The following is a 57,428-nucleotide window of genomic DNA, read 5'->3' as shown; positions in this document are numbered from 1 at the left end:
TGCCACCGGACCCACTACGCCCGCGGCCTCTGCCAACGGCACTACACCCAGCAACGCCGCCGCACCCCGCGCACCAGCAAGGCGAACAGCATCGACCGCGCACGGCTGGTCTACCTCCGCCGCCTCGTCGGACTACCCGACGACGGCCCCACACCCGAACACACCCACCGATGGAACCGGCAGGAGAACACGACGCCGTGACCGGCCATCGAGGTCGCCGAGCGGGCCGCGCTGCTCTCCGACGCCCGCGAAAAGTTCACAACCCTGGCCCCAGATGACCCGCCGCTCCCGTCATTTTTTTGTGTGCGACGCCCGGGGCGGATTGGCCGGTATCGGCCCGGCGCGTCGGTTTCATGCAGACATGCGCATATGGCTATACTTGGTGTCATGGATGACGGTCAGCGGCACAAGCTCGCGCAGACGTTGCGGCAGGAGAAGCGGGCCGCCGAGCATCACAAGCTCGCGCTGTTGGTGCGGGCGCGTGTGATGGTCGATGCGGCCACGCTCACCGTGGCCGAGGTGTGCTCGGCGTTGGGTATCTCGGAGTCGACGTGGCACCGGTTGAGTCGGCAGCACGGGTTGAAGGCGTTGGCGCGTGAGTGCGTGGTCGATGTCGACGGTGCGCTACGGGAGGCGGGCGCGACGGATGCGACCACGGTCGACGACGTGGCGGCGGATACGGATATGGAGCTGGCGGCCGGCGCGCAGGGGGTGTGGCAGCGATGAGCAGGAATCCGTTGTCGGCCGAGCGGCAGGCGCAGTGGCTGGCGTTGGCCCGCAAAGCGGACAAGATGCACGCGCGGCAGGTCGAGAATCTGGCCCATTCGCACCGTTCGGAGATCGCAAGCCATCTCGCCGCTTCCGCCGCGGGTCCGGAGCTGCGCGCCCAGATCTCCGCGATTCAGGCCCGCGTGGACGGTCAGGAGCGGGTGAGCGAGGAGGACAAGCTGTTGGCGGCCGGGATGGTCGATGCCGCCGCGGGGCCGGATCACAAGCGGGAGCAACTTATCCGGGCGCGGCATGCGGTCCGGTTCGCGGGAACGGAGCAGAACACGTGAACATCGAGCAGATCATGGCGGATATGACCGCCATCGTGGACAGTGCCGAGGGTCGCAGCCTGACCAGCGACGAGGTCGAGCGTTACGAGACGCTGGAGAACCAGCTCTCGCAGGCGCAGCGTGACCAGCAGGTGCGCCAGCGGCAGGCCGCCTACACCGCGCCGGCGCCGAACGACGTACAGGCCTTCACGGCGTCGGCCGGCGGCGGGCAGTCGGATCACCCGCTGACCTACAGCGGCGAAGCCGTGCAGGCGGTGCAGGACGCGATCAACACGCGCACCGCGCGGCGGGTTGAGGCCAACTTGTCGCCGGAGCAGTTGCGGCAGGTCACGAACGCGACGGTCGGGACCGGCCAGCTGGGGTCACCGCGCAAATGGGGAAGCAACCCGTTGACGGGGCCGCGGATCCTGCATGTGATCGGCGGGGTGCGCCGCGTCGACGCGGACGCGGTCGCCGCAGAGTTCCCCGAGCTGACGTTGCCGACCGCGCAGGCCGGCGCGTCCGAGGGCGCCTCGTTGGCGGAATACGACTCGAGCACGGCAGGGTCGGCGACGCTGCGCCGGTTCGGACGGTTCACCGATCTCAACGTCGAGGCCCGGTTCGGCACCGATGCGCGCGCCATCGTGGCAATGCATCAACTGGGTATCGCCAAGGACCTCGACGGCGCGCTGATCAGTGATGTGGAGTCGGCGGCCGGGACGGCGGCGGCGTTCGACGACCCGCCGCAGGACGTTCGTAAGGCGATCGCGCAGGTGTTGGACGCCACGGCCTCGATGGACCCTGCCGATCTGGTGATTCTGTCGCATCCCGACGACGCGAACCTGCTGCAGGACGTGCAGCCGACCGGCGGCGAGACCACGGCGGAGGCGTTCCAGCGGTTCGCCGGCGCGCTGGTGTACCCCTCGAGTGCGGTCACGAGCGGCACCATGGTCGTGTCGAACCTGCGCGCGGGCACGTTGTTCTTCGAGGCGCAGGGCGCCATGACCGCGTTCGATGAGGACGTGAAGACGGGTGTTCGGACCGTGGCCACGGCCCTGGTCGGCGGGTACGGCGTCAGCCTCACGGACGGGTTCGCTCAGGCGGTCGACGTGACCGCGTAAGAACTTCTCCTCTGTCGAGGTGAGAAGACGAACGGCCCCGCCGGGTTTCCTTCCCTTTCCCCGGCGGGGCCGTTTCGCTGCGCTGCGTCAAGCCGTGTGCGACTGCGCGGCGGTCCGGTGGTCCGAACCCCGGCCGCCGGGCGTTCAGACCGTAGGGACACGCTCAGCGCCGAAACGGCGGCCTACGTAGCGGAACGGCCGGGAAAGGGCATACGGGGTTCCCTCCCTCACTTCGTTCGGTCGGGACACTCCCACGCCATTTCTGCCCAGCCCAGCACTACCGGCCGCGCCCCATCGTGGGGACGCGGCGTGCCGGATGTGTCGCCCCGCCCCTGGCCATGGGGGCAGAGAGCCGCGCTCACGCCGCGGTGGCTTACGTGAGAGCCCGCCTTACCCGCACGTCCCCGCCGTCACGGGGCCGCGCGGGCATTCGCCCGGGAAGCGGTGCTGAGGAAACCGGGAATCGCCGGCACACTGCCGACAAGGCCGCCGACGTCAGCAGGTCTGACGTCGGCGACGTTGCGGGCAGGTGCTCAGGACGTGATGCGAGCGACCAGCGCGGCCAGAGCGCGCGCACGGGTCGGATATTCGAGCTCTGAAGACCAGCGGGCGGCGGTGTCACCGTCCTGCCGCCAGGTAGCCCACCAGCGGCGGCCGCCGTAACGGTGGCCGCGCCACGGGGCGCCGTCGCCGACCCAGCCGACGAACACGCCGTCGACGGTGACGCGGTAGGCCACGGTGCCACCCTCGTGCATCGCCTCGACACGCTCCAGCGTCTCGCCGGTGCCGGGGTGGGTGGACCGGATGCCGCCGGCGCCGGCGGGAGGGGCGCCGCGGTGCTCGTCGAGGCGCGCGCGAATGTCGCCGAGCCGGCGTTCGACGGCCTCGAGCTCGCCGCGCAGCGCGTGCAGATCGTCGCCGGTCACTCGACCTCACCCCACCGCGCGGCGTGGTCGAACTTGTCGGCGAACAGGGCAGCGTCGGCCGCGGTGAGCCCGTCCGGTACGGCATGGTCGCGCAGCCGCGCGGCGAGATGTTCCACCGCGGCCCGGTGCCGAGCGGCGACGCCGCTGGTAGCGCAGAAGGCTTCCTTGTACTTGTTGGCCTGCCGCCGCCAGTGGCGGGCGCGCAACGCGAACGTGAGAGCAGTCGCGGCGAGTAGTGCGCACGCGACCGCGAGACCTATGGTGAGCACGGGCCGGAACCTTCCTTCCGGTCAAGGCCCCGGGTTCCGGCGTTACTGCGCCGGCCGGGGCCGCCTATATGGTCGACGTTCTGCCACGAGAACTTCGGGCACAACGTCGATAGGCGACCTGCGGAAAGCAGTTACCGCACAACGTGCGAGTGGTCTAGAACCAGTAATTCTCCTCCGGCACTCCCGGCACCGTGCGCTCGCCGGTGAGGTGGAGGGCTTCGGCGCGAGTCGTGTCCACGCCGAGAGACTAGCTGTCGCACCCGGACCGCCTACCTGCCGGTAACGAGAGTTGGGGCCGGCAGGCGGGCGTGAACGGGACCGGTGGCGAGGGCGCCGGCGTCAGCGGGATGCGGGCGGCCGGCCATCGCCGCGGGAGCCACCGGAACCCTTGCGGATCTTGTCGAAGGCCTCTTTGGCCTGCTGGCGCTTGTGGGGGTCGTTGGCCATCCGCTTCGCCTCGGAGATCGCGCGCTTGCCCGCCGGGCTCTTCGCGAACCGGGCCACCTTGTGGAACAGCGATGCCATGTGTGGTCCTTTCCGTCGGCCGTCCGGCCGGTCGTCGTGTCCGACGGCCGGGGCGCCTTACCCCGGCCGGCGTCGGCGGTTCCCAGCGTAGGCGATGGGTGCGGGGGCACCGGGGCGATCGGCGGGAACACGCGACCTTCGAGGCGGGTGCCGGGTCGCGGAAGGCGCAGGTCATGGAACGGGGGCGACGGTGATGCCGAGTGCGCCGGGACCGACGTGCGCACCGACGACGGTGCTGCCCTGCACGAGGGTGAGGTCGCCGAGTGAGGGCAGCAGCCTGCGCAGCTCGCCGGCGACGCGGTGTTCGCGGTCGCCGACCTCCATGGAAGCGATGGCGACGTCGACGGTGGTCGCGCCTGCGCGTTCGACGGCCACGTCGACGAGTTTGGCGAGGGCGCGTTTGGTGCCGGGGGTCCGCGTCAGCGGCGTCACTTCGCCGCCGCTGATCGTCAGGATCGGCCGGATCGACAGCGCGGAACCGATCGCCGCGGCCGCACCGCCGATGCGCCGGCTCCTGCGCAGGTAGTCGAGCGTGTCGACGTAGATGAGCTCGGTGCTGGCGCGGATGCGCGCGTCCGCGGCGCTCATGACGCGTTCCACGGATGCGCCGGCCGCCGCGGCACGTGCGGCAGACACGGCGGCGAAGCCGAGACTCATGTTCGTGGTGCCGCTGTCGAGGATGTACACGGGAACGCTGACCTGCTGGGCCGCCTCGCGGGCCGCGTCCGCCGTGGCCGAGAGCTTGGTGGAGATGTGCAGGCAGACGATCGCGGTGGCGCCCGCGCTGACGGCGTCCTGGAACGTCCAGAAGAACGCGCCCGGGTCCGGGGGTTGCGTGGTGACGGGTTCGTGGTCGAGCAGCCGGCGCAGGAGCTCCTCGCGGTCGTAGCGGTTCTCGTCGTCGACGCGGTCGCCGACGACGACCTGCACGGGCACGACGGAGATGTCCCATTGCTTGGCGGTCCGCTCCGGCAGGCTGGCCGTGGAGTCGGTGATCACTGCGACAGGCACGTCCTCGACGTTACCCCAGGGTAGCCCGAAGTTTGCGCCCATTAAGGCGAATGTGATGCACCGTGCGCGCAAGCGTTGTGTACGTGGTGTAATGACCAGCGGATCGGCCATTTACATGAACGATCGTCCCACTAAAACGCGATTCCGGGTGAACGTGGTCACCTCGGGGCGCGTACCAGTGGTTTTGCGCCTAATCTACCGCCAAGTAACGCCCTGCATTGCGCCTAAAGGAGTTCCATGACCAACATCGCTGTACTGGTCAAGCAGGTGCCGGACACGTACTCGGAGCGCAAGCTCAACGAGAGTGACCACACCCTCGACCGCGAGTCCGCCGATGCGGTGATCGACGAGATCAACGAGCGTGCCGTCGAGGAGGCGCTCAAGATCAAGGAGGCCGGTGAGGGCGAGGTGACCGTGCTGTGCGTCGGTCCCGACCGTGCCACCGACGCGATCCGCAAGGCCCTGTCCATGGGCGCCGACAAGGCCGTCCACGTCTCCGACGAGGCTCTGCAGGGGTCGGACATGGTCGCCACCGCGAAGGTCATCGCCGGGGCGCTCGGCAAGGTCGACGGCTACGACCTCGTCATCGCCGGCAACGAGGCCTCCGACGGTCGCGGCGGCGCGATCCCCGCGATGCTCGCCGAGATCCTCGGCGTGCCGCAGCTGACCCACGCCCGTGAGCTGTCCCTCGAGGGTACGACCCTCAAGGTCGACCGCGAGACCGAGGACGGCGTGACCCACCTCGAGGCGAACCTGCCCGCCGTCGTGAGCGTCACCGAGAAGATCAACGAGCCGCGGTACCCGTCCTTCAAGGGCATCATGGCCGCCAAGAAGAAGCCGGTGGAGACCGTCACGGTCGCCGACCTCGGTGTCGACGCGGGTGACCTGGGCCTGCCGGGTGCGTCCTCGACGGTGCTCGAGGCAGCGCCGAAGCCGCCGCGGGCCGCCGGTGAGCGGGTCGACGACGACGGTGACGGCGGCGTGAAGACCGCCGAGTACCTCTCCGGCCAGAAGCTCATCTGAGACAGACCTCATCCCACTCAAGGAGACGAACCATGGCTGAAGTACTCGTGCTCGTCGACCAGGTCGACGGTGAGGTCAAGAAGTCCACGTTCGAGCTGCTGACGGCTGCTCGCACGCTGGGCGAGGCGTCCGCGGTCGTCGTCGGCACCCCCGGCACGACCGGCAAGGTGAAGGATGCGCTGGCGTCCTACGGCGCCGCGAAGGTGTACGCCGCCGAGTCCGACGACGCCGCCGCCTACCTGGTGACGCCGAAGGTCGACGCGCTGGCCGCCGTGGCGGGGCAGGCGTCGCCCGCCGCCGTGCTGGTGTCCGCCACGGCCGAGGGCAAGGAGGTCGCGGGCCGTCTCGCGATCCGCCTCGGCGGGGGTGTGCTCGTCGACGCGGTCGGCGTGAACGCCGACGGCTCGGTCGACCAGTCCATCTTCGGTGGCGCCTTCTCCGTGAAGGCCAAGGCCGCCAAGGGCACGCCGGTCGTGTCGCTGCGCCCGGGTGCCGTGGAGGCCGAGCAGGCCGACGGCGCGGCCGCGGAGGAGACCGTGGCGCTGCCCGCGGCCGATGCCGCCACGTCCGCCAAGGTGACCGGTGTCGAGCCGGTCGTCGGCGGTGACCGGCCCGAGCTGACGGAGGCGTCGATCGTCGTCTCCGGCGGCCGCGGTGTCGGCTCGGCGGAGAAGTTCGAGGTCGTCGAGAAGCTGGCCGACTCGCTCGGTGCGGCCGTCGGTGCCTCGCGTGCCGCCGTCGACTCGGGCTACTACCCGGCGCAGTTCCAGGTCGGCCAGACCGGCAAGACGGTCTCGCCGCAGCTCTACGTCGCGCTCGGCATCTCCGGTGCCATCCAGCACCGCGCCGGCATGCAGACGTCGAAGACGATCGTCGCCGTGAACAAGGACGCGGAGGCGCCGATCTTCGAGATCGCCGACTTCGGCGTCGTGGGCGACCTGTTCGACGTCGCCCCGCAGTTGACCGACGAGGTCGCCAAGCGCAAGGGCTGAGACCCCGCGCTCGCAGCACACGGCCGCCTCCCCGCATGTCGCGGGGAGGCGGCCGTTCGCGTGTGAGGCCGGTGTGAACGGAGCGTTCACCGGGTGTGCAGCCATCGGCCACGGCCGGTGCCCGCCGGGGTTTTCCTGCCGGCGCGAGCATCCCAGTCATGACGCGGTCACAGCCCCTGCTCAGTACGGACCGGACGGCAGGCGGCGCGCGGTACTCGCTGCGCGTCGCCTCGGGAGAGGACGAGGTGCTTGCCGCCCAGCGGCTGCGGCACCGGGCCTTCGCCGAGGAGATGGGCGCACGGCTCGCACCCGGGCCGGACGGCCTGGACGTGGACCCGTTCGACGCCTTCTGCGACCACCTCGTGGTCACCGACGACGAGTCCGGCGCGATCGTCGGTACCTACCGCATGCTGCCGCCGGACCGTGCCCGCGAAGCCGGGAACCTCTACGCCGACACGGAATTCGACCTGACGGCGCTCGGCCCGCTGCGCGGGTCGCTCGTCGAAACCGGACGGTCCTGTGTGGACGCCGCCCATCGCACGGGAGCGGTCGTCAGCCTGGTGTGGGCCGGCATCGCGCGGTACATGCTGTTGTCCGGGCACCGCTACCTCGCCGGCTGCGCCTCGGTGCCGCTCGCCGACGGCGGGGTTCAGGCCGCCGGTGTCTGGGACCTCGTACGCACCAAGTATGCCGCCGACGAGGCGCATCGCGTGACTCCGCGGCGGCCGTGGGAGTGCGACGAGATCGCACGTCCCGCGCGCCCGGTGCTGCCGCCGCTGCTGCGCGGGTACGTGCGCCTCGGCGCCCGGGTGTGCGGGCCGCCCGCGCACGATCCGGACTTCGACGTCGCCGATTTCTTCGTGCTGCTCGATCTGCAGCGGGTCGACGAGCGCTACCTGAAGCACTTCCTGGGGACCGGGGTATGAGTCACCCGTGGATGCCCGTCTCGCCGTGCGGTGACGGCTGTCTCACCCGGGAGGGTGCCCGGGTCGGGCCGGTGCGGCGTGGGCTGCGGCTGGCCGGTGCCGCTCTCGTCGTCGCCGTCGCGCTGGTGCTCGGGCCGGTGCTGGCGGTGCTGCCCGGCCGTGACCGGGTCGTACGCCGGGTGCTCGGCGGTGTGCTGGCGGCGCTGGGGATACGGCTCGTGGTCCGCGGCGAGCTCGCCGGCCGCGGGCGCGGTGCGCTCGTCGTCAGCAATCACATCTCGTTCGCCGACATCCTGGGCCTGAACGCGATGCGCCCCATGCGGGCGCTCGCGAAGCGGGAGATCGCCTCGTGGCCGGTACTGGGAACGCTGGTCGCGCGGATGGGCACGGTCTTCCTCGACCGCGATCGACTGTCCGCGCTGCCCGCCGCTGTCGATGCGCTGACCACGACACTGCGGTCGGGCGCGCTGGTCACCGTGAATCCCGAGGGGACGACGTGGTGCGGGTCGGCCTCCGGGCGGTTCCGTCCCGCGATGTTCCAGGCGGCGATCGATGCGGGGGTGCCCGTGCAGCCGGTGGCCGTGCGGTACCTGGCAGGCGGGCGCGAGACGACCCGGCCCGCGTTCATCGGCCCCGAATCCCTCATCGCCTCGCTCCGGCGGGCCGTGGCGATCCCGGACCTGACCCTCGAGCTGACGGTGTGCCCGGAGATCGCACCCGGCCGCGCGGCCGGGCGGCGGGAACTCGCGGCGCTGGCCGAAGCCGCCGTCGCGTCCGAGCTGGGCACGGTCACCGTCGCGGGCCGGGCCGGGCCGGTGGCTGCTGCCGCTCCGGCGACATCGCCGGCCCGGGACGCAGCGCCCGTTCCGGCGGCGCCGCCAGTCCAACGTCCGTCGCTTTCCCCTGCGACACGGCCGGGTCTATCGTGAGCTGACGCGGTGTGCGCTGCGGTAACCCCGCACGCCTGCGCCGTGGAACACAACCGATCCCGGCCGGTGCCGACCGGCGCCGACCGGAACCGACAAAGGAGTCACCACCCGTGACCGACGGTGTATTCGGCCGCGAGAGCGGCCACGAACAGGTCGTCCACTGTCATGACCGTGCCACCGGACTGAAGGCCATCATCGCGGTGTACTCGACCGCGCTCGGCCCGGCCCTCGGCGGCACCCGCTTCTACCCGTACCCGGACGAGGACGCCGCGCTCGACGACGCGCTGGCACTGTCGAAGGGGATGGCCTACAAGAACGCGCTCGCAGGCCTCGACCTCGGCGGCGGCAAGGCGGTCATCATGGGGGACCCCGACGCGCTCAAATCGGAGGCCCTGCTGCGCGCCTACGGCCGGTTCATCCAGTCGCTCGGTGGCCGGTACATCACCGCGTGCGACGTCGGCACCTACGTGCGCGACATGGACGTCATCGCGCGTGAGACGGGTTTCGTCACCGGACGCTCACGCGAGGAAGGCGGCGCGGGTGACTCCTCGGAGCTCACCGCGTTCGGCGTCTACCAGGGAATGCGCGCCTCGGCGGAGCACTGCTGGGGAAGTCCGGAGCTCAAGGGCACGCGTGTCGGCGTGGAAGGTGTCGGCAAGGTCGGCAAACTCCTCGTCGGTCACCTCGCGCAGTCGGGCGCCGAGATCGTCGTCACCGACGTCGACGAGCGGGCCGTGGACCAGGTCCGCGCGGTGCATCCGTCGGTGGAGGTCGTCGACGACACCGCCGCGCTGATCGCGTCCGATGTGGACATCTTCGCCCCGTGCGCGCTCGGCGGGGTCCTCGACGACGACACGGTGCCTGCGCTGCGTGCCGCGATCGTGTGCGGCGCCGCCAACAACCAGCTCGCGCATCCGGGTGTCGAGAAGCTGCTGCAGGATCGGGGCATCCTGTTCGCTCCCGACTATCTCGTCAACGCGGGCGGCACGATCCAGGTCAGTGACGAGCTGCGCGGCTACGACCCCGACCGGGCCCGGCTCAAGGCGACGTCGCTGTACGAGACCGCCAAGGCCGTGTTCGCCCTCGCCGACGACGAAGGCGTGCCGGCCGTGACCGCAGCCGACCGGTTGGCCGAGCGCCGGATGTCGGAGGTGTCGCACCTGCGCTCGATCCTCACCGTGCGCTGACACCGGGGCGTGACCGAGGAGTGCGGCGGGGCCCGGGCCGGAACCCCGCCGCACTCGTCACTCCGGCCGGTTGTTCTTGCAGACGATCTTGGGCTGCGGGTTGTACTTCACTGTCCGATCCTCCCGCTCGACCGAACCGGAGTCGAGATCACGCAGCACGCGCGTGTTCGTCACGGTGAATCCGGGTGCGCCGCTGCTCGGCGAGCATTCGTCGCCGTCGGGCCCGTCCTTGGTCTCCGGATCGACGACGTTGCTGCGATCGCCCGTGCGGGACTTGACGTCGTACTTCTTCGTGCCCCACAGCTTGATCGTGATGTCGTTCTTCGTCCACTGGGTCTGGATCGCGACACCGTTCGGCAGGTTGTTGGTGAACGCCAGGTCGATGAGGCTCGCCCCGTTCGGCTTCTGGAACACTGTCGCCTCCCGGCCTTCGGGATAGCGGCTGATGTAGTAGCTGTGCTCCTGGTGTCCCGCGTCGGTCATGCCCGCGAAGTAGGACGCGTTGTACAGCGTGGTCGCGAACTGCGAGATGCCACCGCCGACGGCCGTGCCCGGCGCGCCGTTCTTGATGATGCCCGCCTCGACGTAGCCCTGCGCCTGGGTGCGCGGGCCGGTGTGCTGGTTGAGGCTGAAGGTCTCGCCCGGCTTGACGATGGCGCCGTCGACCTCTTCGGCCACGCGGCGGATGTTCACGCCGGAGTCGGCGGCGAAGCCGCCGGTCGTGAACTCACCGATGACCTCCTTGATACCCAGCTGCTTGGCTTGCTTCGTCGTGATCTCGGCCTGTTGTTTCTCGTACTCGGCCGTGATCTCCCGCTCGTCCTGGCTGCGCAGCACGTCCATCAGCGGCTCGAACGTGTCCTTCCACTTGATGCGCTTGCCCTCCTTGGACGGTTTGACGGTCGGCGAACCGTCCTTGAACACGATCTCGGCGTCGCGTCCTTCCTGCACCGTGCTCGAGAGCTCCTCCTTGACGCCTGCGGCCATCTTCTTCCGGTCGATCTTCGGGGTGAGCTCGCCGTTGTCGGGTTCGAAACTCAGTGCCGCCGCGATCTCCTCCGGTTCGAGCGTGCCGTCGGCGTCGTCCCCGCGCACCAGGACCGGGGCCGATACCGCGGGTTCGGCGACGTCGCGCAACATGGCCTGCACGTCCTCGGAACTGACCGACACGGGGGTGCTGCTGACCGGGAGTTCGATCCGCTCGCCGTCGGCCCAGTCCTGCACGATGACGTTCTCGGCCGCCGTGACGTCGAGTTTCTGGCCGTCCTTCGGTTCGACCGCCTTCGGGGTCGCGCCCTCGAAGGCGATCGAACCCTCGACCGGGTCGCGGTCGACGGTTTCCTGCACCGTCACGAGCGCGTTCTCGAGCTGATTGCGCTCGGTCTCGGTGGCGACGTCGACCTCGCGCTCGGTGAACAGCGACGCGATCCGGGAGAACGGGTTGAGCGGCTGATCGCCCGCGCGGTCGAGGGTTTCCTTCCAGTTCAGCCGGAGACCGGCCTGCTGCGGGTCGAACTCGTTGTCGACGTCGCCCGCGCGGTACTGCACCGGCTGCGTCATGCGCGGCTCCAGCTCGGAGCGGAGTTTGTCCTCGGCGTCCGAGCGGTTCATCCCGCCCACGTCGACGCTCGCGACGACGGTGCCGCGGGGCACGTCACCCGAGGTGGCGAACACGTCGGCCACGTAGACGAGTGCGAGCACTCCGAGAACGGCCGCGGCGACCAGCAGTGGCGTGCGGGCTCGGCCCAGTGCGGCCCCGCGAGTACCACCGGGGGCCGCGCCACCGGTGTCGTCGGGGCTGGGGCCGGTGGGGTCGTCGGCCGGGACGGCGGGGATGTACTGCGTGGTTTCCCCCGCGGTGTCCGGCGCGGGCGTTGCGGGTGCGGTGGGTGCGTTCGCCGCCGCGGCGACGACCGTGTCGTCGCCCGAGCCGGCGGCGGGGCCGGGCACCTGCTGCGTGGTCTCCGCGTCGGCCTCGGGCCACGCGATGTGCTGCGTGGTCTCTGCGGCGCCGTACTCCGAGATGAACTGCGTACTTTCCGTGGCAGACTCGGTGCTCTCCGTGTTCGCCGGCGGGACGGCAGGGAGAATGTCGGTCTGCTCGGTGTGGGACTCGGGCCACTCGTTCGGCTGCGATTCCGAAGGCTCTGGCCACCGAGGTTCCTGCGGCAAAACAACCCCTCCACGCGCTGTGCGTGCAATAACGGACCCCGACTACCGGGTCAAGATACGGCCTGTGCGCGGACGGGTCGTACGCGACCCCCATCGGGTTCCGTCCTGCCGTTCTCGCAGGCCGGAACGGGTGACGACGATCGTAGGGTGCACTGGGCCGGATGGCGGACGGCGTCGTCACGCCGCGTGTGTACTCCGGCCGGATCCGGTGGCCGCGACGTCGCGTGCGAACCGCCGTCGTCCCCCGGCGATGACGTCGCACGACGTCACCGGATCGTAGTAGTGCGGCCGCGACCGGCCCGGCCGTCGAGGACCCTGGTCGGGTGGGCCGTCCGACCGGTGCCGCCCGACCGGTGAGGTGAGCAATGGATCCCGTGAACGTGTTGCGCCAGATCGCCCTGCACCTGGAACGCACCGGTGAGCCGACCTATCGCGTGCGGGCCTTCCGCAACGCCGCCGCCGTGGTCGCGGACCTGCCCGACGGCGAGCTCGCCCGCCGTGTCACCAGGGGCACGCTGACGGAGCTCACCGGGATCGGGAAGACGACCGCCGGGGTCATCACCGAGGCGGTGCAGGGCAGGGAGCCCGCGTATCTGACGGATCTGGAGTCGCGCGGCGCGCCCGGCATCCCCGATGGCGGGCCGCTGCGCGCCGCCCTGCGCGGGGACTGCCACACCCATTCGGACTGGTCCGACGGCGGCAGTTCGATCGAGGAGATGGCCGGGGCGGCACGCGCGCTCGGCCACGAGTACCTCGTGCTCACCGATCACTCGCCGCGGCTGACGGTCGCGCGCGGCCTGTCGGCCGAGCGGCTCCGCCACCAGCTCGACGTCGTGGCCGAGTGCAACGAGCGCCTCGCCCCGCCGCGCATCCTCAGCGGCATCGAGGTCGACATCCTCGACGACGGCTCGCTCGACCAGGAACCGGATCTGTTGGAACGGCTCGACGTGGTCGTCGCGAGTGTGCACTCGACACTGCGCATGCCCGCGGTGGAGATGACGCGGCGCATGCTGACGGCCGTGTCGCATCCGCGGGTGAACGTCCTCGGTCACTGCACCGGCCGGCTCGTCACCGGTCGCGGCAGGCCCGAATCGCAGTTCGACGCAGGGGCCGTGTTCGCGGCGTGCCGGGAGTTCGACGTCGCCGTGGAGATCAACTCCCGGCCGGAACGGCTCGACCCGCCGAGACGGCTGGTGCGGCTCGCGCAGGAGTCGGGCTGCCGGTTCGCCGTCGACACCGACGCCCACGCGCCCGGGCAGCTGTCCTGGCTGCCGTTCGGCTGCGTGCGCGCGACCGAATGCGGCGTGACCGGGGATCGGGTCGTCAACACCTGGACGGCCGACGAGCTGACGGCGTGGGCGGCCCGGCGCTGAGGCGGCGTTCACGTTCCCGCCACCCGACCCGGTGAGAGCTGTACGAACGTACTAGAACTGTCGGTATGGCTGACCACACATCCGGTGCCCCGCCCCGTGACGAGTCGCCGTGGCGGTACGGGCCGTTCCGGTTGTCGCTCGCCGCGACCGCCCTCGCGTTGTGCGGTTTCTCGCTGCTGCTGCCGGTGGTGCCGCTGTGGGCGGTCCGGCAGGGGGCGGGCACGTTCGCCGCCGGGGCCGCCACCGGTGTGTTCATGGCCAGCACGGTTCTCACGCAGCTCGGGACCGGTGCGTTCGTGCGGCGCTACGGCTACCGCACGGGGATCCTCGCGGGTATCGCGTTCCTCGGCGTGCCCACGCCGCTGCTGATCGAGTGGAGTTCCCCCGAGGGCATCCTGACGATCTCGCTGCTGCGCGGTATCGGTTTCGGCCTGCTCACCGTGTGCGGCAGCGCGCTCATCGCCGAACTGCTGCCGCAGGCCGCCGTCCCGCGCGGTTCGGGCATCTACGGCCTCGCCACGGGCGTGCCGCAGCTCGTCGGATTGCCTGCGGGTCCGTGGCTGGCCGAGCACTGGGGCTTCGCCGCGGTGTTCGTGCTCGCGGCCGCTCTGCCCGCGCTCGCGTTGCTGCCCGCCGCGTTCCTGCCGCCTGCCCGGTCCACCGCCGAACCGGAACGTGGCGGGGGATTCCTCCCGACCGTGCGGCAGACGTGGCGGCCGTGGCTGCCGATGCTCGCCGCCTCGACGGGCCTCGGCGCGCTGGCGACGTTCACCCCGATCCTGCTGCTCGCCCCGGAGTCGTCGATCGCGCTCCTGCTGCTGCCGCTGGCCACGACGTTGTCCCGCTGGGCGGCCGGCAGGCTCGGCACGCGCTGGACCGGGCGGCTGCTGGCACCGGGGCGAGCCCTGTCGGGCCTCGGGCTCGCCGGGTACGCGGTGTTCAGCGAAGGCGGCCCGGCGTGGCTCACCGTGACGGCGATGATCGTGTTCGGCATCGGGTTCGGTGCCGTGCAGAACGACTCGCTCGTGTCGATGTTCCAGCGCACCTCGGCCGGCCGGGCGAGCATCTCCTGGAACGTGGCGTTCGACGCGGGACAGGGCCTGGGTGCGGTGGCCGTCGGCGCGGTCGTGTCCGGCACGTCGTACGCAGTGGCCTTCGGCCTGCTCGCGGTGTGGTCGCTGGCGCTGCTGCCGGTGCGGGTGGCATCCCGGCGGACGGGCTAACCTGGAACCGTGCCCTCAGTTGTGATTCTCGACTACGGATCAGGCAATCTCCGCAGTGCCGAACGCGCCGTCGAGCGTGCAGGTGCCGACGTCGCGGTGACGGCGGATCCCCATGCCGCCGTGGAGGCGGACGGTCTGGTCGTGCCCGGGGTCGGCGCGTTCTCCGCGTGTGCGGAGGGGTTGCGGTCGGTCCAGGGTGATCGCATCGTCGGCAAGCGGCTCGCCGGAGGCAGGCCCGTGCTGGGCATCTGCGTCGGGATGCAGATCCTCTTCGACCGTGGTGTCGAGCACGGCGTGGAAACCGAGGGCACGGGGGAGTGGCCGGGGACGGTCGAGCGGCTCCACGCCGACATCCTCCCGCACATGGGCTGGAACACGGTCCGTGCGCCCGGGGGATCGCGGCTGTTCGACGGCATCGACCCCGACGAGCGGTTCTACTTCGTGCATTCCTACGCGGTGCGGGAATGGACCCTGCGGTCGGAGCTCGGCAGCGCGCAGCCACTGGTGACCTGGGCCCGCCACGGTGAGGACTTCGTCGCCGCCGTCGAGAACGGCGCGCTGAGCGCCACCCAGTTCCACCCGGAGAAGTCCGGGGACGCGGGTGCGCAGCTGCTGCGCAACTGGCTCGGCACGCTGTGACCGCCCCACGCCGGTGACCTCCGGTCCCGGGGCGTGGCGGTGGCCTGCGGGCGCATGCCCCTGTAGGCCGATCGGCGCATCGGGGTCTTAGAGTTGGCGGCGTGACGCTGACACTCCTTCCCGCCGTTGATGTGGCCGACGGCCAGGCCGTGCGCCTGGTCCAGGGCGAGGCCGGCACCGAGACGTCCTACGGATCCCCGCTCGAGGCCGCGCTGACCTGGCAGCGCGACGGTGCGGAGTGGGTGCATCTGGTCGACCTCGACGCCGCGTTCGGCAAGGGGTCGAACCGGGAACTGCTGGCCGACGTCGTGGCGAAGCTCGACGTGCAGGTGGAGTTGTCCGGCGGCATCCGTGACGACGAGTCGCTGAAGGCCGCACTCGACACCGGAGCCCGGCGGGTCAACCTCGGCACGGCGGCACTCGAATCGCCCGACTGGTGCGCCAAGGTCGTGTCCGAATACGGCGACCGCGTGGCGATCGGCCTGGACGTGCGGATCGGCGAGGACGGCTACCGGCTCGCCGCGCGCGGCTGGACCCAGGACGGCGGTGACCTCTGGAAGGTCATGGAACGCCTCGACAACGACGGTGCCCAGCGCTACGTCGTCACCGACGTCAGCAAGGACGGCACGCTGAAGGGGCCGAACGTCGGCCTGCTGCGTGAGGTCGCCGCCCGCACCGACGCCGCGATCATCGCCTCCGGTGGCGTGTCCAGTGTGGACGACCTGCGGTCACTGGCGGCGCTCGAACGCGACGGGGTCGAAGGCGCGATCGTCGGCAAGGCGCTCTACGCCCAGGCGTTCACGCTGCCCGAGGCGCTCGAGGCCGTCGCCGCCGTCTGAACAGCCGCGACGTGCCCGTTCCCTGGAGGGTCAGCCGGTCAGGGTGACGGCGATGCCGACCGTGCGGGACGTGCCGCCGCGGAGTCTGCTGCCCAGCATGGCGAGCTTGCCGAACACCCCGTATTTGCGGGCGATGAGATCGCGGGCGCGGGCACTGCCCGCCTCGTCGAGCACCCGCGCCGTGCCGCGCACCGTGTCCCCGTGGGTCGTCGTGCCGCGGACGTCGCACGCGGTCACCTCGACGCCGGCGCCCGCGCGGATGCGCTTGACCTTGCCCGCATCGCGGCCGCTGTAGAGCACGAGCTCGTCGCCGTCGCGTGCGATCCACACCGGGGTGGGCACTGCCGTGCCCGACCGCCGGAACGTCGTCAGCAGGACGTACTTCTCGGCGCCGAGGCGCTCCAACTCGCTCACGCCGGGGAGTCTATCGGCCGGAAGTGGCTGCGGGCTCCGGTTGCGGGGTGGAGCCGACGCTCAGCGTGTCGCCGCAGGCACGGGTGGGGGCGTGCGCATAGTCACCGGCCGGTCCCGCCGTCGCCTGCGCGTAGGCCCGCAGCCGCTGCAGCGTCTCCTCGTCCGGAACCGCAGTCCTGCGGACCCAGTCGCCGTCGGGCCACGGGTGCCCGGGTTCGGCGAAGATGCGCACGTAGTCGCGGGTGAACCGCGGGTCGTCCGTGAGGTTCTCGTCGCGCGTCCACGGCAGCCGCGTGTGGACGAACGTGGGCCGGAGGTCGTCGAAGACGTAGCGTCTCGTGCCCGCGTGGTCCTCGTTGCGGATCAGGTGCGCCATCCGGATGTCGGTCAGCCCGGCCATGTCGATCAGCCGGAGTCTGCTGGTCATCGACGTGCCGCCGAGGTCGGGCAGTAGCAGCGAGCCGTGGTCCAGTCCCAGCACGTCGGCGTAGCCGTTGAACACGCGGCCGTAGCGGTCGGCGATGTGACAGGCCGACAACGTCGGCGCGCGGCGGAAGTCGTAGGCGGCCACCGCGAACGACGAGCCGCTCGCGAACAGTCCCACGACCAGCCCGGTCACCGCGATCGCGCGTGCCCGTCCCCGCGTGCGCCGCAATGCTTCCGCCGCGGCCAGGACCGCCGTGAGCGCGCCGAGAATCCAGATCGGGGTGGCGAACCGCAGGTGACCCATCCAGTCGTCCTCGAGCACTGTGAACGCGACGAGTGCCAGTCCCAGCGGTACCAGGAGTGCGAGCAGCCCGCGCCGCCACCACGGCGGCTGGGCGAGCAGCATCCCGACCAGCACACAGGCGAGCAGGACGGCCGGTGCGCCCGCGTACGCGACGAGCTGCCCGGCCTTCGACAGATCCGTCGGATACGGCAGGCCCTGGGACTTCGCGATCGACGGCGCCGACAACCACTCGCCGAACGTGAACCGGCGCCACAGGAAGTACGCACCGGCGGCGGCGACGAACGCCGCCGACGACGCCGCGACATGCCGCAGGCCCGCCGACACGTGCCTCCTCGGCGACCGCAGCACCATCCCCAGCACGACGATCGGATAGACGCCGCCGTAGATCAGCCCTTCCGGCCGGGTGAGGGCCGCCAGTGCCGCGAGCAGGCCCGCACCGACCGCGAGCCGCCACCGCAGGACGGCATCGCCGAGCACCGCCCGGAACACCAGCACCGCCAGCGTCGTGACCAGCAGGCCGTACAGGGCGTTCTCGAGTCCCGACACCACCCAGATGACGAACGACGGTGTCACCGCGAGCAGACCGCCCACGGCCAGCGTCCCGAGCCACGGCCGCACCAGCACCCGTGCCAGCGCGGCGTGGCAGGCCGTCAGCGTGCCCGCGCACAGCACCAGCGCGAGGACCTTGGGCAGCAGCACGTAGTCCGGAACCCCGAGGATCGTGCCGTGGTCGAACAGGCCGGCGAGCCGGGCCAGCGCCAGCAGCAGCGTCCACGTGACGTTGGAGAACCCTTCCACCGGTGCGGTACCGGGCTGGACGACGGGTCCGAGCCCCTCGGCGAAACTGCGCGCGTACGAGAACGTGATCGCGGCGTCGTCGACGATCCAGTTGCCGTAGTAGGCACCGTGCGCGCCGAGCATCACGGTGCCGGCCGTCACGGAGGCGGCGGCCGGCAGCCGGGAGCGCCATCGGCCCGGACGCCTCTCCTCGGCCGGGGACGCCGGCGTGTCCTGCGGGCCCGCGGTCCGCTCCGCGGGACGGGTCGCGACCATCGGTCCGTCTGTCACAGTCACCGGATCGTACGCAGGAGCGCCGGTCATGATCACGCGACACCCGCCGCGTGCCCGATTCCTGCCGAGCACGGGAATCCCGCCTGCTCGCACCCCGGTTTCCCCGCCTAGTCTGGGGACATGTCCGTTGCGGTGAGGGTGATCCCGTGTCTCGACGTCGATGCGGGACGTGTCGTCAAAGGCGTCAACTTCGTCGATCTGCGCGACGCGGGTGACCCGGTGGAACTGGCGCGCGCCTACGACGCCGCGGGTGCCGACGAGCTGACCTTCCTCGACGTGACCGCCTCCTCGGGCGACCGCGAGACCACCTACGACGTGGTGCGGCGCACCGCCGAGCAGGTGTTCATCCCGCTGACCGTCGGAGGTGGGGTCCGCAGCACCGACGACGTCGACCGGCTGCTGCGGGCCGGTGCCGACAAGGTCGGCATCAACACCGCGGCGATCGCCCGCCCGGAGCTGCTGCGGGAAGCCTCGGAGCGGTTCGGCGCGCAGTGTGTCGTGCTGTCGGTCGACGCGCGCCGGGTACCCGAGGGTGCGGAGCCGACGCCGTCGGGCTTCGAGGTGACCACGCACGGCGGCAGGCGGGGCACCGGAATCGACGCGGTCGAGTGGGCGGCGCGGGGCGAACAGCTCGGTGTCGGCGAGATCCTGCTGAACTCGATGGACGCCGACGGCACGAAGACCGGGTTCGACCTCGCACTGCTGCAGCTCGTGCGCGAGGCGGTGCGCGTGCCGGTGATCGCCAGCGGCGGGGCCGGTGCGGTCGAGCACTTCCTGCCCGCCGTCGACGCGGGCGCGGACGCGGTGCTGGCGGCGAGCGTGTTCCACTTCGGCGAGTTCACGATCGCCGACGTCAAGACCGCCCTCAAGGCAGGAAACGTGGAGATCCGATGAGCAGCGGCGAGCGAGCAGGGGAGACGAACCTCGATCCGGCCGTCGCCGGCAGACTCAAGCGGGGTGACGACGGGCTCGTCTGCGCCGTCGTCGTCGACCACGCGACCTCCGACGTGCTCATGGTGGCGTGGATGGACGACGAGGCCCTCGCCCACACACTCGCGACCCGTCGCGCGACCTACTACTCACGGAGCAGGCAGCAGCTGTGGGTGAAAGGGGAGACCTCGGGCAACGTCCAGCACGTGCGCGAGGTCCGGCTGGACTGCGACGCGGACACGCTGCTCGTGCGGGTGGACCAGACCGGCCCGGCGTGCCACACCGGCACGCGGACGTGCTTCGACGCCGACCTCCTGCTGGCGGACGACCCGGGCGGCGACGCGCCCGGCGCCTGATCGCCGCGGCACGGGGCTCTCCCTCGGCGGCAGCGCCGGCACCGGCAGCTCGGCGGCAGCGCCGGCACCGGCAGCTCGGCGGCAGCGGCGGCGGCAGCTCGGCGGCGGCTCGGCGGCGGCGCCTGCGTCCCGTCCCGCCCCGCGTCACGAGTGGCCGAGGTCGCCGGTGAGGTAGCGCTGGAGGGTCGGGGCGACGGCCGCGACGATCGTGTCGGGATCGGCCGAGCAGAGCGGTTCGAACTCGGCCACGTAGCGCGCCATACCGAGCCCGATCACCTGGCTCGCGCACAGCGAGGCGCGCAGTTCCGGCTGATCGGTGTCCGCGGCCGCCGCGACCGGTCCGAGCACCCTGGCGACCAGGACCGCACGCAGTGTGTGCATGGCCTCGGGGTTGCTGGCGACGCTGCGGACCAGGGCGGTGAAGCGATCGCCGCCCGCGCCGTCCCAGAGCCCGACGAACGTGCGGACGATGCCTTCGCCGAGGCGGTCCCGGCCGTAGGCGGTGACGGTGGCGACCACGTCGGCGAAGTCGAACGGCAACTGCAGCACCGCTTCGGCGAACAACTGATCCTTGCCGCCGAACCAGTGGTTGACCATCGCGGCGTCGACGCCGGCGCGCGTGGCGATCGCACGGACGGTCGCCCCGCCGAACCCACTGTCGGCGAACTCGGCGCGCGCCGCAGCCACCAGGGCGGCGCGCGTGTCCTGTCCGGCGGGCCTGCGGCCCCGGCGCCGGGAGCCGTCGGCTGCCGGGCGGTGCGGTGTGCTGGTCACCCCGCCATCATCGCCGATGCGCGAGCACCGATCCCACCGCCGGGCCCACGGGCGCCGACGGCACAATGAACCCATGGTCACTGCCCATTCCGTCGAGGCCGCCCGTGCCGGCCTGGGCACCGTCACGCCGTCGGCCGCGCAGTTCCGCGAACTCGCCGAGGACCGGCGCGTGATCCCGGTCGTCCGCCGCGTGCTCGCGGACGCCGACACGCCCGTCGCCCTGTACCGCAAGCTCGCCGAGGACCGCCCCGGCACGTTCCTGCTCGAATCGGCGGAGAACGGCGAGTCGTGGTCGCGATGGTCGTTCATCGGGGTGCACAGCCCGTCGGCGCTGACCGTGCGCGACGGCGAGGCGGTGTGGACGGGGACACCCGTCGCGGGTCTGCCCTCCGGCGGCGATCCGCTGGCCGTGTTGCGCGAGACGCTCGAGACGCTGCACACCGAGCCGCTGCCCGGCATGCCGCCGCTGACGGGCGGCATGGTCGGCTACATCGGCTACGACGCGGTGCGCTGGATCGAACGGCTGCCGGAGATCGCCGAGAAGGATCTCGACATCCCCGAGCTGACGATGCTGCTGGCGACCGACCTCGCGGCGTTCGACCACCACGAGGGCACGGTCACGCTCATCGCCAACGCGGTGAACTGGGACGACAGCCCCGAGCGGGTGGATGCCGCCTACGAGGACGCGGTGCGCAGGCTCGACGCCATGACGGCGCAGCTCGCCACGCCCGCCCCCGCCACGAACGCGGTGTTCGACCGGCCCGCCCCCGAGTTCGACCGTGCGCGCACGAAGGACGATTTCCACGCGGCCGTCGAGGCGGCGAAGGAGGCCATCCACGCGGGCGAGGCGTTCCAGATCGTGCCCTCGCAGCGGTTCGAACTGCGCACCGGTGCCGACGCGCTCGACATCTACCGCGTGCTGCGGACATCCAACCCGAGCCCGTACATGTACCTGCTGCGCCTCGACGGGTTCGACATCGTCGGCTCGAGCCCCGAGTCGCTGGTGACGGTGCGGGACGGCAAGGCGACGACGCACCCGATCGCGGGAACCCGCTGGCGCGGCACCGACGCCGAGGAGGATGCCCAGCTGGCCAAGGGGCTGCTCGCCGACGAGAAGGAACGCGCCGAGCACCTGATGCTGGTCGACCTCGGCCGCAACGACCTCGGCAAAGTGTGCAGGCCGGGCTCGGTGCAGGTGGTGGACTTCTTCACGATCGAGCGCTACAGCCACGTCATGCACATCGTGTCCACCGTGACCGGCGAGCTCGCCGACGACGCGGCGGCGATCGACGCGGTGACCGCGTGTTTCCCCGCGGGCACGCTGTCCGGGGCACCCAAGGTGCGGGCGATGGAGCTCATCGAACAGCTCGAACCGACCCGGCGCGGACTGTACGGCGGCGTCGTGGGTTACCTCGACTTCGCGGGCGACGCCGACACCGCGATCGCGATCCGCACGGCCCTGGTGCGCGACGGGGTCGCCTACGTTCAGGCGGGCGGTGGGATCGTCGCCGATTCCGAGCCCGACTACGAGGACAACGAGGCGCTGAACAAGGCCCGCACAGTGCTGTCGGCCGTTGCGGCGGCCGGCACGCTCCGGCCCGCGGGCACGACGGGCGATGACGGTGCCTGACGACCACGCCGGCCGCCACGACGACGGCACCGACGGCACCGGCACCGGCACCGGCGAGGGCACCGGCGGCGAGGGTGCCGGTGCCGCGGCGTCCGCAGGCGCCGGTGCCGTGCCCGCCACGCCGGCAGGGCCGGACAAACGCGCCCTGTGGGCCGTCGTGGTCACCCTGCTGCTCGGTGCGGGAGCGCTCTGGGGCGCGTCGGGTCTGGTGTGGATCGACGTACCGGACGGGCGCACGGTCGACGGCCGGCTGGTCGACGACTTCACCGGAGGTGAGCTCGCCCCGTGGCCGGTGCCGATCGCGCTGCTGGCGCTGGCCGCCGTCGCGGCGGTCCTGGCGTTCCGCGGCGCGGCGCGCCGGGTGCTCGGCCTGCTGCTGATCGTCGCGGGCGGGGGGACGGTGTACCTGGTCGTTGCGGGCGATACCCGGGAGATCGCCTGGTCCGGGTGGGCGCCCGGCTACGAGGGCAGCACGGCCGAGCCGGTGTGGACGTTCTGGGGTCCCGCGGCCGCCGTCACGGGGGGCGTCTGCATCGCGCTGGCCGGTGCCGTGCTGGTCCTGCGCGGGCACCGCATGGCACGGATGGGAGCCAAGTACACCGCACCCGGCGATCGCCGGGCGGCGCGCGATCCCGACACGGAGCTGTGGGACGCGCTGTCGGAGGGTGACGACCCGACGGGGACCGCCGACACCACGGATTCCGCCGTCGCCGACGGGGCCGGGGACGGTGCGAACGACGCCACTGCAGCCGATGCGGGCGGCCTCGACCGGCCGCGCGGCGACCGCCCGGAGTGAAACCCGTGGTGGGCACGGCTGTCGCCGACCCGCGCCCGGTCTGGACGAGCCCGCGGGTTAGCATCGGTTGAGCGGGAAGGGGAAGGTTTTTGTGAGCCACCTTGCGAGTGAATCAACGGTCCCGGCGCTCGGTGAGGTCAGCCGGTGAGCGTTCTCGAGGACATCGTCGCGGGCGCGCGGGCCGACCTGGCCGAGCGTGAGTCGGCGCTGCCGTTCGACGAGCTGAAGAAGCGTGCCGCGGAGGCGCCCGCACCACGGGACGTCATGGGCTCGCTGCAGGAGTCGGGCATCGGCGTGATCGCCGAGGTCAAGCGGAAGAGCCCGTCGAAGGGCGAGCTGGCCGCCATTCACGATCCGGCCGTACTGGCCAAACACTACGAGGACGCGGGTGCGCGCGTGATCAGCGTGCTCACCGAACAGCGCCGGTTCGGCGGGTCGCTCGCCGATCTCGACGCCGTGCGCGCCGCGGTCGACGTGCCGATCCTGCGCAAGGACTTCATCGTCAGCCCGTACCAGGTGCACGAGGCCCGGCTGCACGGCGCCGACATGGTGCTGCTCATCGTGGCCGCGCTCGAGCAGAACGCGCTCTCCGCACTGCTCGACCGGGTCGAATCGCTGGGCATGACCGCGCTGGTCGAGGTGCACAACGCCGAGGAGTGCGACCGCGCACTGGAGGCGGGTGCCTCCGTCATCGGCATCAACGCCCGCGACCTGCACACCCTCGAGGTCGACCGGGACGTGTTCGCCCGGCTCGCACCCGGTCTGCCGATGGAGACGTTCAAGATCGCCGAATCGGGTGTGCGCGGTCCCGGTGATCTGATGGCCTACGCCGGTCACGGGGCCGACGCCGTGCTGGTCGGCGAGGGACTCGTCAGCACCGACGACCCGAAGGCCGCGCTGGTCCAGCTCGTCACCGCCGGGTCGCACCCCGCCTGTCCGCGTCCGAGCCGGTGACCGACATGACCGACACGGCCCCGCAGTCGTCACAGTCGCCGCACTCGTCGCGGCACGATCCGGACGCCCGTGGTCACTTCGGTGACTACGGCGGCCGGTTCCTGCCCGAGGCGCTCATGGGCGCGCTCGACGAACTGGCCGCCGAGTACGACAAGGCGCAGCAGGACCCCGAGTTCACCGCGGAGTTCCAGCGGTTGCTCTCCGGGTACGCAGGCAGGCCGTCGCTGCTCAGCGAGGCGCCGCGGTTCGCCGAGCACGCAGGCGGTGCGCGGATCCTCCTCAAGCGCGAGGACCTCAACCACACCGGTTCTCACAAGATCAACAACGTGCTGGGCCAGGCGCTGCTGACCAAGCGCATGGGCAAGAAGCGCGTGATCGCCGAGACCGGCGCCGGTCAGCACGGCGTCGCCACCGCGACGGCGTGCGCCCTGCTCGACCTCGAGTGCGTCGTGTACATGGGCGAGGTCGACACCGAGCGGCAGGCGCTCAACGTCGCGCGGATGCGGTTGCTCGGTGCCGAGGTCGTTCCCGTGGCGACCGGTTCGCGCACACTCAAGGACGCCATCAACGAGGCGCTGCGCGACTGGGTCACCAACGTCGACACCACGCACTACCTGCTGGGAACCGCCGCCGGTGCGCACCCGTTCCCGGTGATGGTGCGCAACTTCCACCAGATCATCGGCGAGGAGGCCCGCGAGCAGGTGCTCGCGCAGACGGGCCGCCTCCCGGACGCCGTCGCCGCGTGCGTCGGCGGTGGGTCGAACGCGATCGGCATCTTCCACGGCTTCCTCGACGACACCGACGTTCGGCTGGTCGGTCTCGAACCCGGCGGCAAGGGACTCGACTCCGGGGAACACGGCGCGACCCTGACCCAGGGCACGCCGGGCACGCTGCACGGTGCCCTGTCCTACCTGCTGCAGGACGAGGACGGGCAGACCATCGAGGCCTATTCGATCTCGGCGGGCCTGGACTATCCGGGCGTCGGCCCCGAGCACTCGTATCTGAAGGATGCGGGTCGCGCCGAGTACCGCGCCGTCACCGACGACGAGGCGATGGACGCGTTCCAGCTGTTGTCGAAGACCGAGGGCATCATTCCCGCGATCGAGTCCGCGCACGCGCTCGCCGGGGCCCTGCGACTCGGCCGCGAGCTCGGACCGGACGGTCTGATCCTCGTCAGCCTGTCCGGCCGGGGTGACAAGGACGTCGACACCGCCGCCCGGTACTTCAACCTCGTGGAGGGCGTGTGAGCCGCATCGACGAGCTGTTCGCGCAGACCCGCGGCGAAGGCCGCGGTGCGCTGATCGGCTATCTGCCCGCGGGCTATCCGACGGTCGCCGAGTCCAAGGAGCTGCTCGCCGCGACCGTCGACGCCGGCGCGGATCTGGTCGAGGTCGGGTTCCCGTACTCGGATCCGGTGATGGACGGGCCGACGATCCAGGCGGCCGCCGACACGGCCCTGCGGAACGGTTTCCGGCTCAAGGACCTGTTCGAGGTCGTCGAATCGGTCGCGAACCGTGGCGGCCGCGCGGTCGTGATGACGTACTGGAACCCGGTGTTCCACTACGGTGTCGACGCGTTCGCCCGCGACCTCGCCGCCGCGGGCGGGCTCGGACTGATCACTCCGGACCTGACGCCCGACGAGGGGTCCGAGTGGCTCGCTGCGTCGGACACCCACGGCTTGGACCGGATCTTCCTCGTGGCCCCGTCGTCCTCGGACGAGCGCATCGCGCTGACCACGGCAGCCGCGAGTGGGTTCGTCTACGCCACGGCGGTGATGGGCGTGACGGGCGCCCGCGACACTGTCGGTGGCGCGGCGCAGGGACTCGTGAACCGCACCCGTGTGCACACGGACCTGCCGGTCGGCGTCGGGCTCGGCGTGCGTTCCGGGGATCAGGCCGCCGAGGTGTCGGCGTTCGCCGACGGGGTCATCGTCGGGTCCGCGCTGGTGGCGAAGGCGGTCGACGGTACCGACGCGGTCGCCGCGTTGACGAAGGAGCTGGCCGAGGGCGTGCGCCGCCCACAGGCCTGACGCGGTCGAGTCGGGTAGGGGACACCACGTTACGGTGAGCCTGTGAGTATCGCCTCCGCTGCCTTCCTCTCCACGATTCCCAGTCCCGACCGTGGCGTGTGGGAGATCGGCCCGTTCTCGCTGCGGGCCTACGCACTGTGCATCATCCTCGGCATCGTCGTCGCGATCTGGCTCGGCGAGCGCCGTTGGCAGGCGCGGGGCGGTACCCAGTGCACGATCATCGACATCGCGGTGTGGGCTGCGCCGATGGGCCTCATCGGTGGCCGGCTCTACCACGTCATCACCGACTACCAGCTGTACTTCGGCGAGGGCCGCGACCCGATCCGCGCGCTGTACATCTGGGAGGGCGGTCTCGGGATCTGGGGTGCGATCGCCCTCGGTGCCGTCGGCGCGTGGATCGCCTGCCGCCGCAGGGGAATCCCGCTGCCCGCCGTCGCCGACGCCGTCGCACCCGGCATCGTCATCGCCCAGGCGGTCGGCCGCCTCGGCAACTACTTCAACCAGGAGCTCTACGGCGGGCCCACCGATCTGCCGTGGGGACTGGAGATCTACCGGCGCGTGTCGCCGGACAACCCGGCCATCGAGGATCCGATCGGCGGGGTGGCGATCACCGATGTGCCGGTCGAGGTCGTGCATCCGACGTTCCTCTACGAGCTGTTGTGGAACCTCGGCGTCGCGCTGCTGATCATCTGGCTCGACCGCAGGTTGCGGCTCGGCCACGGCCGCGTGTTCGCCCTCTACGTGGCGGGCTACACCGCGGGCCGGTTCTGGATCGAGCTCATGCGCACCGACCCGGCCAACGAGATCCTCGGCCAGCGCGTCAACGTGTGGGTCTCGGTGCTCGTGTTCCTCGGCGCGGTCGTGTACTTCGTGCTGGCCCGGGCCAAGGGGCCGCGCGAGGCCCCGGAGACGCTGCGCAGTCCGGACGACGAGCGCAACTCGGACGGCGAGGGCAGCTCGGATGACGAGGGCGGTTCGGACGGCGGCGGTAGCGCGGACGACCGTGGCGGCTCCGACGGCTCCGACGACCGGGGCGGCTCCGACGGCGGTGACGACGCCGATTCCGCGTCCGGTGAGGCATCGGCGTCCGGCGATGCCGGAGCAGGGGAACCGCCGGACAAGCCCGGCAACGCCGGCTGACAGTCCACCGGACAAAGCCCCCGCGAGCCCCCGCGAGCCCGATGCGGCTCGCGGGGGCTCTTTTGTCGTTTCGGTGGCCCTGTCGTTTCGGGAGTGCCGTGGTCCCGGGCCTGTCTGTCCGGGGGTTGCCGCGGGGTGATCGCGATCGCCGGCTGTTGACGGCGCGATTCGCCTCGACGTATGTTCGTATCAAGAACACACGTGCGCTATACGAACGTCGGCGGCCGGTCCGCCGGCAACCGGTCAACGAGGTGGCAGAACGTGGCGGACATCGTGTCGCTGGCCGACGGCGTCGGCGAATTGGTGCGCGACGGAGACGTCGTCGCACTCGAAGGATTCACGCATCTGATCCCGCACGCGGCGGGACAGGAGATCATCCGGCAGGGGCGGACGGACCTGAGTCTGGTCCGCATGACGCCGGACATCGTGTACGACCAGCTCATCGGTGCCGGCTGCGCGCGGAAGCTGATCTTCTCGTGGGGCGGTAACCCGGGTGTCGGTTCGCTGCACCGGTTCCGCGACGCGGTGCAGCACGCGTGGCCGGTGCCGTTGGAGATCGAGGAGCACAGCCACGCGGGTATGGCCAACCGGTACGTCGCCGGTGCTTCCGGCCTGCCGTTCGCCGTGCTGCGCGGGTATCGCGGCACGGACCTGCCCGAGCACACGGCCACGATCAAGTGGATCACGTGCCCGTTCACCGGCGAGGAGCTCGCCGCCGTGCCCGCGCTCAACCCGGACGTGTCGATCATCCACGCGCAGCGGGCCGACCGTGCCGGCAACGTGCAGATGTGGGGCCTGGTCGGGGTACAGAAGGAGGCCGTGCTGGCCGCCGGGCGCAGTCTGGTGACGGTCGAGGAGGTCGTCGACGAGCTCGATCCCGTCGCCGGTCAGGTCGTCCTGCCGCACTGGGCCGTCACCGCCGTGGCCGAGGTGCCCCGCGGCGCGCACCCGTCGTACGCGCAGGGCTACTACGAACGAGACAACGCCTACTACGAGTACTGGGACTCCGTCGGGCGCGACCGGGACACGTTCCGGACCTGGGTCCGCGACGAGGTCCTGGCAGGGCGGTCCACGGCCGAAGCCGGTGACAGGGAGGGTGTGCGATGACCGAGGCCGCAGCCACGACCACTGCCTCCGGTGCGCAGCCGGAGTACACGTCCGACGAGATGATGTCGATCGCCGCGGCCCGCGCGCTCGAGAACGGCACGCGGTGCTTCGTCGGCATCGGCCTGCCCTCGACGGCGGCGAACGTCGCACGGCGGACCCACGCACCGGATCTGGTGCTCGTCTACGAGTCCGGCACGCTCGGGTCCAAACCGGACGTTCTGCCGTCGTCGATCGGCGACGGTGTGCTGGCCGAGACGGCCGATGCGGTCATCGGCGTTCCCGAGGTCTTCAACTACTGGTTGCAGCCGGGGCGGATCGACGTCGGCTTCCTCGGCGCCGCACAGCTGGACAAGTTCGGCAACATCAACACGACGGTGATCGGCGACGACTACGCCGACCCGAAGGTGCGGCTGCCGGGTGCGGGTGGCGCGCCGGAGATCGCCGCATCGTGCCGCGAGGTCGTCGTCGTGGTGCGCCAGAGCGCGCGCAGTTTCGTCGACAAGGTCGATTTCGTGACGTCGGTCGGGCACGGCTCGGGTCGGGGCGACCGGGAGCGGCTCGGCCTGCCGGGCGCAGGCCCGACGCTGGTGATCACCGACCTCGGCGTGCTGCGCCCCGACCCGGAGACCGCCGAGCTCGTGCTCACGCAGCTGCACCCCGGTGTGGAGGTCGAGGACGTCCGCGCCGCGACCGGATGGAACCTGCAGATCTCGCCCGAGCTGGCCCGCACCGACGCGCCGACCGCGGCCGAACTGTCCACATTGCGTACGCTCAAGGAGGCCTCGCGGTGACCGACGTCTTCGTGCTCGACGCCGTCCGTACCCCGTTCGGCAAGTACTCCGGCTCGCTCGCGGCCGTGCGGCCCGACGACCTGGCCGCGCACGTGCTGTCGGCGTTGCGTGATCGCAGCGACGTCGATCCGGCCACCGTGGACGAGGTGCTGCTCGGCGACGCCAACCAGGTTGGCGAGGACAACCGCAACGTCGCGCGCATGGCCACGCTGCTCGCCGGGTGGCCGACGTCGGTTCCCGGCAGCACGGTCAACCGCCTGTGCGGTTCCGGTCTGGACGCCGCGATGCAAGCGAGCCGGACCGTCGCCGTGGGCGATGCGTCGCTGATCGTGGCGGGCGGTGTCGAGTCGATGAGCCGGGCGCCGTGGGTCCTGCAGAAGCCGGGGAAGGCGTTTCCCGCGGGGAACCAGCAGCTGCACTCGACCACGCTCGGCTGGCGGATGGTGAACCCGCGGATGCCGCAGCAGTGGACGGTCTCGCTCGGCGAGTCGACCGAAGGCGTGGCCGAGCAGTACGCGATCTCACGGGAGGCACAGGACGCCTTCGCCGCGCGCAGCCACGTGAACGCGGCGAGGGCGTGGGACGAGGGCTTCTACGACACGCACGTCGTCCCGGTGCCCGGCACCGAGCTGACCCGGGACGAGGGCGTCCGCCCGGATTCCACCGTGGACAAACTGGCGAAGCTCGAACCGGCGTTCCGCGGGGAAGGCACGATCACCGCGGGCAACGCCTCACCGCTCAACGACGGCGCGTCCGCGCTGCTGCTGGGCGACCGGGCGGGAGCCGATCGGATCGGCGCCACGCCGCTGGCCCGCATCGCCGGCCGCGGCGCCGCGGGCGTGGACCCGGACGTGTTCGGGATCGGCCCGGTGCGCGCGGCCGAGATCGCGCTGCAGCGCGCCGGCATCGGCTGGGGCGATCTGGCCGCGGTCGAACTCAACGAGGCGTTCGCCGCACAATCGCTGGCGTGCCTGGCCGATTGGCCCGAGCTCGACCCGGCCGTGGTCAACGTCAACGGCGGCGCCATCGCGATCGGCCACCCGCTCGGCGCCTCCGGGGGCAGGATCCTCGGTACGCTCGCCCACGAGTTGCGGCGCCGCGGCGGCGGGTACGGGCTGGCCGCGATCTGCATCGGCGTCGGGCAGGGCCTGGCGGTCGTGCTCGAGGCCTGACACCGCTGTGCGCGGTCCACTCGGGAGCACGCGGGAGTAGACAGCGAGGGAGAACGCATGCAGGTGCACAGTGTGGTCGACGGACCCGCCGACGGCGATGTCGTCGTCCTGTCCGGGTCGATCGGGTCCACCCTGGCGATGTGGCAGCCGCAGGTCGGACCGCTGGTCCGGGCCGGCTACCGCGTCGTGCGGTACGACCAGCGCGGGCACGGCCGCACCGCCGTCCCGGACGAGGGAGCGAGCCTGGCCGACCTCGGCGGCGACGTGCTCGAACTGCTCGACGGCCTCGGCGTGGACCGTGCTCACTTCGTCGGACTGTCGCTCGGCGGCATGACGGGGATGTGGCTCGGCATCCACGCGCCGGAGCGGCTGCGCAGCCTCGTCCTGTGCTGCACGTCGGCGCAGCTGGGTACGCCGGAATCGTGGTTCGAACGCGGTGCCACCGCGCGGCAGCAGGGCATGGCGGCGATCGCCGACGGCAGCATCGAACGCTGGTTCACCGCCGACTGGCTGGCGGCCCACCCGCACGAGCGGCGCGAGTATCACCACATGACCGCCGCCACGCCCGCAGCCGGGTACGCAGCGTGCTGCCACGCCATCGCCACGATGGACCTGCTCGGCGGGTTGCCGTCGATCCCGGTGCCGACCCTCGTGATCGCCGGTGCCGACGACCCGGCGACGCCGCCGGAGGGGCACGGCAGCGTCATCGCCGACGCGATCCCGGACGCGCGCCTCGAGGTCGTCCCCGGCGCCGCGCATCTCGGCAACGTCGAGCAGCCGGAACGGTTCACCGACCTGATCACCACGCATCTGGCGACGGGGTGAGCCGCTCCGGCTAGGTTGGGTCTCCTATGGATGGAGCAGCAGGCGCCGAGGGTGCCGGTGAGGACACCGAGGTCGGCGAGGTCGGCGAGGTCGCGGCGGACGCGCCGGACGCGGCGGACCGGGGCAAGGGCACACACCACGTGCAGTCGCTGGAACGCGGACTGGCCGTCATCAGCGCGTTCGGCCCGGACCGGCCTCAGCTGACGCTGAGCGAGGTCGGGAAGGCCACGGGCCTGACCCGCGCCGCCGCCCGCCGGTTCCTGCTGACACTCGTCGACCTCGGCTACGTCCGCAGCGACGGCCGGCAGTTCTCGCTCACCGCCAAGGTGCTGGAACTCGGCTACTCGTTCCTGTCGGGCCTGTCGCTGCCCGGGCTGGCACAGCCGCACCTGGAGCGGCTGTCGGCCGAGGTGAGCGAGTCCAGTTCGCTGTCGGTGCTCGAAGGCGGCGACATCGTGTACGTCGCGCGCGTGGCCGTGTCGCGGATCATGGCGGTGACGATCAGCGTCGGCACCCGGTTCCCGGCCCACGCCACGTCGATGGGGCACGTGCTGCTCGCCGGGCTGGCCGGCGATGCACTGGAGACCTACCTGGCCACGGCGACGTTCGACCGGTTCACCGACCGCACGACCGGTTCGGCCGACGCGTTGCGCGCCGAGCTCGCCGCGGTGCGCGAAACGGGATACGCGCTCGCCGACCAGGAGTTGGAGGAGGGCCTGCGGTCGATCGCCGTACCGGTGCGCGGTGCCGACGGGTCGGTCGCGGCGGCCGTGAACCTGTCCACGCACGCCTCCCGCCGCAGCCCCGAGGCGATGCGGGCCGAGCTGCTGCCGCCGCTGCGGGACGCGGCGGCGGCCATCGAGGCCGATCTGGGCGCAGCCGCCCCACCCCGCGCATGACCGCCGGGCTGTTGCTCGCCGCGGGGCAGGGCAGTCGCTTCGGCATGCCCAAGGCCCTCGCGGTACACCGCGGTGCGGCCCTCGTGACCCGCGCCGCCGATGTGCTGCTCGAGGGAGGCTGCGATCCGGTGATCGTCGTCCTCGGTGCCCGCGGCGACGAGGCCCGACCGCTGGTGCCGGCCGGGGCACGGGCGGTGACGGCCGACGACTGGGCCGAGGGCATGGGCGCGTCGCTGCGGGCAGGGCTGCGCGCACTCGCCGAGGCCGAGCCGCCGCCGGTCGCGGCGCTCGTCCATCTGGTCGACCTGCCCGACGTCGGTGCGGAGGTCGTCGGGCGGATGCGAGCCCACGCGAGTACCGACGTCGTCGCCCGTGCCGCGTACGCGGATGCTCCGGGACATCCGGTGCTGTTCGGCCGCCGCTGGTGGGCCGAGATCGCCGCGCAGGCGGCGGGTGACCGCGGTGCCCGCGACTGGCTGCGCGCCCGTGACGACGTGCGGCTCGTCGACTGCGGCGACATCGGCGGCGGTCGCGATGCCGACACGCCCGAGCTGCTCGACTCGTGAGTAAGGTTGCCGCCGGCGCCCGGGCAGTGCCTAAGGTGAGGACGTGACAAGCGAACCCGCCGCGGGCGGCACCGCCGCCGGAACAGCCCGCACCGCCCCGTCCGCAGGACCCGACCTGCCCGACCAGCCCGACGTGGCCTCGCCCGCCAAGCTGGCGGCGCTGCTCGAGGACATCGGCTACCTCGCCGACGACGGAGTCGCCACCGCCGCGTTCCTGTCCCTGCGCATGGGTAAGCCGCTGTTCTGCGAAGGCGAGCCCGGCACGGGCAAGACGTCACTCGCCGTGGCGTTGTCGGAGAGCCTGGACCTGCCGCTGGTGCGGTTGCAGTGCCACGAGGGCATCGACGCGGCGCAGGCGCTGTACGAATGGGATTTCCCCCGGCAGCTGCTGCATCTGCGCGCCCTCGAGGCCGCCGAGGGCGGCAGGCTCAACGTCGACGACGCCGAGGAATCGCTGTACACCGAACGGTTCCTGCTCGCCCGGCCGCTGCTGACGGCGCTGCGGTCGTCGCCGTGCGTGCTGCTGGTCGACGAGATCGACCGCGCCGACGACGAGTTCGAGGCGTTCCTGCTCCAGCTGCTCGACGAGAACACCGTGACGATCCCGGAGTACGGCGAGGTGCGCGCCGAGCGGCCGCCCCTCGTGGTGCTCACGTCCAACCGCACCCGCGAGGTGCACGACGCGCTCAAACGCCGCTGCCTGTACCACTGGCTCGAGCACCCCGACCTGTCGCGGGAGATCGCGATCCTGCGGGCACGGGTGCCCGGGATCGGACAGCGGCTGGCCGAGCAGATCGCCGAGACGCTGCAGCGGCTGCGCACGATGGAACTGCTCAAGCCGCCCGGCGTCGCGGAGGCCCTCGACTGGGCCAACGCACTGCGCGCGCTGGGCCGGGACGAACTCGACGCGGCGTCGGCGGCGAGCACGCTCGGCGCGGTGCTCAAGTTCAGCGAGGACCTCGACCGCGTCCGTGCGCGGCTCGACGCGGTGCTCGGTTGAGGTGATGCGCTCGGTTGAGGTGACGCCGGTTCGCCACCCTCGGACGACGGGCTCCGGCGGTGCATGATGGAACCATGGCCGAAACGGACGTGACCGATCCGCTGCCGGGCCTGGTCGGCTTCACGACGGCGCTGCGGGAGGCGGGGCTGCCCTGCGACCGGCACCGCGTGCGGACGTATCTCGACGCGGTCGAGCGGGTCGACGTCGGCGACGCGACCCAGCTGTACTGGGCGGGCAGGCTCACGCTGTGCGCCGATCCGGACGACCTGCCGCGCTACGACCAGGCGTTCGCGAGCTGGTTCGGCGGCGGTGAGCAGGATGCGGGCGGCATGCCGGTGCGCCGGGAGCAGCGCGCTCGCATCGCGCCGCTGTCCGACGACGGCGACGGTGAGGGCGACGCCGAGACGGGGGAACAGCTCAGCGTCGCGGCCAGCGAGGCCGAGCTGTTGCGCGACCGGGACCTCGGGCAGCTGTCCGACGCCGAACGCCGCCACTTGCGTGAGCTGTTCCGGACGTTGCGCCCGGTGTCGCCGCGTCGGCGGTCCTCGCGCCTGCGCCCGGCACACCGGGGCAGGCTCGACCCGCGCCGTACGTTCCGCGCGATGATCGCCGGCGGTGGCGAGCCGGCACGGCTGGCCTACGCACGCAGGCGCACGCGAGCGCGCCGGATCGTGTTGCTGGTGGACGTGTCCGGTTCGATGAAGCCGTACGCCGATTCGCTGCTGCGGTTCGCCCACGTCGTCGTCCGCGGCGAGCCCGCCGACGTCGAGGTGTTCACGCTCGGCACTCGCCTGACCCGGGTGTCGAGGGCGCTGCGGCAGCGGGACCCGGAGCAGGCGATGCTCGCCGCGGGGAAGGCCGTCGCCGACTTCGCCGGCGGAACGCGGCTCGGCGAGACCCTTCGCGTGTTCCTCGACCGCTGGGGCCAGCGCGGGCTCGCACGGCGGGCGGTCGTCGTGGTGTTCTCCGACGGCTGGGAACGCGGGGACACGTCGTTGCTCGGCGAGCAGATGGCGCGGCTCCGGCGGCTGGCGCACACGGTGCTGTGGGTGAATCCGCACGCGGGCCGCGCCGGATACGAGCCGGTGCAGTCCGGCATGGCCGCGGCGTTGCCCCATGTGGACCGGTTGCTCGCCGGGCACAGCCTGGCCACGTTGGAACGACTGTTGCGGGAGGTCCGAGATGCATGACGTGCTGGACGAGGTGTACCGCCGGTGGCAGGCGGGGGAAACGGTCGGCGTCGGGACCGTGGTCGCGACCTTCTCGTCGGCACCGCGCGCGCCGGGGGCCGCCATGCTGGTGGGCGGTGACGGCGCGGCGGTCGGCAGTGTGTCCGGGGGCTGTGTCGAAGGCGCCGTCTACGAACTCGCGCAGCAGGTGGCCGGCGACGGCACGCCCGTGTTGCAGCGGTACGGCGTCAGCGACGACGACGCGTTCGCCGTCGGCCTGACCTGCGGCGGCATCATCGACGTCTTCGTCGAGCGCGTCGACCGGGAATCGATGCCGGACCTTCCTGCGCTCGTCGCGTCCGTGCACGAGGGCAGGCCGGTCGCCCTGGTGACCACGATCGACCATCCGGACGCCGGACTCCGGGGCAGGCGCATGCTCGTGTGGCCCGAACAGGCCCGCGGCGGTCTCGGCTCGGAGCGCGTCGACGACGCGGTCCTCGACGACGCCCGCGGCATGCTCGCCGGTGGCCGGTCCGGAACCCTGCACTACGGGCCGGACGGGCAGCGGCGGGGCGAGGGGCTGTCGGTGTTCGTCAACACCTTCGAACCGCCGCCGCGGATGCTCGTGTTCGGTGCGATCGACTTCGCCGCCGCGATGGCGCGCATGGGGGCGTATCTCGGCTACGAGGTGACGGTCTGCGACGCGCGGCCGGTGTTCGCGACGACGACGCGGTTCCCCGAGGCCGACGAGGTGATCGTCGACTGGCCGCACCGGTACCTGAGGGCCGAGGCCGACGCGGGGCGGATCGACCGCCGCACCGTGGTCGCCGTGCTCACGCACGACCCGAAGTTCGATGTGCCGGTACTCGACGTCGCGCTGCGGCTCGACGTCGGCTACGTCGGGGCGATGGGGTCGCGGCGCACTCACGAGGACCGGCTGGCCCGGCTGAGCGAGGCGGGCCTGACCGAGGCCGAGCTCAAACGCCTCGCGTCGCCGATCGGCCTGGATCTCGGGGCGCGGACGCCCGAGGAGACCGCGGTGTCGATCGCCGCCGAGATCATCGCGTTGAAGTGGGGCGGTGGCGGACGCAGGCTGACCGACGTCGACGGCCGGATTCACGCCGAACCCCAGCACTGACGGCGGCCCTGCCGGGCGACCGTGCGTACCCGTCCGACTGCGTGGAGTGGAGCAGTGGGAGGGGGAGTGAATGGACCGTTCATGCCACCGATCGGGGGATTAGCGCCGGGCCGGCGACGGGTCCGGCCCCGCTGAACTCCGTGAATGCGGAAATCACCCGGACGCGCACCGGAGATCGGGGTTGTCGAGCGAGGGCATACGTAGCAGGCTCGGAGTGTGAAGCCGATCACCGGAGACGGCGGTCGGCTCCGGCCGTTCCACGCGGCCCGTCCACATCCGGCGGACCGAGCCACCACAGGAGGCCCCATGCGCATCACCGTCACTGTCGACGGGACCGGCTACACGGACGACGTCGAACCGCGAACCCTGCTCGTGCACCACCTGCGGGAGAAGCTCGGAAAGACCGGAACCGTGGTCGGCTGCGACACGAGTAATTGCGGCGCCTGCACCGTGCATCTGAACGGGCAGAGCGTGAAGTCCTGTTCGGTGCTGGCCGTTCAGGCGGACGGCGGCGAGGTCAACACCGTGGAGGGACTCGCCCGTGACGGGCAGCTCCACCCGGTGCAGCAGGCCTTCCGCGACAACCACGCGCTGCAGTGCGGGTTCTGCACCCCCGGCATGATCATGCAGTCGATCGACCTGCTGGCCGACAACCCGAATCCCGACGAGGAGGCCGTTCGCGAAGGACTCGAAGGCAATCTCTGCCGCTGTACCGGTTACCAGAACATCGTCCGGGCAGTGCGCGACGCGGCCGGCCACATGCGGCCGGGCGCAGGCCCGGCGGCCGAACAGGTCGCCGACGGCGAGCGGACCACGACCGGCGCCAGGGGTGACGTATGACGGCCATGGCAGAACCGGAGGTCGGCCGGGCCCGGGTCCGCAAGGAGGACGAACGCCTCATCGCCGGTCGCACCCGCTGGACCGACAACATCACCCTGCCCGGCATGGTGCACATGGCGCTGCTGCGCAGCCCGACGGCACATGCGCGGATCAGCGCCATCGACACCTCGGCGGCCAAGGAGATGCCGGGTGTGATCGCGGTCTACACCGGCGACGACCTGGACCCGGGCGGCGAGGTCGGCATGCCCAACGCATGGCCGATCACCCCGGACCAGAAGACTCCGCGCAGGCCGATGCTCGCCCAGGGGACGGTGAACTTCGCGGGGGAGGCGGTCGCGGCGGTGATCGCGCGCAGTTCCGCCGAGGCGGAGGACGCGCTCGCCGAGATCGACGTCGACTACGAGGACCTGCCCGTGGTGCTGGGCCTCGACAACGCCGTCGCCGACGGTGCGCCGCTGGTGCACGAGGATCTGGGCACGAACACGAGCGCGGAGTGGATCTTCGACTCGGCGGAGGCCGGTTCGGGCGGTGATGTGCAGCAGGCGATCAGCAGCTCCGAGGTGGTCGTGACGCGGCGGTTCCGGCAGCAGCGGCTGGTGCCCGCGTTCATGGAGCCGCGCTCGGTGGTCGTCGACCCGACGGCGCCGCAGCTGACCATGTGGTCGGCCACGCAGGTGCCGCACATCCTCAAGACGATGGTGGCCATGACGCTCGGCCTGCCGGAGCACCAGGTACGCGTGATCGCGCCCGACGTGGGCGGCGGGTTCGGCGGCAAGCTCGCGGTGACGCCGGAGGAATGTGCCGCGGTGGTCGTGGCGCAGAAGCTCGGCAAGCCGGTGAAGTGGACCGAATCGCGCTCCGAGACGATGGTGGCCGCCCACCACGGCCGCGACCAGATGCAGGACATCACGATCTCGGCCTCACGGGACGGCACCGTCACGGGGCTGAAGGTCGACCTGCTCGCCGACATGGGTGCCTACCTGGGCATCGTCGGCGGCGGCGTCCCGGTGCTGGGCGCGTTCATGTTCAACGCGATCTACAAGATCCCGGCCTACCGTTTCTCCTGCACCACGGTGCTGACCAATACCACGCTCACCGACGCCTACCGCGGCGCGGGCAGGCCCGAGGCGACGTTCGGCATCGAACGGATCATGGACGAGCTCGCTGCCGAGCTCGGCATGGATCCGATGGCGCTGCGGGAGAAGAACTGGATCGCCCACGACGAGTTCCCGTACACCACGGTCTCGACGCTGACCTACGATTCGGGCAATTACGAGGCCGCCACCGCGAAGGCCATGCAGCTGTTCGACTACGACGGGCTGCGCCGCGAGCAGGCGGAACGCCGTGAACGTGGGGACAAGGTCCAGCTCGGCATCGGCATCTCGACGTTCACCGAGATGTGCGGCCTCGCACCCTCGCGTGTGCTCGGGTCGCTCGACTACGGCGCGGGCGGCTGGGAACACGCGGCGATCCGCATGCTGCCGACCGGCAAGGTGGAAGTGGTCACGGGTGCCTCCCCGCACGGTCAGGGGCACGAGACGGCGTGGAGCCAGATCGTCGCCGACCAGCTCGGCGTGGGATTCGACGACATCGAGATCCTGCACGGCGACACGCAGTCCTCCCACAAGGGGCTCGACACCTACGGTTCGCGGTCGCTGACGGTCGGCGGTATCGCCGTGGTGAAGGCCGCGGAGAAGGTGATCGCCAAGGCGCGCACGGTGGCGGCTCACCTGATGGAGGCTGCCGAGGAGGATCTCGAGTTCGCGGACGGCACGTTCACGGTCCGCGGGACGGACACCTCGACGGCCATCCAGGATGTGGCGCTCGCGGTGTTCGCGGCACACAACCTGCCGGACGGCGTGGAGCCCACCCTGGACTCCGAGGCCGTGTTCGACCCGGAGAACTTCTCGTTCCCGCACGGCACGCACCTGTGTGCGACCGAGGTCGACACCGAGACCGGCCGGGTGCGGTTGCGCTCGTACGTCTGCGTCGACGACATCGGCAATGTCATCAACCCGTTGATCGTCGAAGGGCAGATGCACGGCGGGCTGGCGCAGGGCATCGCCCAGGCGCTGTACGAGGAAGCGGTGTACGACGAGTTCGGCACCCTCACGTCGGGCACGTTCGCCGACTACCTCGTGCCGTCGGCGATGGACCTGCCGTCGTTCACCACCGATCGGACCGAGACGGCTGCGACGTCGAACCCGCTCGGAGTCAAGGGTGTCGGGGAGGCGGGCACCATCGCCTCGACCCCGGCCGTGGTCAACGCGGTGGTGGACGCGGTGCGGCACCGGGGTGTCCAAGACATCGAGATGCCGCTCAGCCCGATGCGCGTGTGGCATGCCGTCCACCAGGGAAATGCGGCCGCCGGTACGGAAGGCGAGGCCGGCGGCGGACTCGGCTCGATCGACCCAGCACACGGAGGTGCGCAGTGATCCCCGCTCCGTTCGACTACGTAGCACCGTCCACAGTGGATGAGGCGGTGCGTGCACTCGCCGATGCGGGCGAGGACGCCAAGGTGCTGGCAGGCGGGCAGAGTCTGCTGCCCGTGCTGCGGATGCGCCTGGCCGCACCGACCACGGTCGTGGACCTGGGCAAGATCGGCGAACTGACGGGCGTGCGCGACGAGGGCGACGCCGTCGTGATCGGTGCGATGACCACGCACTACGACGTGCAGCGTGACCCGCTCGTGCACGACCACGCGTTGTTGCTCGCCAGGGCCACGGACACGGTCGCCGACCCGCAGGTGCGGCACCGTGGCACGTTCGGCGGTTCGCTGGCGCACGCCGACCCGGCGGGTGACCTGCTCGCCCCGGCCCTGGCGCTGGACGCCGAGATGGTCATCCAGGGGACCGGTGGCCGGCGCACGGTGTCGGCCGCGGAGTTCTTCCAGGACTTCTTCACGACGTCGCTGGCTCCCGAGGACATCCTCGTCGAGGTGCGGGTGCCGAAGCACACCGGCTGGGCGGCGCATTACGAGAAGTTCAACCGGGTGGCGCAGGCGTGGTCGATGGTCGCCGTGGCGGCCACGGTGCGCGCCGAGGGCGGCTCGATCGCCGAGGCGCGGATCGGCCTGACCAACATGGCCTCCATCCCGGTCCGCGCGACCGCTGTGGAGCAGGCCCTCGTGGGCAGGCCGGCCGACGCGGAGACGATCCGTGCGGCCGCCGAACACGCGGCCGACGGTACGAGTCCGACCGTCGACGGCAACGCCGACGTCGAGTACCGCCAGCACCTGGCGAAGGTGCTGACGGGCCGTGCCGTCGAAGCGGCGATGGTCGGCTGACCGCCGTGACCGACGAGGGCATCGCGGCCGGCCGGTTCGCGGTGCCCTCGCGGTACGCGGGTGCGAGGGTGCGGCGCCCGCATACCGGCGGGGACGGGTGGGACGGCTCCCACCCGGGACGCCGCTCACCCGAGCCGAGACGACGAGCAGCACCCCTCCGTGGCGGTACGGAATCCGACCGCCGTCGGAGTACGAGACGAGTGCGCGCCGAGCGCAGGTAACGAGGAAGGAGGTCGGCCCGTGCGGCTGGACCACGAATTCACCGTCCCGGCACCCATCGACGAGGTGTGGAAAGCGATCATCGACCCGGAGCGCGTGGCACCGTGTATGCCCGGGGCCACCCTGACGGCCGTCGAGGGCGACACGTTCAAAGGCACGGTGAAGGTCAAGCTGGGCCCGGTCTCCCTGCTCTACAAGGGCAGTGGCGAGTTCCTCGACAAGAACGAGGCGTCCCGGCAGATCACGATCAAGGCGTCGGGCAAGGACTCGCGAGGCGCAGGCACGGCGGCGGCGACGGTCACCGTGACCCTGACGGCCGAGGGTGAGACCACGAAGGGCACGGTCGCCACCGACCTGAACGTCACGGGCAAACCCGCCCAATTCGGCCGCGGCATGATCTCCGAGGTCGGCGGCAAGATCCTCGACAGTTTCGCCGAGAACCTGTCGGCCGAACTGGGCTCGGACTCGTCGTCGGACTCGTCGGATTCGGCGGGCACGGATTCGGCGGGTACGGGCTCGGCGGGCACGGCCGACGCCGCGGGGCCGGCCGATGCGGGGACGGCCGGAAGCGGGACGGGCGCCGCCGCAGCGCCGGGCCGCGACACGACGCCCGGTGCCGGTGGAGGCGCGGGCATCGCGAGCGGTGCGGCGGCCGCAGCGCCGTCGCCGGAACCGGAGAAGCCGCAGCTCGAGTCGGTCAAGCCCGGTGGTGACCAGGACGTGGAAGCCATCGACCTGTTCGACTACGCCGGAGCGTCGGTCGCCAAGCGTGCGGCACCGGTGATCGGCGGTCTCGTCGCACTCGTCGGCGTGATCGCGATCGTCCGGCTGCTGTGCGGAAGGAAACAGGCCCGCGGCGACGCCGAGTCCTGAATTCCGGTGGCCTGAACGCCGAGTCCTGAACGCCGAGGGACCGGTCCGGTCCTCGAAGGTGCGGCCTGCTCCGACGCACGAGGCCGGAATGGCCGGCGCCCCGACGTGGTTGCACGGGGTATGCAGGCTGACCACACCGTCGATGTCGCGGTCATCGGCGCCGGACAGGCGGGACTGTCGGCGGCCTACTTCCTCCGGCGCGCCGGGCTCGCACCGGAATCCGGCTTCGTGGTCCTCGACCACGGCAAGCGGGCGGGCGGTGCGTGGCAGTATCGGTGGCCCTCGCTGCGGCTCGGCGGGGTGCACGGATTGCACGAACTTCCCGGGCTCGCGCTCGGCAGCGTCGACCCCGACAGGCCCGCCGCGGAGGTCGTCAGCGAGTACTTCGACCGCTACGAACGACGGTTCGCGCTCCCCGTGCACCGGCCGGCCGACGTCCGTTCCGTCCGCCGCTGCGACGAGCGCCGGAGCGGCTTTCTCGTCGAGACACCCACCGAGTCGTGGGGTGCCGGGGGGATCGTGAACGCGACCGGAACGTGGGATCGCCCGTTCTGGCCGCGTTACCCGGGGCAGGAGACCTTCTCGGGCCGGCAGCTGCACACCGCGGACTTCACCGGCGCCGAGGAGTTCCGCGGTCAGCACGTCGTGGTCGTCGGGGGCGGAAGCTCGGCCGTCCAGCAGCTGATGGAGATCGCCCCGATGGCCGCGGGCACGACCTGGGTGACGCGCACGCCGCCGGTGTTCCGGGCCGAGGAGTTCACGCCCGAGTACGGCCGCGAGGTCGTCGCCGCGGTCGACGCGCGGGTCCGGGAAGGCAAACCGCCGCGCAGTGTCGTCAGCGTGACCGGGTTGATGCTGACGCCCGAGGTCCGCGCCGCGCGGGAAGCGGGAGTCCTCGATCGCAGGCCGATGTTCGAGCGCATCACGCCGCGCGGCATCGCCTGGGCCGACGGAACCGAGCGCCGCGCCGACACCATTCTGTGGGCCACCGGTTTCCGCGCGGCGCTCGACCATCTCGCGCCGCTGGGCCTGCGCGAGCCCGGCGGTGGTGTCCGCGTGGACGGGACCCGGGTCGTCGCCGAGCCGCGCGTGCACCTCGTCGGGTACGGGCCGTCGGCCAGTACGGTCGGTGCCACCAGGGCGGGCCGCGGCGCCGTACGGGAACTCCTCGCCGAGCTGGGGCGCTGACGCCGGGCTGGGGCGCTGACGCCGGGCTGGGGCGCTGACGCCGAACCGGATACCGGCGCCGAACCGGTGCGGAGGACCGGTGCGGAGGACCGGGACCCGGGGACACGCCGTCGCGTCGGCGGAGAGCCGGCAGCGTCCGGGCGGCCGGTGCCCGGGTGCCCGGGTTCCCGACGGGCGGACGACCTCGGGAGAGAAGCCGGACACCGACAGTAGCCGGTGGTGCTGCAGCAGGTCGACGACCTGGCGGTGTACGTCACCCCGACGGCGCGGAGGGTGGACTGTCCACGTCGTGACCGCGTACGTTAACCACCTGATAACCGAATATCGAGGCTGCTCGAACCATGAGCGGGAGAGACCTCGTGCGTTGGTAGCACGAGGCGCCGAAGGAGCAAAGACCCCACAATCTCTCAGGTACCGTTACCGCCATGGTGAGGCCACTCTGGAAAGTGGGCTCAGGTGAGCCTCACCCAAGGTGAAAGCCGTGCACGCACGGTGAAACTCTCAGGTGTCATGACAGAGGGGGAGTTCCCAGCATGGCGGGTATCCCCGTCATGCGCTTGAAAGGAGCTCCTCGATGACAGTGCCCGCACTGCCTTCGACGTTCATGCCCCGGCACATCGGCCCTGCCGAGTCGGAGCAGGCCAAGATGCTGGCCGAATGCGGTTACGGCAGCCTCGACGCCCTCGTGGCCGCCGCCGTGCCGCCGGCCATCCGGACGTCGGGGGCCCTGTCCCTGCCCGACGCCGCCTCCGAGGAGGAGGCCATCGGCGAGTTGCGTGTGCTCGCGGGCAAGAACCGGCCGATGACCCAGATGATCGGGCTCGGGTATCACGACACCGTGACCCCGGCCGTCATTCGGCGGAACGTGCTGGAGAACCCGGCGTGGTACACGGCGTACACGCCGTATCAGCCGGAGATCTCGCAGGGCCGGCTCGAAGCGCTGCTCAACTTCCAGACGATGGTGGCCGACCTGACCGGCATGGGCACCGCCAACGCCTCGATGCTCGACGAGCCGACGGCCGTCGCCGAGGCCATGATGCTGATGCGCCGCGCGTCGAAGGCCGCGTCCTCGACGCTGGTCGTCGACGCCGAATGCCTGCCGCAGACGGTGTCGGTGCTGCGCACGCGCGCGGAGGTCGTCGGTATCGAGGTCGACGTCCGCGACCTGTCGCAGGGGCTGCCGGAGGAGTTCTTCGGCGTCGTCGTCCAGTACCCCGGTGCCTCCGGCGTGCTGCGTGAGCCGGACTTCTACTCCCGCATCGGCGAGGCCGCCACGGAGGCCAAGGCGCTCTACTGTGTCGCAGGCGATCTGCTGGCGCTGACCATGGTGCAGGCGCCCGGCGAGTTCGGCGCCGACCTGGCTGCGGGCAGCAGCCAGCGGTTCGGCGTGCCGATGGGGTACGGCGGTCCGCACGCCGGATACCTCGCGGTGCGCCAGGGGCTCGAGCGGTCGCTGCCGGGCCGGTTGGTCGGCGTGTCGGTGGACGAGGCGGGCTCGCCCGCGTACCGGCTCGCGCTGCAGACTCGTGAGCAGCATATTCGTCGGGAGAAGGCGACGAGCAACATCTGCACGGCGCAGGTGCTGCTGGCCGTGATGGCGTCGATGTATGCGGTCTACCACGGTCCGGAAGGGCTGCGCGGTATCGCCGAACGTGTGCACGGCCACGCCACGGCGCTGGCCGCCGGCCTGCGCGACGGCGGCGTCGAGGTCGTGCACGAGCACTTCTTCGACACCGTGCTCGCCCGGGTTCCGGGGCGGGCCGAGGCCGTCGTCGAGGCTGCGCGCGGTGTCGGCGTCAACCTCGGCCGGGACGGTGCTGACCACGTGCGGATCGCCTGTGACGAGGCGACGTCGGCCGAGACGGTCGCCGCGGTGCTCGCCGCGTTCGGGGCCGGTTCGACGGCCACGGCCGGTTCGACGGTTCCGGACGGGCTCGAGCGCACGACCGAGTACCTGACCCACGAGGTGTTCCACACCTACCGGTCCGAGACGGCGATGCTGCGCTACCTGCGCAGGCTGGCCGACCTGGACTACGCACTGGATCGCGGCATGATCCCGCTGGGCTCGTGCACGATGAAGCTGAACGCCACCACGGAGATGGAGGCGGTCACCTGGCCGGAGTTCGCGGGCATCCATCCGTTCGCGCCCGCCGAGGACGCGGCCGGTTACCACGAGCTCGCGGACCAGCTCAGCACGTGGCTGGCCGAGGTCACCGGGTACCACACGGTGTCGCTGCAGCCGAACGCAGGCAGTCAGGGTGAGCTCGCCGGTCTGCTGGCGATCCGCGCCTACCACCGCGCCTGCGGCGAGCCCGAGCGTGAGGTCTGCCTGATCCCGTCGTCGGCACACGGCACGAACGCCGCCTCGGCGGTGCTGGCCGGCATGCGTGTGGTCGTGGTGGCCTGCACCGACGACGGCGACATCGATCTCGCCGACCTGCGGTCCAAGGTGGACCGGAATCGTGACACGCTCGCCGCGATCATGGTCACCTACCCGTCGACGCACGGCGTGTACGAGACCGGCATCTCCGAACTCGCCGAGATCGTGCACGAGGCGGGCGGACAGGTCTATGTGGACGGTGCGAACCTCAACGCGCTGCTGGGACTGGCGAAGCCGGGCGAATTCGGCGGCGACGTCTCGCACCTGAACCTGCACAAGACGTTCTGCATCCCCCACGGTGGCGGCGGTCCGGGCGTCGGCCCGGTGGCTGTGCGCGAGCATCTCGCCCCGTACCTGCCCAATCACCCGCAGCTCGACGAGGCCGGACCCGCGACGGGTGTCGGCCCGATCTCCGGCGCGCCGTTCGGTTCGTCGTCGATCCTGCCCATCTCGTGGGCGTACGTGCGCATGATGGGCTCGGCGGGCCTGACGAGTGCGACGCAGGTCGCCGTGCTGGCGGCGAACTACGTGGCCGCGCGCCTGGGGCCGCACTACCCGGTGCTCTACACCGGCCAGAACGGTGTCGTGGCGCACGAGTGCATCATCGACCTGCGTCAGCTGACCAAGCAGACCGGCGTGACCGTCGACGACGTCGCCAAGCGCCTCATCGACTACGGCTTCCACGCGCCCACGATGTCCTTCCCGGTGGCGGGCACGTTCATGGTCGAGCCGACCGAGAGCGAGGACCTGGGCGAACTGGACCGCTTCTGCGAAGCGATGATCTCGATCCGTCGTGAGATCGCCGAGGTCGCCTCCGGCACCTGGGACGTCGAGCAGAGCCCGTTGCGGGGCGCGCCGCACACGGCCGAGCAGCTCGCGGGGGAGTGGGACCGGCCGTACGATCGGATGCTGGCGGTGTACCCGGGCAAGACGCGTGCCAAGGGCAAGTACTTCTCGCCCGTGCGTCGGATCGAGGGTGCCTACGGCGACCGCAACCTCGTGTGCTCCTGCCCGCCCGTCACCGACTTCGAAAGCTGAGACGATGAAGACTCCGCTACACGACGTCCACAGCGGACTCGGAGCCTCGTTCACCGACTTCGCCGGCTGGGACATGCCGGTGCGGTACTCCAGTGATCTCGCCGAACACCGTGCCGTGCGCGAGGCCTCGGGCCTGTTCGACCTCTCCCACATGGGCGAGATCGAACTGACCGGCCCGCAGGCGGCCGAGGCGCTCGACCACGCGCTGAGCGGCAAGCTGTCGGCCGTCGCCGTCGGCCGTGCCCGGTACACCATGATGTGCAACGAGCAGGGCGGCGTGGTCGACGACCTGGTGGTCTACCGACTCGCCGAGGAGCACTACCTGGTGGTCGCCAACGCCGGCAACGCGGCGGAGGTGTCGGCCGAGCTGGTGCGCCGCGCCGGGGGGTTCGACACGGTGGTCAGCGACCGCTCCGCCGAGACCGCCCTGATCGCGGTGCAGGGCCCCACCTCGGCGGCCATCGTGGGCGCCGTCAGCGACGCCGACCTGTCCGCGCTGAAGTACTTCGCGAGCGTGCCGGCGACGGTCGGCGGCCGGGAGGTACTGCTCGCGCGCACCGGTTACACGGGCGAGGACGGGTTCGAACTGTTCGTCGCCGACGCCGACGCCACTGCCGTGTGGCAGGTGCTGACCGAGGCGGGCGCAGGGCACGGTCTCGTGCCGTGCGGTCTGGCCTGCCGGGACACGCTGCGGCTCGAAGCGGGGATGCCGCTGTACGGCCACGAGCTCTCCGCCGACGGTTCCCCCTTCGCGGCGAACCTCGGCCGGGTGGTCCGGTTCGACAAGGAGGGTGATTTCGTCGGCCGTACGGTCCTCGAGAAGCAGCCCGAACCGGAGGTCGTCCTGGTCGGACTCGCCGGCAGTGGCCGGCGCGCACCGCGGCACGGTTACCGTGTGCTGCAGGGCGACGAGGAGGTCGGGGAGATCACCAGCGGTGCGCTCTCGCCGACTCTCGGACATCCGATCGCCATGGCGTACGTGCCCGTCCGGTGTTCCGAGCCCGGCACCGGCCTGTCCGCCGACATCCGCGGTCGCCTCGAACCCGTCGAGGTGGTCGCCCTGCCGTTCTACCAGCGTCGCTGAAAGGCCTGACATGACGATTCCCCAGAACCTGCGCTACACCAAGGAACACGAGTGGATCTCCGTCGACGGTGACGTCGCCACCGTGGGTATCACCGCGTTCGCGGCCGAGGCCCTCGGCGACGTCGTCTTCGTCGAACTGCCGGAGGTCGGTTCGGAGGTGGGCGCGGGGACGCCGTGCGGCGAGATCGAGTCGACCAAGTCGGTCAGTGAGATCTACGCCCCGGTCGACGGCGAGATCACGGAGGTCAACCAGGCCGTCATCGACACCCCGGAGTCGGTGAACTCCGATCCGTATGAACAAGGGTGGCTGTTCAAGGTTCGCGTCGAGAGCATGCCGGAGCTGATGGACGCCGCCGCCTATTCCGCGCTCACCCAGGAGGGCTGACCATTGAGTTCGTTCGAAGCCGATCTGTCCACTGTAGACCCCGACGTCGCCGCGGCCGTCAACGACGAGCTTCGCCGGCAGCAGTCGACGCTGGAGATGATCGCCTCCGAGAACTTCGCGCCCGTGTCCGTGCTCGAGGCGCAGGGCTCGGTGCTGACGAACAAGTACGCCGAGGGTTACCCGGGCAAGCGCTACTACGGCGGCTGCGAGCACGTCGACGTCGTCGAGAACCTCGCGATCGAGCGGGCGAAGTCGTTGTTCGGCGCCGAGCACGCCAACGTGCAGCCGCACTCGGGTGCGCAGGCGAACGCGGCCGCCATGGTGTCGCTGCTCAACCCGGGCGACACGATCCTCGGGCTGGATCTCGCGCACGGCGGCCACCTGACGCACGGCATGAAGCTGAACTTCTCCGGCAAGCTCTACAACGTCGCCGCCTACCACGTCGACCAGGAGACCGGCCTGGTCGACATGGCCGAGGTCGAGCGGCTGGCGAACGAGCACAAGCCGCAGCTGATCATCGCGGGCTGGTCGGCCTACCCGCGCCAGCTCGACTTCGCCGAGTTCCGTCGGATCGCCGACTCCGTGGGTGCCAAGCTCATGGTCGACATGGCGCACTTCGCCGGTCTGGTCGCCGCGGGTCAGCACCCGAACCCCGTGCCGTACGCCGACGTCGTCACCACCACGACGCACAAGACGCTCGGCGGCCCCCGCGGCGGCATCGTGCTGTCGAAGCAGGAGTACGCCAAGAAGATCAACTCGGCGGTGTTCCCCGGCCAGCAGGGCGGCCCGCTGGAGCACGTCATCGCGGGCAAGGCCGTCGCGCTGAAGATCGCGGCGAGCGAGGAGTTCAAGGAGCGGCAGCGGCGCGTCGTCGAGGGCGCGAAGATCCTGGCGAACCGGCTGTCCGAGTCCGACGCGACCGAGGCGGGCGTGCGGGTGCTGACCGGCGGTACCGACGTGCACCTGGTGCTCGTCGACCTGGTCAACTCCACGCTGGACGGCCAGCAGGCCGAGGACCGGCTGCACGAGATCGGCATCACGGTCAACCGCAACGCGGTGCCGTTCGACCCGCGTCCGCCGATGGTGACGTCGGGTCTGCGGGTCGGTACGCCGGCGCTGGGCACGCGCGGCTTCGGTGCCGAGGACTTCACCGAGGTCGCCGACATCATCGTCCGCGCGCTGCAGCCGAGCGCAGGCGAGGCCGAGCTCGGTGAGCTGCGGGGCCGCGTCGAGCTGCTCGCCAAGAAGCACCCGCTGTACCCGGAACTGTCCTGACGGCGGTAGCGCCGAGATCGACGACGGCCCGCTTGCGCTTCAAGCGCAGGCGGGCCGTCGTCGTGTGGGCGTAAGATCCTGCCGGCTGCGCGTGAGAGGGAGGAACCATGCGGTCGCGACAGGTGGCAGGGTTGGCGCTGACGGTGGTCGGAGCACTGCTCGCGGTGGGGTGCACCACGACCGTTGCCGGGCAGGCGGAGGTCGATTCGGGGTCGGCAGGTCAGGACATGATGCCGGACGGAATGATCCTCCTCCAGGAGGACGGTGACGGTCCGCACACGTTCGGCTGCACGGTGGCGTTCGATGCTTGCCAGGTGCTGTCGCTCGAGGGTGCGGTCGACGCCGGCTTCGAGGCGGAGCTCGGCTCGGGTCCGAGCCCGCAACTGATCAACTGGCATCAGCTCGCCGATGGTGCGCACCACCCGGAACAGGGCGGCATGGACACCGGGTTGACGAACTGCAGTATTCCTGGTGCCAGTGCCGATAGGCTCTCGTTGACCGTGTATCAAGCCCCGTTCGACAACCCGGAATGGCGTGATACCACCGAGCGGGTGTTCAGCAGGGATTTCGCCTCGACGCACGCGGACACGGAGTTCGAATCCGAGAAGCAGCTCGCAGGAATGCGCGTCGTCACCATGAAGAAGGAGATCGATACGTGGTCGGTGGCATTCTTCGCGAACGAGTTCTACGCCAGAATGATGGTGCAGGCGGGAGAGTCCGACTCTCCGGAAGCCGTGCGTGACAGTCTCGTCGAAACGGTGGTCGAAGGTCTTGCCGAGGGGCCGAGGCCACCGGTCGCATATGCCTACGCGGACCCCTATTCGTGGGTTCCCTCGCCGTGTGCGCTGTTCACTGCCGACGACTACGCAGAATCGTGGGGGCACCCGGACATCGGCCGCGTCGAGGAACGTCTCAGCATGTCCGAGGTCGTGCTGACGCACGAGAAGGGGAACGCCCTGCACGTGCGCACCTCGTGTCAACGGCAGAACGAGCAGGCGGCGAACATGGACGCGCCCAGCTCGACCGCGTCGCCGAACGGCTTGACGGTGGAACTCTCACACTACCGTGACGAGTCGGGTGCCGAGCTCTCGAACAACTACGACTGCGACGGGGACAAGAAGTACAGCCACCCGTTCGGCGAGCCCGAAAAGGTCGACATGGAGCTCGGTGACGGTCATGTCTGCCTGATCCAGTACGGCCGACACGCTCCCGGGTTCACGTTCAAAGTGGGCCGCACGGTCGTCGAGATCACGTCGTGGAACCTGGACATCTACGACAGCGGCAAGCGCATGAACCAGGTCCTCCTCCCGCCCGCCCAGAACGTGGCCGAACGGCTCGCCGAGTTGTGAGCGCGACTCGGCGCGGCGGGCCGTTGCTGTGTGGGCGGGGTCAGCCGGTGACGAGGGCCAGCGCGAAGCCGTCGTACCCCTTGTCGGCGACGGTCTGCAGCGCCGTGGCGTCGACGCGCGGCTCGGCGGCGATCAACTCGAACATCTCCCTGGTGCCGCGTACGCCGGGGTCGTCGGAGCCCGCGTCGGCGATCGCGCCGTGGCGGACGACGTTGTCCACGACGATCACGGTTCCCGGCAGGCTCAGTTCGAGCGCCCAGCGGAAGTAGGCGGCGTTGCTCGCCTTGTCCGCGTCGAGGAAGACGAGGTCGAACGGGGCGTCGTCGCGGAGGGTGGGCAGCGTGTCGAGTGCTGCGCCGACACGGATGTCGACCCGGTCGCCCACCCCTGCGCGGTCGACGTTGCCACGTGCGACGTCGGCGAACCGCGGGTCGGCCTCGAGTGTGACCAGGGTTCCGTCCGGCGGCAGCGCGCGGGCGAGGCAGATGGCGCTGTAACCGCCGAGCGTGCCGACCTCGAGGATCGACCGCGCGCGGACCATGCTGGCCAGCAGCGTGAGGAACCGCCCCTGTGGCGCGCTGACGGCGATGTCCGGGAGGCCTGCCGCCTCGGCGGCGCGGGCCGCGTCACCGAGCGCTTCGTCGGGACCGAGCAGGTTGTCGGTCAGGTAGTCGTCCACCGTGGCCCATGTCTGATGATCCATGACGGGGAGGTTAGGCGCTCCTGCCGTGTCGTGCCCGGGGATTTCCGCCGCCTCCCGTGGCCGCCGAGGGCGGCCGTCGGGCGATCACGCCGGGTCGTTCGCCTCGTCCGGGTCGTGCTCGGCCAGGTGCACGACCGCGTCGCGCAACGCGGCACGGAACCGGCCGACCTCGAGCGGGCCGAGTACGGCCGTTTCCCCGGGTGGGGCGACCACGACCACCTGCTCGTTGCTGGAGAACACGGTGAGTTTGCGCTTGCGTCCCGCCAGATCGCGACAGGGCACCACCCACTCGTTCTGATCCGACATGCCGACCGCCTTCCTCCTGCTTCATCGGGCTGAGCACAGGTGGGACGCGGGTGCGGCCACGCCATGACGCGAGCGGCACACGGAATGTCACAAAAGGTGACGGGCCTCGTTCCTCGTACGGTCACCGCGCCGTGGTCGGGCGGTGGCCGCAGGTCAGACTGAGACCGCCGCCCGGGGCCGCACCAGCACCAGGAAGCTCGTGAGGGCCAGCACGAAGAACGCGGCCATGAGCGCCGCCATCGGGACGGCGGAGCTTTCGCCGAACAGGCCGATCAGCGGGGACGCCGCGCCTGCCACCAGGAACTGCAGCACGCCCAGCAGTGCCGACGCCGAGCCCGCCTTGTCCGGGTGGTCGGCCATGGCCAGCGCCATCGCGTTGGGCATGACCATGCCGTTGGAGCACACGACCAGGTAGATCGCGGGCAGCAGGACGGGCAGGCCGAGCCCGGCGGCCGCCGCGACCGTGGCGGCCACGGCCGCCGTCGTGCCGGTGAGCAGGCCGGTGCGCAGCAGGGACCGTTGGCTGAATCGGCCGACCAAGCGGGCGTTGATCTGCGTCATGGCGACCAGGCCGATCGCGCCGCCGCCGAAGGCGAAACTGTAGGTCTGCGGGCCGAGGCCGTAGATGTCCTGGAGCACGAAGCTGGACGCCGAGATGTAGGTGAACATGCCGGCGAATCCGAGGCCGATGGTGAGCGCGCAACCGAGGAACGCGCGATGCCGCAGCAGGCCGGCGTAGGTGCGCAGTACGCCGCCGATCCGGGCGGGACGACGGTCCTGCGGCGGCAGTGTCTCCGGCAACGCCAGTGCGGCGACCAGGAGAAGCAGACCTCCGAACGCGGCGAGCGCGGCGAAGATGCCGCGCCACGAGGTGACGGTGAGCAGTTGACCACCGATGATCGGCGCGAGGATCGGTGCGACACCCGCGACGAGCATCAGGGCGGAGAAGAACCGGGACATCGCGATGCCGGAGAACAGGTCGCGGACGGTGGCGCGTGCGATGACGATGCCCGCGGCGGCGCCGAACGCCTGCAGTGCGCGCGCCGCGATCAGCACCTCGATCGAGGGGCTGATCGCGCACAGCACACTCGCCGTGATGTAGAGCGTGACCCCGGCGAGCAGCGGTACGCGCCTGCCGAAGGCGTCCGACAGCGGCCCGGCGACGAGCTGTCCCGTGCCGAGGCCGACGACGAAGGCTGCGAGCGTGAGCTGGACCAGTGCGTTCGCCGCGGAGAGGTCGTCTGCCATGCCGGGCAGTGCCGGCAGGTACATGTCGACCGAGAGCGGGCCGAACGCCGTCAGCCCGCCGAGAATGAGCGCGAACCGCAACCGGCCGCTGCGGCTGAGCAGAGCTCCGGCATCGGCGTCGGGGGCCACGGTTGTGGCTGCGGTCACGGTTCCTCCTGGTGCTCGGTTCTGCTCGCGTCCCCTTGGAACAAGTATCGAGCATGGCTAACTATTCCCGCGATGGAGGGTGATCTGAGACGGGAGTGCAATTCGGCGTCGAAAACCGGATGAATCAGGCAGTGGGCATGGGCGGTGCCGACGCGCGGGCGCGGGTCAGAGCCAGGCGGTGCGGATCCGGACCGGGTGCGGCGGGCCGGGGGCGTCGGCGTCACCGAGGCGGTTCGTGATCGTCCACACCGGTCCGGTGGTGTCCGGCAGGCCGTAGAGGTGGTCGTCGCGGCCGCAGTTGTAGGTGGGCCTGCCGCCCGGATCGTCCTCGGCGGGGCTGGGTGCGGGGACGCAGTGGCGGCCGTCGGCCAGTTCGAGAAACCACGGACGGCCGGCGCTCTCCCCGCCGTCGGGACGAGGTGTGTCCTCGACGATCCGGATGCGCACGGCCTCGGACGTCGTCGGGTTCCGAAGGCACAGTGCGACGTCGGGGCGCGGGAGGTGCCGGACGAAACACGGGTCGTACAGGAAGTAGCCCTCCGTGGTCATGCACCGGCGGGCGTCGGGGTCGGTCACGTTCACCCCGGATGCGGAACATTTCGCAGCGGCGCGATCGACGACCGTGATCCATGGTGCGGGCCGGCCCGAGGAGGTGAACGGATCGAGGTGCACCTCCCGGGTCGTCGTCACGGGTGCGCGGTCGGCGTCGGAGCCCCCTGTGTCGGAGCCCCCCGTGCCGGAGGCCACTGTGCCGGAGGCCCCTGTGCCGGAGGCCCCTGCGCCGGTGCCGGGCGTGCCCGTGCAGCCCGCGAGGGCGAGGAGCACTGCCGCCGCGCCGAGCGCGCCCTGCCGGGTGCGTCGGGAGACGCGGGCGGCCACGGTCAGAACCACACCGTGCGGATCGACACCCGATCGCGGTGCGGGCCCGCCTCGGCGCGTTCGACGGCCTCGCCGTGCCGGTTGGTGATCGTCCACACCGACGTCGTGGTGTCCGGCATGCCGTAGAGGTAGTCGTGGCTGCCGCACCCGTAGGTCGGGTCCTCCGCCGTGGATTCGGGGTCGTCGGCGCCGGGGACCAGGACGCAGTGGCGGCCGTCGGCCAGTTCGACGAACCAGGGCCGGTGGCGCTGCGCGTCCTCCGGTGCGGGTCCGGTGTCCTCGACGACGTCGAATCCCGTCGCCTCGCCGGTCGTCGGGTTCTGAATGCAGACGGCACGGTCCGGTCCCGGCCGGACGTGCAGGTAGCACGGGTCGTGCACCTCTTGCGAAGTGTGCTGGTCACCGGTGAGCACGGGAGCGCAGCGGCGGGCGTTCGAGCCCGTGATGCTGACCCACGACTGCCAGCAGTTGCCGTCGCCCTTCTCGACGATGTCGAGGCCGGCGGCGGGTTCTCCCGACTCGGTGAACGGATCCACGGTGATCTGTTCGGTCGTCGTGACCGGCTGGGTGCTCGTTGCGGGCCGGGCGTCGGGCGCGCCGCTGCACCCGCTGAGTCCCGCCAGTGCCGCGATGGCCATGACGCATCCCGGGAGGACCTTCCTCACGTCCCGTTGCCTTCCGTTCGCGTTCGCCCGCGCGGCCGTCCGCGCCGTGAGCATCACGGGCCGGGGCACGCGCCGGTATCGGTGTGCGGGGGTACGCCGCAGCCTAGAGGGCCGGTGCAGCCGCGTCGTGGGGGCCCGCCGCAGAGGTGGGGATAATCAGGAGATCGGCGCGGGCGCGACCGGTATGCTGGCGGGCGGTATGTCTGCACGTTCCCCTCTCGATGAGCTGCGTCCGCGGCTGGCCGACCTGACCATCGGCGACGCCCACCGGGTGCGGCGCCGGATCGACGGCGCCCGCAAGTCCCGGAACACGACGCCCGACAAGCTCGCCGCGATCGCCGCGGAGATCTCCACCGACATCGATCGGGCCGAGGAGCGGGTGCGCAGGCGCCGCGAGGCCGTGCCCCGGATCACCTACCCCGAGCAGCTCCCGGTCAGCGGCCGTGCCGAGGACCTCGCCGAGGCGATCCGTGACAACCAGGTCGTGATCGTGGCCGGTGAGACCGGCTCCGGGAAGACGACGCAGCTGCCGAAGATCTGCCTCGACCTGGGACTGGGCGTGCGTGGCCAGATCGGGCACACCCAGCCGCGGCGGCTCGCGGCCCGCACCGTCGCGGAGCGGGTGGCGAGCGAGGTGAAGTCCGAGCTCGGCGCGGCCGTCGGGTACAAGGTGCGCTTCACCGACACCTCGAGCGACGAGACGTTGCTGAAGGTGATGACCGACGGCATCCTGCTCGCGGAGATCGCGCGCGATCGGATGCTGCGCCAGTACGAGGTCCTCGTCATCGACGAGGCGCACGAGCGCAGCCTCAACATCGACTTCCTGCTCGGGTATCTCAAGCAGCTGCTGCCGAAGCGGCCCGATCTGAAGGTGATCATCACCTCGGCCACGATCGACCCGGACCGGTTCGCGCGGCACTTCGCCGGTGCCGACGGGGAACCGGCGCCGGTGCTGGAGGTCTCGGGGCGGACGTATCCGGTCGAGGTGCGCTACCGGCCGGTCGTCGACCCGGACGACCCCGACGCCGATTCGGACCGCGACCAGACGCAGGCGATCACCGACGCGGTCCGGGAACTGGTCGCCGAAGGCCCGGGCGACATCCTCGTGTTCGCCTCCGGGGAGCGCGAGATCCGGGACGCCGGCGACGCGCTCACCGCGATGGAGCTGTCGAACACCGAGGTGGTCCCGCTGTACGCGCGGCTGTCGGCCGCCGACCAGCACCGGGTGTTCCAGCGCCACACCGGCAGGCGCATCGTCGTCGCCACCAACGTCGCGGAGACCTCGCTGACCGTTCCCGGCATCAAGTACGTCGTCGATCCGGGAACGGCACGCATCTCGCGTTACAGCCACCGCACGAAGGTGCAGCGGCTGCCGATCGAACCGGTGTCGCAGGCCTCGGCCGACCAGCGCAAGGGCCGCTGCGGCCGCACGTCGGACGGCATCTGCATCCGGCTGTACTCCTCCGACGACTTCGACGCCCGGCCCGAGTTCACCGACCCGGAGATCCTGCGCACCAACCTGGCATCGGTCATCCTGCAGATGACGTCGCTGGGGCTCGGGGACGTGGCGGCGTTCCCGTTCGTCGAACCACCGGATCGCAGGCAGATCACCGCCGGCGTGCAGCTGTTGCAGGAGCTCGGCGCGCTCGACACGGAGAAGGGCAGGCTGACGCCCGTCGGCAAGCGGCTCGCCCAGCTGCCGGTCGACCCGCGGCTCGGCCGGATGATCCTCGAAGGCGCCGAGAACGGGTGTGTGCGCGAGGTGATGGTCATCGCCTCCGGTCTGTCCATCCAGGATCCGCGGGAGCGGCCCGCCGAGCACAAGGAGGCCGCCGCGCAGCAGCACGCGCGGTTCCGTGACAAGGACTCGGACTTCCTGGCGTACCTGAACCTGTGGAACTACCTGCGCGAGAAGCAGAAGGAACTGTCGGGCAACCAGTTCCGCAAGATGTGCCGGGCGGAGTACCTCAACCATCTGCGCGTGCGGGAGTGGCAGGACGTCTACAGCCAGTTGCGGCAGCTGCTCAAGCCGCTCGACATCACGCTGAACAACGTTCCGGGCGATCCGCAGCGCATCCACACCTCGCTGCTGGCGGGACTGCTGTCGCACATCGGCCTGAAGGATCCGGAGAAGGGTGACTATCTGGGCGCGCGGGGTACGCGGTTCTCCGTGTTCCCCGGCTCGGCGCTGTTCAAGAAGCAGCCGCGCTGGCTCGCCTCGGCCGAACTGGTCGAGACGTCCCGGCTGTGGGCACGGGTCAACGCGCGGGTGGAGCCGGAGTGGATCGAACCGCTCGCGCAGCATCTGGTCAAGCGCACGTATTCCGAACCGCACTGGGAGCGCAAACAGGCGGCGGTGATGGCCTCGGAACGGGTGACGCTCTACGGCGTGCCGCTCGTCGCGGGCCGCACGGTCAACTACGGCCGGATCGACCCGGAGACCTCGCGGGACCTGTTCATCCGCCGCGCGCTCGTCGACGGTGACTGGGACACCCGGCACCGGTTCTTCCACGAGAACCGTGCCCTGCTCGACGAGGTCGAGGACCTGGAGAACCGGGCACGCCGACGGGACATCCTCGTCGACGACGAGACGCTGTTCGCGTTCTACGACGAGCGGATCCCCGACGACGTGGTGTCCGGCCGCCATTTCGACGCGTGGTGGAAGAAGGCCTCGCGCAGCGAGCCGGATCTGCTGAGCTTCGAGAAGACGATGCTCATCAACACCACCTCCGACGAGGTGCGTGCCGCGGACTATCCGGACACGTGGCAGCAGGGGGAGCTGCAGCTGTCGCTGACCTACCAGTTCGAGCCGGGTGCCGGCGCCGACGGCGTCACCGTCCACATTCCACTCCCGGTGCTGAACCAGGTGACGGCCGACGGGTTCGACTGGCAGGTGCCGGGGCTCCGGGAGGAGCTCGTGACCGCGCTGATCAAGTCGTTGCCGAAGGCGACCCGGCGCAACTTCGTGCCCGCGCCCGACACCGCGCGGGAGGTGCTGTCGCATGTGGATCCGTCGCAGGGGCCGCTGCTCGAGGTGCTGAGTGCGGAGCTGGAGCGACTGCGCGGCGCCGCGGTGCCGGTCGGGGAGTGGGCGCCGGGCGCAGTGGCCGACCACCTGCGGATGACCTTTCGCGTCGTCGACGAGAAGCGTGCCACCGTGGCCGAGGGCAAGGACCTCGAGGCGCTGCGCGACGAGCTCGGCGACCGCGTACGGGAGACGATTTCCGCGGCGGCGGACGACGTCGAACGGGACGGTCTGACCACTGCCGCGTTCGGAACCCTGCCGGAGGTGTTCGAGGCGAAGCGCCGCGGGCACGCGGTGAAGGCGTATCCGGCGTTGGTGGACGAGGGCGACACGGTCGCGGTGCGGATGCTCGACACCCCCGGCCAGCAGACCTCGGCGATGCGTGGTGGTACGCGCAGGCTCGTGCGGCTGAGCCTGCCGTCGCCGATGAAGTACATCAACCGCAACCTCGGGAACCGGTCGAAGCTCGTGCTGTCCCGCAATCCGCACGGTGGGGTGCAGGGATTGCTCGAGGACTGCGTCGACTGCGCGGTGGATAAGCTGATCGCCGAGGCGGGTGGCCCCGTGCGGGACGAGGCGGCCTTCCCGGCGCTGGCGAAGGCGGTGGGGCAACGGCTGAACCCGACCGTGCTCACCGTGCTGGGCGAGGTGGAGCAGATCCTCGCCGCGGCCCATGACGTGGAGGCAGTGCTGTCCGATATGGACGGAGCTGCGATCGCGGAATCACTCGCGGACGCGCGGGCGCAGCTGGATTCGCTGGTGTACGACGGTTTCGTGACCGCAACCGGCTACGACCGGCTGCCGGATCTGGCTCGGTACGTGCGGGGCATCGGGCGCAGACTGGAGAAACTGCCC

54 protein-coding genes, 1 pseudogene and 1 riboswitch (2 of these 56 running past the window's edge) are annotated in these 57,428 nt (G+C 71.1%); of the genes and pseudogenes, 41 read left to right on the top strand and 14 right to left on the bottom strand.

The window, feature by feature from the left end; translation table 11 throughout:
* From LY41_RS02090 to LY41_RS02075, 4 genes are all read left to right on the top strand, one after another.
* Window positions 1-201, top strand: partial view of a hypothetical protein gene (locus tag LY41_RS02090; protein ID WP_253862103.1) — the 3' portion only. Its footprint begins 27 nt before the window's first position; only the last 201 of its 228 coding nucleotides appear in the window; the start codon falls outside the window, past its left edge; its stop codon occupies window positions 199-201.
* Between the two features lie 186 nt (window positions 202-387).
* Window positions 388-726 (top strand): helix-turn-helix domain-containing protein, encoded by a 339-nt coding sequence (locus LY41_RS02085; protein WP_253862102.1) that lies wholly within the window; start codon window positions 388-390, stop codon window positions 724-726.
* The gene (locus LY41_RS02080) at window positions 723-1,058 is read left to right on the top strand and encodes a hypothetical protein (protein ID WP_253862101.1); all 336 of its coding nucleotides are present in this window, start codon (window positions 723-725) and stop codon (window positions 1,056-1,058) included. The genes LY41_RS02085 and LY41_RS02080 overlap by 4 nt, the downstream gene beginning before the upstream one ends.
* Window positions 1,055-2,158, top strand: a complete 1,104-nt coding sequence (locus tag LY41_RS02075) for a hypothetical protein (protein WP_253862100.1) — start codon at window positions 1,055-1,057, stop codon at window positions 2,156-2,158. The genes LY41_RS02080 and LY41_RS02075 overlap by 4 nt, the downstream gene beginning before the upstream one ends.
* Before the next feature lie 533 nt (window positions 2,159-2,691).
* On the opposite strand, the gene LY41_RS02070 is transcribed toward LY41_RS02075, so the two are convergent.
* From LY41_RS02070 to LY41_RS02055, 5 genes and pseudogenes are all read right to left on the bottom strand, one after another.
* Window positions 2,692-3,084, bottom strand: a complete 393-nt coding sequence (locus tag LY41_RS02070; protein ID WP_253862099.1) for a hypothetical protein — start codon at window positions 3,082-3,084, stop codon at window positions 2,692-2,694.
* Window positions 3,081-3,353 carry a hypothetical protein gene (locus tag LY41_RS02065; protein ID WP_253862098.1) on the bottom strand — a complete coding sequence of 91 codons (273 nt, stop codon included), beginning with the start codon at window positions 3,351-3,353 and terminating at the stop codon, window positions 3,081-3,083. The genes LY41_RS02070 and LY41_RS02065 overlap by 4 nt, the downstream gene beginning before the upstream one ends.
* 157 nt (window positions 3,354-3,510) lie before the next feature.
* A pseudogene (locus LY41_RS23770) lies at window positions 3,511-3,591 on the bottom strand (SAM-dependent methyltransferase); the annotation flags it as partial.
* Between the two features lie 101 nt (window positions 3,592-3,692).
* Window positions 3,693-3,878: a hypothetical protein gene (locus LY41_RS02060; RefSeq protein ID WP_253862097.1), complete on the bottom strand. Its 186-nt coding sequence runs from the start codon at window positions 3,876-3,878 to the stop codon at window positions 3,693-3,695.
* Window positions 3,879-4,049: 171 nt separating this feature from the next.
* Window positions 4,050-4,931 carry a DegV family protein gene (locus LY41_RS02055; RefSeq protein WP_253862096.1) on the bottom strand — a complete coding sequence of 294 codons (882 nt, stop codon included), beginning with the start codon at window positions 4,929-4,931 and terminating at the stop codon, window positions 4,050-4,052.
* Window positions 4,932-5,126: 195 nt separating this feature from the next.
* On the opposite strand from LY41_RS02055, the gene LY41_RS02050 reads away from it, so the two are divergent.
* From LY41_RS02050 to LY41_RS02030, 5 genes are all read left to right on the top strand, one after another.
* On the top strand, window positions 5,127-5,912 hold the full coding sequence (locus LY41_RS02050; RefSeq protein WP_253862095.1) for an electron transfer flavoprotein subunit beta/FixA family protein: 786 nt from the start codon (window positions 5,127-5,129) through the stop codon (window positions 5,910-5,912).
* Window positions 5,913-5,944: 32 nt separating this feature from the next.
* Entirely contained in the window at window positions 5,945-6,904 is a 960-nt protein-coding gene (locus tag LY41_RS02045; RefSeq protein ID WP_253862094.1) for an electron transfer flavoprotein subunit alpha/FixB family protein, read from the top strand.
* Window positions 6,905-7,062: 158 nt separating this feature from the next.
* The gene (locus LY41_RS02040; protein ID WP_253862093.1) at window positions 7,063-7,830 is read left to right on the top strand and encodes a GNAT family N-acetyltransferase; all 768 of its coding nucleotides are present in this window, start codon (window positions 7,063-7,065) and stop codon (window positions 7,828-7,830) included.
* A complete protein-coding gene (locus LY41_RS02035; protein ID WP_253862092.1) occupies window positions 7,827-8,759 on the top strand; it encodes a lysophospholipid acyltransferase family protein in 933 nt (310 codons plus the stop codon). Before LY41_RS02040 ends, LY41_RS02035 begins: the two co-directional genes overlap by 4 nt.
* 110 nt (window positions 8,760-8,869) lie before the next feature.
* Window positions 8,870-9,946: a Glu/Leu/Phe/Val dehydrogenase dimerization domain-containing protein gene (locus tag LY41_RS02030; RefSeq protein WP_253862091.1), complete on the top strand. Its 1,077-nt coding sequence runs from the start codon at window positions 8,870-8,872 to the stop codon at window positions 9,944-9,946.
* Window positions 9,947-10,003: 57 nt separating this feature from the next.
* On the opposite strand, the gene LY41_RS02025 is transcribed toward LY41_RS02030, so the two are convergent.
* Window positions 10,004-12,118 carry a VanW family protein gene (locus LY41_RS02025; RefSeq protein ID WP_308292187.1) on the bottom strand — a complete coding sequence of 705 codons (2,115 nt, stop codon included), beginning with the start codon at window positions 12,116-12,118 and terminating at the stop codon, window positions 10,004-10,006.
* Window positions 12,119-12,483: 365 nt separating this feature from the next.
* Here LY41_RS02025 and LY41_RS02020 point away from each other — a divergent pair, with 365 nt between their 5' ends.
* The 4 genes from LY41_RS02020 (at window position 12,484) to priA (ending at window position 16,192) form a co-directional block, all read left to right on the top strand.
* The gene (locus LY41_RS02020; RefSeq protein WP_253862090.1) at window positions 12,484-13,491 is read left to right on the top strand and encodes a PHP domain-containing protein; all 1,008 of its coding nucleotides are present in this window, start codon (window positions 12,484-12,486) and stop codon (window positions 13,489-13,491) included.
* 65 nt (window positions 13,492-13,556) lie between these two features.
* Entirely contained in the window at window positions 13,557-14,714 is a 1,158-nt protein-coding gene (locus LY41_RS02015; protein WP_253862089.1) for an MFS transporter, read from the top strand.
* 9 nt (window positions 14,715-14,723) lie between these two features.
* Entirely contained in the window at window positions 14,724-15,353 is a 630-nt protein-coding gene (hisH, locus tag LY41_RS02010; RefSeq protein WP_253862088.1) for an imidazole glycerol phosphate synthase subunit HisH, read from the top strand.
* A 101-nt stretch (window positions 15,354-15,454) separates the two neighbouring features.
* On the top strand, window positions 15,455-16,192 hold the full coding sequence (gene priA / locus LY41_RS02005; protein WP_253862087.1) for a bifunctional 1-(5-phosphoribosyl)-5-((5-phosphoribosylamino)methylideneamino)imidazole-4-carboxamide isomerase/phosphoribosylanthranilate isomerase PriA: 738 nt from the start codon (window positions 15,455-15,457) through the stop codon (window positions 16,190-16,192).
* 30 nt (window positions 16,193-16,222) lie between these two features.
* Here priA and LY41_RS02000 read toward each other — a convergent pair whose 3' ends face one another.
* Both LY41_RS02000 and LY41_RS01995 read right to left on the bottom strand, forming a co-directional pair.
* Entirely contained in the window at window positions 16,223-16,606 is a 384-nt protein-coding gene (locus LY41_RS02000; protein WP_253862086.1) for a PPOX class F420-dependent oxidoreductase, read from the bottom strand.
* Window positions 16,607-16,616: 10 nt separating this feature from the next.
* Window positions 16,617-18,404, bottom strand: coding sequence for a hypothetical protein (locus LY41_RS01995; protein WP_253862085.1), 1,788 nt, complete (start codon window positions 18,402-18,404; stop codon window positions 16,617-16,619).
* 123 nt (window positions 18,405-18,527) lie between these two features.
* Between LY41_RS01995 and hisF the strand changes: the two genes are divergently transcribed.
* Window positions 18,528-19,301, top strand: a complete 774-nt coding sequence (hisF, locus tag LY41_RS01990; RefSeq protein WP_253862084.1) for an imidazole glycerol phosphate synthase subunit HisF — start codon at window positions 18,528-18,530, stop codon at window positions 19,299-19,301.
* Window positions 19,298-19,693 carry a phosphoribosyl-AMP cyclohydrolase gene (gene hisI, locus LY41_RS01985; RefSeq protein WP_253862083.1) on the top strand — a complete coding sequence of 132 codons (396 nt, stop codon included), beginning with the start codon at window positions 19,298-19,300 and terminating at the stop codon, window positions 19,691-19,693. Before hisF ends, hisI begins: the two co-directional genes overlap by 4 nt.
* A 144-nt stretch (window positions 19,694-19,837) precedes the next feature.
* On the opposite strand, the gene LY41_RS01980 is transcribed toward hisI, so the two are convergent.
* Complete coding sequence (locus LY41_RS01980) at window positions 19,838-20,467, bottom strand: TetR/AcrR family transcriptional regulator (protein WP_253862082.1); 630 nt, start codon at window positions 20,465-20,467, stop codon at window positions 19,838-19,840.
* Window positions 20,468-20,540: 73 nt separating this feature from the next.
* Here LY41_RS01980 and LY41_RS01975 point away from each other — a divergent pair, with 73 nt between their 5' ends.
* The 25 genes from LY41_RS01975 to LY41_RS01855 all read left to right on the top strand — a co-directional run bounded on the left by LY41_RS01975 (window position 20,541) and on the right by LY41_RS01855 (window position 49,600).
* A complete protein-coding gene (locus LY41_RS01975; protein ID WP_253862081.1) occupies window positions 20,541-22,097 on the top strand; it encodes an anthranilate synthase component I in 1,557 nt (518 codons plus the stop codon).
* Window positions 22,084-22,893 (top strand): Trp biosynthesis-associated membrane protein, encoded by an 810-nt coding sequence (locus LY41_RS01970; RefSeq protein WP_253862080.1) that lies wholly within the window; start codon window positions 22,084-22,086, stop codon window positions 22,891-22,893. Before LY41_RS01975 ends, LY41_RS01970 begins: the two co-directional genes overlap by 14 nt.
* Window positions 22,894-23,037: 144 nt before the next feature.
* On the top strand, window positions 23,038-23,847 hold the full coding sequence (gene trpC, locus LY41_RS01965) for an indole-3-glycerol phosphate synthase TrpC (RefSeq protein WP_253862079.1): 810 nt from the start codon (window positions 23,038-23,040) through the stop codon (window positions 23,845-23,847).
* 5 nt (window positions 23,848-23,852) lie between these two features.
* Window positions 23,853-25,094, top strand: a complete 1,242-nt coding sequence (trpB, locus tag LY41_RS01960) for a tryptophan synthase subunit beta (protein ID WP_253862078.1) — start codon at window positions 23,853-23,855, stop codon at window positions 25,092-25,094.
* Window positions 25,091-25,876 carry a tryptophan synthase subunit alpha gene (gene trpA, locus LY41_RS01955; RefSeq protein ID WP_253862077.1) on the top strand — a complete coding sequence of 262 codons (786 nt, stop codon included), beginning with the start codon at window positions 25,091-25,093 and terminating at the stop codon, window positions 25,874-25,876. Before trpB ends, trpA begins: the two co-directional genes overlap by 4 nt.
* A gap of 42 nt (window positions 25,877-25,918) precedes the next feature.
* Window positions 25,919-27,016 (top strand): prolipoprotein diacylglyceryl transferase, encoded by a 1,098-nt coding sequence (lgt, locus tag LY41_RS01950; protein ID WP_253862076.1) that lies wholly within the window; start codon window positions 25,919-25,921, stop codon window positions 27,014-27,016.
* A 261-nt stretch (window positions 27,017-27,277) separates the two neighbouring features.
* Window positions 27,278-28,123 (top strand): CoA transferase subunit A, encoded by an 846-nt coding sequence (locus LY41_RS01945; RefSeq protein WP_253862075.1) that lies wholly within the window; start codon window positions 27,278-27,280, stop codon window positions 28,121-28,123.
* Complete coding sequence (locus tag LY41_RS01940; protein ID WP_253862074.1) at window positions 28,120-28,914, top strand: CoA-transferase subunit beta; 795 nt, start codon at window positions 28,120-28,122, stop codon at window positions 28,912-28,914. The genes LY41_RS01945 and LY41_RS01940 overlap by 4 nt, the downstream gene beginning before the upstream one ends.
* Window positions 28,911-30,086: a thiolase family protein gene (locus tag LY41_RS01935; RefSeq protein ID WP_253862073.1), complete on the top strand. Its 1,176-nt coding sequence runs from the start codon at window positions 28,911-28,913 to the stop codon at window positions 30,084-30,086. The genes LY41_RS01940 and LY41_RS01935 overlap by 4 nt, the downstream gene beginning before the upstream one ends.
* A gap of 57 nt (window positions 30,087-30,143) precedes the next feature.
* Window positions 30,144-30,911, top strand: coding sequence for a 3-oxoadipate enol-lactonase (gene pcaD / locus LY41_RS01930; protein WP_253862072.1), 768 nt, complete (start codon window positions 30,144-30,146; stop codon window positions 30,909-30,911).
* Window positions 30,912-30,937: 26 nt separating this feature from the next.
* Window positions 30,938-31,810 carry an IclR family transcriptional regulator domain-containing protein gene (locus LY41_RS01925; protein ID WP_253862071.1) on the top strand — a complete coding sequence of 291 codons (873 nt, stop codon included), beginning with the start codon at window positions 30,938-30,940 and terminating at the stop codon, window positions 31,808-31,810.
* Window positions 31,807-32,376: a nucleotidyltransferase family protein gene (locus LY41_RS01920; protein ID WP_253862070.1), complete on the top strand. Its 570-nt coding sequence runs from the start codon at window positions 31,807-31,809 to the stop codon at window positions 32,374-32,376. Before LY41_RS01925 ends, LY41_RS01920 begins: the two co-directional genes overlap by 4 nt.
* A gap of 115 nt (window positions 32,377-32,491) precedes the next feature.
* Entirely contained in the window at window positions 32,492-33,376 is an 885-nt protein-coding gene (locus tag LY41_RS01915) for an AAA family ATPase (RefSeq protein ID WP_253862848.1), read from the top strand.
* A 74-nt stretch (window positions 33,377-33,450) separates the two neighbouring features.
* On the top strand, window positions 33,451-34,566 hold the full coding sequence (locus tag LY41_RS01910) for a vWA domain-containing protein (RefSeq protein ID WP_253862069.1): 1,116 nt from the start codon (window positions 33,451-33,453) through the stop codon (window positions 34,564-34,566).
* On the top strand, window positions 34,559-35,683 hold the full coding sequence (locus tag LY41_RS01905) for an XdhC family protein (RefSeq protein WP_253862068.1): 1,125 nt from the start codon (window positions 34,559-34,561) through the stop codon (window positions 35,681-35,683). The genes LY41_RS01910 and LY41_RS01905 overlap by 8 nt, the downstream gene beginning before the upstream one ends.
* 306 nt (window positions 35,684-35,989) lie before the next feature.
* Window positions 35,990-36,523: a (2Fe-2S)-binding protein gene (locus LY41_RS01900; RefSeq protein WP_253862067.1), complete on the top strand. Its 534-nt coding sequence runs from the start codon at window positions 35,990-35,992 to the stop codon at window positions 36,521-36,523.
* Window positions 36,520-38,958 (top strand): xanthine dehydrogenase family protein molybdopterin-binding subunit, encoded by a 2,439-nt coding sequence (locus LY41_RS01895; protein WP_253862066.1) that lies wholly within the window; start codon window positions 36,520-36,522, stop codon window positions 38,956-38,958. The genes LY41_RS01900 and LY41_RS01895 overlap by 4 nt, the downstream gene beginning before the upstream one ends.
* Window positions 38,955-39,809, top strand: coding sequence for an FAD binding domain-containing protein (locus tag LY41_RS01890; RefSeq protein WP_253862065.1), 855 nt, complete (start codon window positions 38,955-38,957; stop codon window positions 39,807-39,809). Before LY41_RS01895 ends, LY41_RS01890 begins: the two co-directional genes overlap by 4 nt.
* A gap of 240 nt (window positions 39,810-40,049) precedes the next feature.
* Window positions 40,050-40,901, top strand: a complete 852-nt coding sequence (locus LY41_RS01885; RefSeq protein ID WP_253862064.1) for an SRPBCC family protein — start codon at window positions 40,050-40,052, stop codon at window positions 40,899-40,901.
* Window positions 40,902-41,021: 120 nt separating this feature from the next.
* Entirely contained in the window at window positions 41,022-42,089 is a 1,068-nt protein-coding gene (locus LY41_RS01880) for an NAD(P)-binding domain-containing protein (RefSeq protein WP_253862063.1), read from the top strand.
* A gap of 429 nt (window positions 42,090-42,518) precedes the next feature.
* Window positions 42,519-42,616: riboswitch (glycine riboswitch) on the top strand.
* Between the two features lie 47 nt (window positions 42,617-42,663).
* Window positions 42,664-45,507 carry an aminomethyl-transferring glycine dehydrogenase gene (gcvP, locus tag LY41_RS01875; RefSeq protein WP_253862062.1) on the top strand — a complete coding sequence of 948 codons (2,844 nt, stop codon included), beginning with the start codon at window positions 42,664-42,666 and terminating at the stop codon, window positions 45,505-45,507.
* Window positions 45,508-45,511: 4 nt separating this feature from the next.
* Window positions 45,512-46,591, top strand: a complete 1,080-nt coding sequence (gene gcvT / locus LY41_RS01870; RefSeq protein WP_253862061.1) for a glycine cleavage system aminomethyltransferase GcvT — start codon at window positions 45,512-45,514, stop codon at window positions 46,589-46,591.
* Window positions 46,592-46,601: 10 nt separating this feature from the next.
* A complete protein-coding gene (gcvH, locus tag LY41_RS01865) occupies window positions 46,602-46,976 on the top strand; it encodes a glycine cleavage system protein GcvH (protein WP_253862060.1) in 375 nt (124 codons plus the stop codon).
* Between the two features lie 3 nt (window positions 46,977-46,979).
* Window positions 46,980-48,251: a serine hydroxymethyltransferase gene (gene glyA, locus LY41_RS01860; RefSeq protein WP_253862059.1), complete on the top strand. Its 1,272-nt coding sequence runs from the start codon at window positions 46,980-46,982 to the stop codon at window positions 48,249-48,251.
* A gap of 107 nt (window positions 48,252-48,358) precedes the next feature.
* On the top strand, window positions 48,359-49,600 hold the full coding sequence (locus LY41_RS01855) for a hypothetical protein (RefSeq protein WP_253862058.1): 1,242 nt from the start codon (window positions 48,359-48,361) through the stop codon (window positions 49,598-49,600).
* A 40-nt stretch (window positions 49,601-49,640) separates the two neighbouring features.
* Here the strand turns inward: LY41_RS01855 and LY41_RS01850 are convergent, their stop codons facing one another.
* The 5 genes from LY41_RS01850 to LY41_RS01830 all read right to left on the bottom strand — a co-directional run bounded on the left by LY41_RS01850 (window position 49,641) and on the right by LY41_RS01830 (window position 53,521).
* Window positions 49,641-50,303: an O-methyltransferase gene (locus tag LY41_RS01850; protein ID WP_253862057.1), complete on the bottom strand. Its 663-nt coding sequence runs from the start codon at window positions 50,301-50,303 to the stop codon at window positions 49,641-49,643.
* Window positions 50,304-50,387: 84 nt separating this feature from the next.
* Window positions 50,388-50,609: a hypothetical protein gene (locus LY41_RS01845; RefSeq protein ID WP_253862056.1), complete on the bottom strand. Its 222-nt coding sequence runs from the start codon at window positions 50,607-50,609 to the stop codon at window positions 50,388-50,390.
* Window positions 50,610-50,762: 153 nt separating this feature from the next.
* Complete coding sequence (locus tag LY41_RS01840; protein ID WP_372493052.1) at window positions 50,763-52,004, bottom strand: Bcr/CflA family multidrug efflux MFS transporter; 1,242 nt, start codon at window positions 52,002-52,004, stop codon at window positions 50,763-50,765.
* Between the two features lie 165 nt (window positions 52,005-52,169).
* Window positions 52,170-52,883, bottom strand: coding sequence for a hypothetical protein (locus tag LY41_RS01835; RefSeq protein ID WP_253862055.1), 714 nt, complete (start codon window positions 52,881-52,883; stop codon window positions 52,170-52,172).
* Between the two features lie 2 nt (window positions 52,884-52,885).
* A complete protein-coding gene (locus tag LY41_RS01830; protein WP_253862054.1) occupies window positions 52,886-53,521 on the bottom strand; it encodes a hypothetical protein in 636 nt (211 codons plus the stop codon).
* Window positions 53,522-53,747: 226 nt separating this feature from the next.
* Between LY41_RS01830 and hrpA the strand changes: the two genes are divergently transcribed.
* A protein-coding gene (hrpA, locus tag LY41_RS01825) for an ATP-dependent RNA helicase HrpA (protein WP_253862053.1) crosses the window boundary here: on the top strand, window positions 53,748-57,428 show its 5' portion. The gene runs 231 nt beyond the window's last position; only the first 3,681 of its 3,912 coding nucleotides appear in the window; its start codon is at window positions 53,748-53,750; its stop codon lies off the right edge, out of view.

The organism is Prauserella halophila, from assembly GCF_024171895.1.
Classification (GTDB): Bacteria; Actinomycetota; Actinomycetes; order Mycobacteriales; family Pseudonocardiaceae; genus Prauserella; species Prauserella halophila.
Note: the sequence above shows the minus strand (reverse complement) of the source record. Positions and strands in the feature narration are given on the sequence as shown.

Bases quoted from the DNA above. Each gene is read 5' to 3' on its own strand.
- LY41_RS01830 (WP_253862054.1), bottom strand. From the start codon at position 53,521: ATGGCCATCGCGGCACTGGCGGGACTCAGCGGGTGCAGCGGCGCGCCC.
- gcvP (WP_253862062.1), top strand. From the start codon at position 42,664: ATGACAGTGCCCGCACTGCCTTCGACGTTCATGCCCCGGCACATCGGC.
- LY41_RS01940 (WP_253862074.1), top strand. From the start codon at position 28,120: ATGACCGAGGCCGCAGCCACGACCACTGCCTCCGGTGCGCAGCCGGAG.
- LY41_RS02040 (WP_253862093.1), top strand. From the start codon at position 7,063: ATGACGCGGTCACAGCCCCTGCTCAGTACGGACCGGACGGCAGGCGGC.
- LY41_RS01900 (WP_253862067.1), top strand. From the start codon at position 35,990: ATGCGCATCACCGTCACTGTCGACGGGACCGGCTACACGGACGACGTC.
- LY41_RS02085 (WP_253862102.1), top strand. From the start codon at position 388: ATGGATGACGGTCAGCGGCACAAGCTCGCGCAGACGTTGCGGCAGGAG.
- LY41_RS01845 (WP_253862056.1), bottom strand. From the start codon at position 50,609: ATGTCGGATCAGAACGAGTGGGTGGTGCCCTGTCGCGATCTGGCGGGA.
- LY41_RS01970 (WP_253862080.1), top strand. From the start codon at position 22,084: ATGACGGTGCCTGACGACCACGCCGGCCGCCACGACGACGGCACCGAC.
- LY41_RS02035 (WP_253862092.1), top strand. From the start codon at position 7,827: ATGAGTCACCCGTGGATGCCCGTCTCGCCGTGCGGTGACGGCTGTCTC.
- LY41_RS02020 (WP_253862090.1), top strand. From the start codon at position 12,484: ATGGATCCCGTGAACGTGTTGCGCCAGATCGCCCTGCACCTGGAACGC.
- LY41_RS01975 (WP_253862081.1), top strand. From the start codon at position 20,541: ATGGTCACTGCCCATTCCGTCGAGGCCGCCCGTGCCGGCCTGGGCACC.
- pcaD (WP_253862072.1), top strand. From the start codon at position 30,144: ATGCAGGTGCACAGTGTGGTCGACGGACCCGCCGACGGCGATGTCGTC.
- LY41_RS01910 (WP_253862069.1), top strand. From the start codon at position 33,451: ATGGCCGAAACGGACGTGACCGATCCGCTGCCGGGCCTGGTCGGCTTC.
- hisF (WP_253862084.1), top strand. From the start codon at position 18,528: ATGTCCGTTGCGGTGAGGGTGATCCCGTGTCTCGACGTCGATGCGGGA.
- LY41_RS01905 (WP_253862068.1), top strand. From the start codon at position 34,559: ATGCATGACGTGCTGGACGAGGTGTACCGCCGGTGGCAGGCGGGGGAA.
- LY41_RS02060 (WP_253862097.1), bottom strand. From the start codon at position 3,878: ATGGCATCGCTGTTCCACAAGGTGGCCCGGTTCGCGAAGAGCCCGGCG.
- gcvT (WP_253862061.1), top strand. From the start codon at position 45,512: ATGAAGACTCCGCTACACGACGTCCACAGCGGACTCGGAGCCTCGTTC.
- trpB (WP_253862078.1), top strand. From the start codon at position 23,853: ATGACCGACACGGCCCCGCAGTCGTCACAGTCGCCGCACTCGTCGCGG.
- LY41_RS01920 (WP_253862070.1), top strand. From the start codon at position 31,807: ATGACCGCCGGGCTGTTGCTCGCCGCGGGGCAGGGCAGTCGCTTCGGC.
- hisI (WP_253862083.1), top strand. From the start codon at position 19,298: ATGAGCAGCGGCGAGCGAGCAGGGGAGACGAACCTCGATCCGGCCGTC.
- LY41_RS02015 (WP_253862089.1), top strand. From the start codon at position 13,557: ATGGCTGACCACACATCCGGTGCCCCGCCCCGTGACGAGTCGCCGTGG.
- LY41_RS02045 (WP_253862094.1), top strand. From the start codon at position 5,945: ATGGCTGAAGTACTCGTGCTCGTCGACCAGGTCGACGGTGAGGTCAAG.
- LY41_RS01895 (WP_253862066.1), top strand. From the start codon at position 36,520: ATGACGGCCATGGCAGAACCGGAGGTCGGCCGGGCCCGGGTCCGCAAG.
- LY41_RS02055 (WP_253862096.1), bottom strand. From the start codon at position 4,931: ATGGGCGCAAACTTCGGGCTACCCTGGGGTAACGTCGAGGACGTGCCT.
- gcvH (WP_253862060.1), top strand. From the start codon at position 46,602: ATGACGATTCCCCAGAACCTGCGCTACACCAAGGAACACGAGTGGATC.
- LY41_RS01880 (WP_253862063.1), top strand. From the start codon at position 41,022: ATGCAGGCTGACCACACCGTCGATGTCGCGGTCATCGGCGCCGGACAG.
- LY41_RS01925 (WP_253862071.1), top strand. From the start codon at position 30,938: ATGGATGGAGCAGCAGGCGCCGAGGGTGCCGGTGAGGACACCGAGGTC.
- LY41_RS02080 (WP_253862101.1), top strand. From the start codon at position 723: ATGAGCAGGAATCCGTTGTCGGCCGAGCGGCAGGCGCAGTGGCTGGCG.
- LY41_RS01855 (WP_253862058.1), top strand. From the start codon at position 48,359: ATGCGGTCGCGACAGGTGGCAGGGTTGGCGCTGACGGTGGTCGGAGCA.
- LY41_RS01850 (WP_253862057.1), bottom strand. From the start codon at position 50,303: ATGGATCATCAGACATGGGCCACGGTGGACGACTACCTGACCGACAAC.
- LY41_RS02050 (WP_253862095.1), top strand. From the start codon at position 5,127: ATGACCAACATCGCTGTACTGGTCAAGCAGGTGCCGGACACGTACTCG.